57 protein-coding genes (1 of these 57 running past the window's edge) are annotated in these 54,791 nt (G+C 72.9%); 25 read left to right on the top strand and 32 right to left on the bottom strand.

Translation table 11 applies throughout. The annotated features are described in order from the left end of the window. From AC067A_RS05205 to AC067A_RS05195, 3 genes are all read left to right on the top strand, one after another. Positions 1–551 carry the 3' portion of an ABC transporter permease gene (locus AC067A_RS05205; protein WP_478614763.1) on the top strand. It extends 712 nt beyond the left edge of the window, so the window shows 551 of its 1,263 coding nt (coding positions 713–1,263); its start codon lies beyond the left edge, outside the window; the stop codon is at positions 549–551. Further along, positions 548–943, top strand: a complete 396-nt coding sequence (locus AC067A_RS05200; protein ID WP_478614760.1) for a cytidine deaminase — start codon at positions 548–550, stop codon at positions 941–943. Before AC067A_RS05205 ends, AC067A_RS05200 begins: the two co-directional genes overlap by 4 nt. Positions 944–1,024: 81 nt before the next feature. After that, positions 1,025–2,302 (top strand): thymidine phosphorylase, encoded by a 1,278-nt coding sequence (locus tag AC067A_RS05195; RefSeq protein WP_478614758.1) that lies wholly within the window; start codon positions 1,025–1,027, stop codon positions 2,300–2,302. 60 nt (positions 2,303–2,362) lie between these two features. On the opposite strand, the gene AC067A_RS05190 is transcribed toward AC067A_RS05195, so the two are convergent. Then, positions 2,363–3,025: an HAD family hydrolase gene (locus tag AC067A_RS05190; RefSeq protein ID WP_478614755.1), complete on the bottom strand. Its 663-nt coding sequence runs from the start codon at positions 3,023–3,025 to the stop codon at positions 2,363–2,365. 70 nt (positions 3,026–3,095) lie between these two features. Between AC067A_RS05190 and AC067A_RS05185 the strand changes: the two genes are divergently transcribed. Then, the gene (locus AC067A_RS05185; protein WP_478614752.1) at positions 3,096–3,371 is read left to right on the top strand and encodes an STAS domain-containing protein; all 276 of its coding nucleotides are present in this window, start codon (positions 3,096–3,098) and stop codon (positions 3,369–3,371) included. A gap of 12 nt (positions 3,372–3,383) precedes the next feature. On the opposite strand, the gene AC067A_RS05180 is transcribed toward AC067A_RS05185, so the two are convergent. The 3 genes from AC067A_RS05180 to AC067A_RS05170 all read right to left on the bottom strand — a co-directional run bounded on the left by AC067A_RS05180 (position 3,384) and on the right by AC067A_RS05170 (position 6,485). After that, positions 3,384–4,355 carry a sigma-70 family RNA polymerase sigma factor gene (locus tag AC067A_RS05180; protein WP_478614749.1) on the bottom strand — a complete coding sequence of 324 codons (972 nt, stop codon included), beginning with the start codon at positions 4,353–4,355 and terminating at the stop codon, positions 3,384–3,386. 83 nt (positions 4,356–4,438) lie between these two features. After that, on the bottom strand, positions 4,439–5,074 hold the full coding sequence (locus AC067A_RS05175) for a L,D-transpeptidase family protein (protein WP_478615632.1): 636 nt from the start codon (positions 5,072–5,074) through the stop codon (positions 4,439–4,441). 151 nt (positions 5,075–5,225) lie between these two features. Beyond that, positions 5,226–6,485 (bottom strand): MFS transporter, encoded by a 1,260-nt coding sequence (locus tag AC067A_RS05170; protein WP_478614746.1) that lies wholly within the window; start codon positions 6,483–6,485, stop codon positions 5,226–5,228. Positions 6,486–6,547: 62 nt separating this feature from the next. On the opposite strand from AC067A_RS05170, the gene AC067A_RS05165 reads away from it, so the two are divergent. Continuing rightward, the gene (locus AC067A_RS05165) at positions 6,548–7,519 is read left to right on the top strand and encodes a LysR family transcriptional regulator (protein WP_478614744.1); all 972 of its coding nucleotides are present in this window, start codon (positions 6,548–6,550) and stop codon (positions 7,517–7,519) included. A gap of 116 nt (positions 7,520–7,635) precedes the next feature. On the opposite strand, the gene AC067A_RS05160 is transcribed toward AC067A_RS05165, so the two are convergent. Continuing rightward, positions 7,636–8,412 carry an alpha/beta fold hydrolase gene (locus tag AC067A_RS05160; protein WP_478614742.1) on the bottom strand — a complete coding sequence of 259 codons (777 nt, stop codon included), beginning with the start codon at positions 8,410–8,412 and terminating at the stop codon, positions 7,636–7,638. 108 nt (positions 8,413–8,520) lie between these two features. Next, positions 8,521–8,775 (bottom strand): hypothetical protein, encoded by a 255-nt coding sequence (locus AC067A_RS05155; RefSeq protein WP_478614740.1) that lies wholly within the window; start codon positions 8,773–8,775, stop codon positions 8,521–8,523. Positions 8,776–9,273: 498 nt separating this feature from the next. Between AC067A_RS05155 and AC067A_RS05150 the strand changes: the two genes are divergently transcribed. Further along, on the top strand, positions 9,274–10,428 hold the full coding sequence (locus AC067A_RS05150; protein WP_478614739.1) for an adenosine deaminase: 1,155 nt from the start codon (positions 9,274–9,276) through the stop codon (positions 10,426–10,428). 172 nt (positions 10,429–10,600) lie between these two features. Continuing rightward, positions 10,601–10,972, top strand: coding sequence for a hypothetical protein (locus AC067A_RS05145; RefSeq protein WP_478614738.1), 372 nt, complete (start codon positions 10,601–10,603; stop codon positions 10,970–10,972). A gap of 86 nt (positions 10,973–11,058) precedes the next feature. Here the strand turns inward: AC067A_RS05145 and AC067A_RS05140 are convergent, their stop codons facing one another. The 5 genes from AC067A_RS05140 to afsQ1 form a co-directional block, all read right to left on the bottom strand. Then, on the bottom strand, positions 11,059–11,259 hold the full coding sequence (locus tag AC067A_RS05140) for a PspC domain-containing protein (protein ID WP_469754309.1): 201 nt from the start codon (positions 11,257–11,259) through the stop codon (positions 11,059–11,061). 90 nt (positions 11,260–11,349) lie between these two features. Beyond that, complete coding sequence (locus tag AC067A_RS05135; protein WP_478614734.1) at positions 11,350–11,940, bottom strand: VanZ family protein; 591 nt, start codon at positions 11,938–11,940, stop codon at positions 11,350–11,352. 76 nt (positions 11,941–12,016) lie between these two features. Beyond that, positions 12,017–12,646, bottom strand: a complete 630-nt coding sequence (locus tag AC067A_RS05130) for a hypothetical protein (protein ID WP_478614732.1) — start codon at positions 12,644–12,646, stop codon at positions 12,017–12,019. Further along, positions 12,643–14,175, bottom strand: a complete 1,533-nt coding sequence (locus AC067A_RS05125; RefSeq protein WP_478614729.1) for an ATP-binding protein — start codon at positions 14,173–14,175, stop codon at positions 12,643–12,645. The genes AC067A_RS05130 and AC067A_RS05125 overlap by 4 nt, the downstream gene beginning before the upstream one ends. Next, positions 14,172–14,849: a two-component system response regulator AfsQ1 gene (afsQ1, locus tag AC067A_RS05120; RefSeq protein WP_017239746.1), complete on the bottom strand. Its 678-nt coding sequence runs from the start codon at positions 14,847–14,849 to the stop codon at positions 14,172–14,174. Before afsQ1 ends, AC067A_RS05125 begins: the two co-directional genes overlap by 4 nt. Before the next feature lie 169 nt (positions 14,850–15,018). Here afsQ1 and AC067A_RS05115 point away from each other — a divergent pair, with 169 nt between their 5' ends. Next, positions 15,019–15,744, top strand: coding sequence for a SigE family RNA polymerase sigma factor (locus tag AC067A_RS05115; protein ID WP_478614727.1), 726 nt, complete (start codon positions 15,019–15,021; stop codon positions 15,742–15,744). Between the two features lie 172 nt (positions 15,745–15,916). Here AC067A_RS05115 and AC067A_RS05110 read toward each other — a convergent pair whose 3' ends face one another. After that, entirely contained in the window at positions 15,917–16,612 is a 696-nt protein-coding gene (locus AC067A_RS05110; protein ID WP_478614725.1) for a uridine kinase family protein, read from the bottom strand. A gap of 52 nt (positions 16,613–16,664) precedes the next feature. On the opposite strand from AC067A_RS05110, the gene AC067A_RS05105 reads away from it, so the two are divergent. After that, positions 16,665–17,063: a hypothetical protein gene (locus tag AC067A_RS05105; protein WP_478615630.1), complete on the top strand. Its 399-nt coding sequence runs from the start codon at positions 16,665–16,667 to the stop codon at positions 17,061–17,063. On the opposite strand, the gene AC067A_RS05100 is transcribed toward AC067A_RS05105, so the two are convergent. Both AC067A_RS05100 and AC067A_RS05095 read right to left on the bottom strand, forming a co-directional pair. After that, a complete protein-coding gene (locus AC067A_RS05100; RefSeq protein WP_478614723.1) occupies positions 16,996–18,522 on the bottom strand; it encodes an MDR family MFS transporter in 1,527 nt (508 codons plus the stop codon). The two genes, AC067A_RS05105 and AC067A_RS05100, sit on opposite strands and share 68 nt — an antisense overlap. Before the next feature lie 2 nt (positions 18,523–18,524). Then, positions 18,525–19,115: an NADPH-dependent FMN reductase gene (locus AC067A_RS05095; protein ID WP_478614721.1), complete on the bottom strand. Its 591-nt coding sequence runs from the start codon at positions 19,113–19,115 to the stop codon at positions 18,525–18,527. 114 nt (positions 19,116–19,229) lie between these two features. On the opposite strand from AC067A_RS05095, the gene AC067A_RS05090 reads away from it, so the two are divergent. Beyond that, the gene (locus tag AC067A_RS05090) at positions 19,230–19,964 is read left to right on the top strand and encodes a TetR/AcrR family transcriptional regulator (protein ID WP_478614718.1); all 735 of its coding nucleotides are present in this window, start codon (positions 19,230–19,232) and stop codon (positions 19,962–19,964) included. Between the two features lie 131 nt (positions 19,965–20,095). On the opposite strand, the gene AC067A_RS05085 is transcribed toward AC067A_RS05090, so the two are convergent. Genes AC067A_RS05085 through deoC form a run of 3 tightly spaced genes read right to left on the bottom strand, consistent with a single transcriptional unit; the run spans position 20,096 to position 23,383 of the window. Continuing rightward, positions 20,096–20,989 carry an aldehyde dehydrogenase family protein gene (locus tag AC067A_RS05085; RefSeq protein ID WP_478614715.1) on the bottom strand — a complete coding sequence of 298 codons (894 nt, stop codon included), beginning with the start codon at positions 20,987–20,989 and terminating at the stop codon, positions 20,096–20,098. Then, positions 20,982–22,418 (bottom strand): aldehyde dehydrogenase family protein, encoded by a 1,437-nt coding sequence (locus AC067A_RS05080; protein WP_478614712.1) that lies wholly within the window; start codon positions 22,416–22,418, stop codon positions 20,982–20,984. Before AC067A_RS05080 ends, AC067A_RS05085 begins: the two co-directional genes overlap by 8 nt. 5 nt (positions 22,419–22,423) lie before the next feature. Further along, positions 22,424–23,383: a deoxyribose-phosphate aldolase gene (gene deoC, locus AC067A_RS05075; RefSeq protein ID WP_478614710.1), complete on the bottom strand. Its 960-nt coding sequence runs from the start codon at positions 23,381–23,383 to the stop codon at positions 22,424–22,426. Between the two features lie 249 nt (positions 23,384–23,632). Between deoC and AC067A_RS05070 the strand changes: the two genes are divergently transcribed. From AC067A_RS05070 to AC067A_RS05060, 3 genes are all read left to right on the top strand, one after another. Next, entirely contained in the window at positions 23,633–24,910 is a 1,278-nt protein-coding gene (locus tag AC067A_RS05070; protein WP_478614707.1) for a hypothetical protein, read from the top strand. A 115-nt stretch (positions 24,911–25,025) separates the two neighbouring features. Further along, positions 25,026–25,670, top strand: coding sequence for a class F sortase (locus tag AC067A_RS05065; protein ID WP_478614704.1), 645 nt, complete (start codon positions 25,026–25,028; stop codon positions 25,668–25,670). 35 nt (positions 25,671–25,705) lie between these two features. Next, positions 25,706–26,395 (top strand): PH domain-containing protein, encoded by a 690-nt coding sequence (locus AC067A_RS05060; RefSeq protein ID WP_478614701.1) that lies wholly within the window; start codon positions 25,706–25,708, stop codon positions 26,393–26,395. Positions 26,396–26,618: 223 nt separating this feature from the next. On the opposite strand, the gene AC067A_RS05055 is transcribed toward AC067A_RS05060, so the two are convergent. From AC067A_RS05055 to AC067A_RS05045, 3 genes are all read right to left on the bottom strand, one after another. Next, positions 26,619–28,271 carry a phospho-sugar mutase gene (locus AC067A_RS05055; protein ID WP_478614698.1) on the bottom strand — a complete coding sequence of 551 codons (1,653 nt, stop codon included), beginning with the start codon at positions 28,269–28,271 and terminating at the stop codon, positions 26,619–26,621. Between the two features lie 341 nt (positions 28,272–28,612). Beyond that, positions 28,613–29,416 carry a purine-nucleoside phosphorylase gene (locus AC067A_RS05050; protein WP_478614696.1) on the bottom strand — a complete coding sequence of 268 codons (804 nt, stop codon included), beginning with the start codon at positions 29,414–29,416 and terminating at the stop codon, positions 28,613–28,615. Positions 29,417–29,584: 168 nt separating this feature from the next. Beyond that, positions 29,585–30,022: a gamma-glutamylcyclotransferase family protein gene (locus AC067A_RS05045; RefSeq protein WP_017239758.1), complete on the bottom strand. Its 438-nt coding sequence runs from the start codon at positions 30,020–30,022 to the stop codon at positions 29,585–29,587. A 218-nt stretch (positions 30,023–30,240) separates the two neighbouring features. Here AC067A_RS05045 and AC067A_RS05040 point away from each other — a divergent pair, with 218 nt between their 5' ends. Next, positions 30,241–31,680, top strand: a complete 1,440-nt coding sequence (locus tag AC067A_RS05040) for an NAD(P)H-quinone dehydrogenase (protein ID WP_478614692.1) — start codon at positions 30,241–30,243, stop codon at positions 31,678–31,680. A 225-nt stretch (positions 31,681–31,905) separates the two neighbouring features. Next, positions 31,906–32,826, top strand: coding sequence for a DeoR/GlpR family DNA-binding transcription regulator (locus AC067A_RS05035; protein WP_478615628.1), 921 nt, complete (start codon positions 31,906–31,908; stop codon positions 32,824–32,826). 235 nt (positions 32,827–33,061) lie between these two features. Here AC067A_RS05035 and AC067A_RS05030 read toward each other — a convergent pair whose 3' ends face one another. Then, positions 33,062–33,607, bottom strand: coding sequence for a TetR/AcrR family transcriptional regulator (locus AC067A_RS05030; RefSeq protein WP_478614689.1), 546 nt, complete (start codon positions 33,605–33,607; stop codon positions 33,062–33,064). Positions 33,608–33,710: 103 nt separating this feature from the next. Then, positions 33,711–35,465, bottom strand: coding sequence for an acetyl/propionyl/methylcrotonyl-CoA carboxylase subunit alpha (locus tag AC067A_RS05025; protein WP_478614686.1), 1,755 nt, complete (start codon positions 35,463–35,465; stop codon positions 33,711–33,713). Positions 35,466–35,829: 364 nt separating this feature from the next. On the opposite strand from AC067A_RS05025, the gene AC067A_RS05020 reads away from it, so the two are divergent. Further along, positions 35,830–36,261, top strand: a complete 432-nt coding sequence (locus tag AC067A_RS05020) for a hypothetical protein (RefSeq protein WP_478614683.1) — start codon at positions 35,830–35,832, stop codon at positions 36,259–36,261. Between the two features lie 60 nt (positions 36,262–36,321). Here AC067A_RS05020 and AC067A_RS05015 read toward each other — a convergent pair whose 3' ends face one another. The 3 genes from AC067A_RS05015 to AC067A_RS05005 form a co-directional block, all read right to left on the bottom strand. Next, positions 36,322–36,927 (bottom strand): nucleoside triphosphate pyrophosphatase, encoded by a 606-nt coding sequence (locus AC067A_RS05015; RefSeq protein WP_453892418.1) that lies wholly within the window; start codon positions 36,925–36,927, stop codon positions 36,322–36,324. A 155-nt stretch (positions 36,928–37,082) separates the two neighbouring features. Further along, positions 37,083–37,211, bottom strand: coding sequence for a morphogenic membrane protein MmpB (gene mmpB, locus AC067A_RS05010; protein ID WP_390489875.1), 129 nt, complete (start codon positions 37,209–37,211; stop codon positions 37,083–37,085). Positions 37,212–37,281: 70 nt separating this feature from the next. Further along, entirely contained in the window at positions 37,282–37,950 is a 669-nt protein-coding gene (locus AC067A_RS05005) for a TetR/AcrR family transcriptional regulator (RefSeq protein ID WP_478614679.1), read from the bottom strand. 36 nt (positions 37,951–37,986) lie between these two features. Here AC067A_RS05005 and AC067A_RS05000 point away from each other — a divergent pair, with 36 nt between their 5' ends. Next, entirely contained in the window at positions 37,987–39,381 is a 1,395-nt protein-coding gene (locus AC067A_RS05000) for an MFS transporter (protein WP_478614676.1), read from the top strand. A gap of 87 nt (positions 39,382–39,468) precedes the next feature. On the opposite strand, the gene AC067A_RS04995 is transcribed toward AC067A_RS05000, so the two are convergent. Next, on the bottom strand, positions 39,469–39,681 hold the full coding sequence (locus tag AC067A_RS04995; protein WP_367821525.1) for an acyl-CoA carboxylase epsilon subunit: 213 nt from the start codon (positions 39,679–39,681) through the stop codon (positions 39,469–39,471). A gap of 28 nt (positions 39,682–39,709) precedes the next feature. After that, entirely contained in the window at positions 39,710–41,302 is a 1,593-nt protein-coding gene (locus AC067A_RS04990; protein WP_478614673.1) for an acyl-CoA carboxylase subunit beta, read from the bottom strand. A 134-nt stretch (positions 41,303–41,436) separates the two neighbouring features. Between AC067A_RS04990 and AC067A_RS04985 the strand changes: the two genes are divergently transcribed. From AC067A_RS04985 to hutH, 5 genes are all read left to right on the top strand, one after another. Continuing rightward, positions 41,437–42,282, top strand: coding sequence for a biotin--[acetyl-CoA-carboxylase] ligase (locus AC067A_RS04985; RefSeq protein WP_478614670.1), 846 nt, complete (start codon positions 41,437–41,439; stop codon positions 42,280–42,282). 211 nt (positions 42,283–42,493) lie between these two features. Beyond that, positions 42,494–43,633 carry an adenylate/guanylate cyclase domain-containing protein gene (locus AC067A_RS04980; RefSeq protein WP_478614667.1) on the top strand — a complete coding sequence of 380 codons (1,140 nt, stop codon included), beginning with the start codon at positions 42,494–42,496 and terminating at the stop codon, positions 43,631–43,633. Positions 43,634–43,700: 67 nt separating this feature from the next. Then, positions 43,701–44,495, top strand: a complete 795-nt coding sequence (locus tag AC067A_RS04975; protein WP_478614665.1) for an enoyl-CoA hydratase/isomerase family protein — start codon at positions 43,701–43,703, stop codon at positions 44,493–44,495. 101 nt (positions 44,496–44,596) lie between these two features. After that, positions 44,597–45,748: a GGDEF domain-containing protein gene (locus tag AC067A_RS04970; protein WP_478614662.1), complete on the top strand. Its 1,152-nt coding sequence runs from the start codon at positions 44,597–44,599 to the stop codon at positions 45,746–45,748. A gap of 197 nt (positions 45,749–45,945) precedes the next feature. Next, a complete protein-coding gene (hutH, locus tag AC067A_RS04965) occupies positions 45,946–47,487 on the top strand; it encodes a histidine ammonia-lyase (protein ID WP_478615626.1) in 1,542 nt (513 codons plus the stop codon). 143 nt (positions 47,488–47,630) lie between these two features. On the opposite strand, the gene AC067A_RS04960 is transcribed toward hutH, so the two are convergent. Beyond that, entirely contained in the window at positions 47,631–47,897 is a 267-nt protein-coding gene (locus AC067A_RS04960) for a hypothetical protein (RefSeq protein ID WP_478614659.1), read from the bottom strand. Positions 47,898–48,008: 111 nt separating this feature from the next. Between AC067A_RS04960 and AC067A_RS04955 the strand changes: the two genes are divergently transcribed. Together AC067A_RS04955 and AC067A_RS04950 are read left to right on the top strand one after the other, a co-directional pair. Then, the gene (locus AC067A_RS04955; RefSeq protein ID WP_478614656.1) at positions 48,009–48,350 is read left to right on the top strand and encodes a hypothetical protein; all 342 of its coding nucleotides are present in this window, start codon (positions 48,009–48,011) and stop codon (positions 48,348–48,350) included. A 235-nt stretch (positions 48,351–48,585) separates the two neighbouring features. Then, entirely contained in the window at positions 48,586–49,854 is a 1,269-nt protein-coding gene (locus tag AC067A_RS04950; protein WP_478614653.1) for a L,D-transpeptidase, read from the top strand. 64 nt (positions 49,855–49,918) lie between these two features. On the opposite strand, the gene msrA is transcribed toward AC067A_RS04950, so the two are convergent. The 4 genes from msrA to AC067A_RS04930 form a co-directional block, all read right to left on the bottom strand. Further along, positions 49,919–50,581 carry a peptide-methionine (S)-S-oxide reductase MsrA gene (gene msrA, locus AC067A_RS04945; protein ID WP_478614651.1) on the bottom strand — a complete coding sequence of 221 codons (663 nt, stop codon included), beginning with the start codon at positions 50,579–50,581 and terminating at the stop codon, positions 49,919–49,921. A 228-nt stretch (positions 50,582–50,809) separates the two neighbouring features. Beyond that, complete coding sequence (locus tag AC067A_RS04940; protein WP_478614648.1) at positions 50,810–51,883, bottom strand: hypothetical protein; 1,074 nt, start codon at positions 51,881–51,883, stop codon at positions 50,810–50,812. Continuing rightward, a complete protein-coding gene (locus AC067A_RS04935; protein WP_478614645.1) occupies positions 51,880–52,236 on the bottom strand; it encodes a hypothetical protein in 357 nt (118 codons plus the stop codon). The genes AC067A_RS04940 and AC067A_RS04935 overlap by 4 nt, the downstream gene beginning before the upstream one ends. 117 nt (positions 52,237–52,353) lie before the next feature. Then, positions 52,354–53,460 (bottom strand): hypothetical protein, encoded by a 1,107-nt coding sequence (locus AC067A_RS04930; protein ID WP_478614642.1) that lies wholly within the window; start codon positions 53,458–53,460, stop codon positions 52,354–52,356. 73 nt (positions 53,461–53,533) lie between these two features. Here AC067A_RS04930 and AC067A_RS04925 point away from each other — a divergent pair, with 73 nt between their 5' ends. After that, positions 53,534–54,688, top strand: a complete 1,155-nt coding sequence (locus AC067A_RS04925) for a cystathionine gamma-synthase (RefSeq protein WP_478614639.1) — start codon at positions 53,534–53,536, stop codon at positions 54,686–54,688. Positions 54,689–54,791 lie beyond the last annotated feature (103 nt).

Raw genomic sequence — 54,791 nt, 5'->3', positions numbered from 1 at the left:
TGCGCTCCTGCGGCGAGAACCCGGTCGCGGCCGAGTCCCTGGGCGTCAACGTCTACAAGTACAAGTACATCGCCGTCGTCGTGTCCGGCGGCCTCGCCGGCCTCGGCGGCGCCTTCCTGGCGATCGTCTCCACCGGCATCTACCAGGAGGGCCAGACCGGCGGCCGCGGCTACATCGGTCTCGCCGCGATGATCTTCGGCAACTGGATGCCCGGCGGCATGGCGATGGGTGCCGGTCTCTTCGGCTTCACCGACAGCCTCAAGCTGCGCGGCGGCGCCGAGAACGTCCACGCGCTGCTGCTGCTCGTCGCGCTGCTCCTGGTGATCGCCGCGCTGTGGCAGATGTACCGCAAGAAGTGGGTGGTGGCCGCGATCGGCGCCGTCTTCGCCGTCGGCTTCTTCTTCTGGTACGTCCTCACCGACGAGGTCCCGAGCCAGTTCGTCGACGCGGCCCCGTACGTCACCACCCTGCTCGTGCTCGCCCTCTCGGCGCAGCGCCTGCGGATGCCCAAGGCGGACGGCCTGCCGTACCGGAAGGGCGAGGGCAAGTGACGACCGCGCCCGACTGGGAGGCCCTGCGGGTCACGGCTCGCGAGGCGATGTCCCGCGCCTACGCCCCGTACTCCGGCTACCCGGTGGGTGCGGCGGCCCTCGTGGACGACGGCCGGGTGGTCTCCGGCTGCAACGTGGAGAACGCCTCGTTCGGGCTCGGCCTCTGCGCCGAGTGCGGGCTGGTCTCCCAGCTGCAGGCGACCGGCGGCGGCCGGCTGACCCACTTCGTCTGCGTGGACGGCCGGGGCGAGTCCCTGGTCCCGTGCGGCCGCTGCCGACAGCTCCTGTACGAGTTCGGCGGCCCCGAGCTCGTCCTGGAGACCCCGCAGGGGTTCCTGACCCTGGCCGAGATGCTTCCGCAGGCCTTCGGCCCGGACCACCTCGTCAAGTAGCACCTCGGAGCGACCCTTCCGGCACGATGGGAAGGGTCGCTCCCCCCTTTCCCCTCTATGCGCGTAGAAAGAGGCACCACCATGGACGTCATCTCCGTCATCCGCACGAAGCGGGACAAGGGCGAGCTGAGCCCGGAGCAGATCGACTGGGTCATCGACGCCTACACCCGCGGCGCGGTCGCCGACGAGCAGATGTCGGCCCTGGCCATGGCCATCCTGCTGAACGGCATGAACCGCGCGGAGATCGCCCGCTGGACCGCCGCGATGATCGCGAGCGGCGAGCGCATGAACTTCGACGCGCTGTCCCGCCCGACCGCCGACAAGCACTCCACCGGCGGCGTCGGCGACAAGATCACCCTCCCGCTCGCCCCGCTCGTCGCCGCCTGCGGCGCGGCCGTGCCGCAGCTCTCCGGCCGGGGCCTCGGCCACACCGGCGGCACCCTCGACAAGCTGGAGTCCATCCCCGGCTGGCGCGCCCTGCTCTCCAACGAGGAGATGCTGCACGTCCTCGACACCACCGGCGCGGTCATCTGCGCGGCCGGCGACGGCCTCGCCCCCGCGGACAAGAAGCTCTACGCGCTCCGCGACGTCACCGGCACGGTCGAGGCCATCCCGCTGATCGCCTCCTCGATCATGTCGAAGAAGATCGCCGAGGGCACCGGCTCCCTGGTCCTGGACGTCAAGGTCGGCACCGGCGCGTTCATGAAGAACATCGAGGACGCGCGTGAGCTGGCGCGGACGATGGTCGGCCTCGGCACCGACAGCGGCGTGAAGACCGTCGCGCTGCTCACCGACATGTCCACCCCGCTCGGCCTCACCGCGGGCAACGCCCTCGAGGTCCGCGAGTCCGTCGAGGTCCTCGCCGGCGGCGGCCCCGCCGACGTCGTCGAGCTGACGGTCGCCCTCGCCCGCGAGATGCTCGACGCGGCCGGCATCAAGGACGCCGACCCCGCCAAGGCCCTCGCCGACGGCTCGGCGATGGACGTGTGGCGCCGCATGATCTCCGCCCAGGGCGGCGACCCGGACGCGACCCTCCCGGTCGCCCGCGAGCAGCACGTGATCACGGCCCCGTCGAGCGGCGTCCTCACCCGCCTCGACGCGTACGACATCGGCATCGCCGCCTGGCGCCTCGGCGCCGGCCGGGCCCGCAAGGAGGACCCGGTGCAGGCGGGCGCGGGCGTCGAGCTGCACGCGAAGCCCGGCGACACGGTGACGGCGGGCCAGCCGCTGCTGACCCTGCACACGGACACCCCGGAGAAGTTCGACTACGCGCTCGGCTCCCTGGAGGGCGCCTGGGACATCGCGGCCCCGGGCACGTCCTTCACGGCGGCCCCGATCGTCCTCGACCGCATCGCCTGAGCCCCGCGCGGCCGGCGCCTTCGGACGGACGGGACCGGTGACCCCACCGGTCCCGTCCGGCTATCCCCGCAGCGCCGCGCCGAGCAGGCCCGGCAGTTCGCGCATGGAGCCGAAGACCACCGTGCGGGGGCCCGTCAGGCGGTCCGCGCCGATCAGGCCGCCGCAGTAGCCGAAGGCCCGCATCCCGGCCGCGCGGGCGGCCTGCACGCCGTACGGGCTGTCCTCGACGACCGCGCAGCGCCCGGGCGGGACGCCCATCGTGGCCGCCGCGTGCAGGAAGAGGTCGGGGGCGGGCTTGCCGCGGGCGACGTCGCGGGCGCTGAACACACGGCCCTCGAAGCGGTCGAGCAGCCCGGTGCGGCCCAGGTTCCTGCGGATGCCGGCGTGGCTGCCGTTGGAGGCCAGGCAGTACGGGACGGCCAGGGCGTCCAGGACGTCCGCGACCCCCTCCACGGCCGTCAGCTCGGCGTCCAGCGCGTCCTCGTACCGCTGCTTGAACGGGGTGTGCCAGCCGGGTTCGAGCGGGTGGCCCCGGCGCTCCTCCACGATCGCGGTGAGCATCTCGTGCGAGGAGCCGACGAAGTAGTCGGCGATCTCCGCCTCGGTGAACTCCGCCCCCAGGGACGCGAACACCTCCCGGTCCACGCGGCAGTAGATCCGCTCGCTGTCCACCAGGACGCCGTCACAGTCGAAGATCACCAGTTCGACAGGCTCGTGAGTCATGATCGAGAGCCTAGGGGGTGCCTCCCGGCCCCCGCGATGAGTTCCGGGCGCCCCGACGGTCGTACGGGACGTGGACACCAGTCGACCGCTCGTCCTGACCCTGCCCGCCCGACTCGGCCACGGCGAGGTGGCGCTGCTCTGCGCCGAACTCGGCGCGGCCCCGCCCGGCGACGTCGTCTGCGAGGTCGGCGCGCTCGCCCACGCCGACCTCGCGGCCGTCGACGCCCTGGCCCGCCTCAAGCTGGCCGCCGCCCGCCGGGGCCACCGCATCCGCTTCCACGGGGCAGGGCCCGAGCTGCGGGCCCTGCTCCTGCTCACCGGTCTGGACGGGACCCTGGACGTCTGACCGCCCCGCCGTCTAGCCGTCCAGCCGGGCCGGCAGGTCGAAGAGCGGGAACCAGCGCTCGGTGTCCAGGAAGAAGTCCATGCCGCCGACCTTGCCGTCGCGCAGTTCCAGGACGATCAGGGCCCACGGGCTGAAGCCGCCCGCCGGGTCCGGGTGGTACTGGGCGAAGGCGGGGGAGCCGTTCGCCACGGTCGGCACCAGCTTCGAGCCGGAACAGACCTCGCCGACGCCCAGCATCCAGCCGACGATGTCGTCGTGGCCCCGGAGCCACAGGTCGTACGGCGGCATGGACATGGTCGCGTCCTCGTGGAGGAGCGCGGTGAGCGCCTTCATGTCGTAGCCCTCGAAGGCGGCGACGTACCGCTCCAGGAGCGCCTTCTGCTCCTCGTCCAGCGGGTTCGCCGGGTCGGAGGCGGCGGGCGCCTGCTCGGCGAGGGTCGCACGGGCCCGCTGGAGGGCGCTGTTGACCGAGGCGACGGAGGTGTCGAGGAGTTCGGCGACCTCGCTCGCCTTCCAGGCGAGCACCTCGCGGAGGATGAGGACCGCGCGCTGCTTCGGCGGCAGGTGCTGGAGCGCGGCCACGAACGCGAGCCGCACCGTCTCCCGGTGCACGGCCGTCTCGGCGGGGTCGGCGACCGAGGGCAGCACCCGTCCGTCCGGGACCGGCTCCAGCCAGGTGATCTCCGGCTGCTTGACGAGCTGCGCCTGCGCCACCGGCGTCGGGGAGGTGAGGTCCATCGGCCGCGCCCTCCTGTTGCCCGCGTTCAGCGCGTCCAGGCAGACGTTGGTCGCGATCCGGTAGAGCCAGGACCGCAGCGAGGAGCGGCCCTCGAAGGAGCCGATGGCCTTCCAGGCCCGGACCATCGTGTCCTGCACCGCGTCCTCCGCCTCGAAGGAGGATCCGAGCATCCGGTAGCAGTAACCGGTCAGCTCCCTGCGGTACTTGTCGAGTTCGTCGGTCGTCGCGGTCGCGGTATCGCTCATCGGGTCCACACCCCACTCACCCCTCACCGGCCCCGTTCGGGGCCGGTGAGAGGGAAGCTACCGCAGGCGACTGACAGCCGGGGTCAGGTTCCCGGCTTGCGGCCGTAGACGAAGACGTCGTCGCCGTTCCTGAGGAGGTTCCAGTACGCCTTCGCGTCGGTCGGGCGCATGTTGACGCAGCCGCCCGAACCCGGCGGGTTCCACATGGACTTGGTGGTCGAGTGGAAGGCCTGGCCGCCGTCGAAGAACTGCGAGTACGGCATGGAGACGTGGTACAGCGTCGACCAGTGGTTGATGTTCCGCCAGTAGATCTTCTTGGAGCCGGTACGGGTCTCGGCGCCGTCCCGCCCGGTGCGCACCGGCACCGGGCCGTACTTCAGCCGCGCCCCGTCCTGGATCCAGCTGAGCTGGCGCGTCAGGTCGACGCAGGCGATCCGGCCCCGGTTGGTCGGGCAGGCGCCCGAGCGGTTCGGGTTGGTGCCGGCGGCCTTCTGCTGGAGCATCGTGTTCATGGTGCGCCAGGTGAGCGGGCCCGCGTACCCCATGGTCGGGGTGATGCCGTGCTTGCGCTGGAAGGCCTGGATGGCCTGACAGTCGCCGAGCGACTGGCGGCCGTCGACCGTCCGGCCGAGGAACTTCTCCACCTGCTTCTGGTACGGCCCCGTCGTCACGTTGCAGGACGCCGCCTGCGCCGGGGCCGCACCGAGCGCGATCGTCATCGGCACGACGAGCGCCGTGAGGCCGACGGTGATTCCCGCTCTCTTCCCCATCCGATCCATGATCCGGTTCATGATCGTCAACTCCCCCTTGAGTCCTGTGGATTAGGACGCGCGGCAGAGTCTGTCAGTTGCAGGTCCGCGGGGGGAGAGGTCAGGACGCGGCGAGCTGGAGCCGGCGCGCCCGGCTGCGGGCGCTGAGGCTGCCGTACAGCGTCACCGAGACGACGCCGAGGACCGCGACCAGACCGATGAGGACCGTGCCCGCCCAGCCGCCCGCGTGGTAGGCGACCGCGCCGAGCGTGCCGCCCGCGCTGCTGCCGAGGTAGTACGCGGACTGGTAGAGCGCCGAGGCCTGCGCGCGGCCCGTCTTCGCCGTACGGCTCACCGAGGAGGAGGCGACCGCGTGGCCGGCGAAGAACCCGGCCGTGATCAGGACCAGGCCGGCCAGGACCGCGGCGAGGGAGTCGGCGAGCGAGAGCAGCAGGCCCGTGGCGGTGGTGGAGACCGCCAGGTAGAGCGCCCCGCGCCGGCCGAGCCGCCCGACGAGCTTCCCGGCGGCGGCCGAGGAGGCCGTACCGACCAGGTAGACCAGGAAGATCGAGCCGATCACGCCCTGCGGGAGGGAGAACGGGGCCTCCACGAGCCGGTAGCCGATCACCGTGTACACCGCGCCGAAGACCGTCATGAACAGCGCGCCGATCGCGTACAGGCGCACGAGCAGCGGGTCGGACAGGTGGCCGCGGACGGCGTTCGCCAGCGCCTTCGGGTTCAGCGTGCCCGGCGTGAAGTGCCGGGCCTTCGGGAGCAGCGCCCGGAAGGCGACCGCGCAGAGCAGCGAGGTCAGGCCGACGGCGGCCAGCCCCGCCCGCCACCCCCACAGCTGGGCGACCCAGCCGGTCACCAGTCGGCCGCTCATGCCGCCGATCGAGTTGCCCGCCACGAAGAGGCCGATGGCGGCGACCAGCGCCTTGGGCCGCACCTCCTCGGCGAGGTACGCCATCGCGGAGGCCGGGAGTCCGGCGAGCGCGGCGCCCTGGAGGGCGCGCAGCGCGATCAGGGACTCCAGGTTCGGCGCGAGCGGCACCAGGAGCGCGACGGCGACCGCGACCGTCAGGGAGGCGGTCATCATCGCCCGCCGGCCGAAGCGCTCCGAGAGGGCGCTGAGCGGGAGCACGCACAGGGCGAGGGCTCCGGTGGCGGCGGAGACCGTCCAGGAGGCGGCCGAGGCGGTGGCGCCGAACTCGGCGGAGATGGCCGGGAGGAGGGCCTGCGTGGAGTAGAGGAGGGCGAAGGTGGCCAGTCCCGCGGCGAAGAGCGCGAGGCTCAGCCGGCGGTAGCCGGGGGCGCCGGGGGAGAGGCGGGTGTCGGCGGACGCGCTGGTGGCGGCCGCCTTGGTACTGGCGGGAGGCATGTCACGAACGTAGGACGGTCCGTTTCATGCGTCCAATGCACGGAACTGCTGTAATCGTTCCCATGCTGCATGAGTACAGGTCACAGCCTCGCCTGTCACCGAACAGTAACGAAGAAGACATGGGACTGCTCCTCGCGCCGCGGCTCGCGTACTTCGCCGCCGTCGCCCGTCACGAGCACGTGACGCGCGCCGCGGCCGAGATGGGCGTGCCGCAGTCGACGCTCTCGCGGGCCATGGTCCGCCTCGAACAGGACCTCGGCGTCTCGCTCTTCGCCCGCCGCGGCCGCACGGTCTCGCTCACCCCGGCCGGCCGCCGCTTCCTCACCTCCGCCGAGCGGGCCCTCGCCGAGGTGGAACGCGCCGCCGACACCGTACGGGCCGACGCCGACCCCGCCGCCGGACGGGTCGCCTTCGGCTTCCTGCACACCATGGGATCCGAGACTGTCCCCGGGCTCATCCGCGCCTTCCGCGTCGACCACCCGGGGATCCGCTTCACCCTCGTCCAGAACTACGGCGAGGCGATGATCGAGCGGCTCCGGGCCGGCGACCTGGACCTCTGCCTGACGTCCCCCGTGCCGGACGCCCCCGATCTGGTGGCCCGGCGCCTCGACGAACAGCGGCTGCGGCTCGTCGTCCCCGACGACCACCGGCTCGCGGGCCGCCGCCGGGTCCGCCTCGCCGAAGCCGCCGACGAGACCTTCGTGACCCTGGAGCCGGGGTACGGGCTCCGCCGCATCACCGACGACCTGTGCGCGGAGGCCGGCTTCAGGCCCCGGATCGCGTTCGAGGGCGAGGAGGCCGAGACCCTCCGCGGCCTGGTCGCCGCGGGCCTCGGCGTCGCCCTGCTGCCCCCGCCCGCCGTCCCCCGTCCCGGCGTCGTCGAACTCGCCGTCACCGCGCCCCGCGCGGTCCGCGAGATCGGCGTCGCCTGGCTCGACGGCCACCCGGACACGGCCCCGGTGGCCGCCTTCAAGAAGTTCCTCCTCGGCCGCCGGGGCCACCTGCTCCCGAAGGAACCCTCACCCCCGGCGTGAGCGCCCTCCGGCCAGGGGCCCCGGCCGCCCACCGCCGGCATGCGCGGCCCCGGCTCAGGGCTTCCGGCCGTTCACCGTCGGCGTGGAACCGTCCTTCGGCCACGGCTCCCGGCCGTTCACCGTCGGCGTGAACCGCCGAAGCCCGCCGCCAGTGGCATCCGCAGGCCGAGCGGAGGGGGTGCGGCCATGGCGTCCGTGACGGGGCGGGCGAGGGGCCGGGAGAAGAGGGTGCCGAGCACGAAGTCGGCGGCCAGGTTGCGGACCTCGGCCGCGTACTGGCGGAGCGCGTGGCCGTCGGAGTGGACCTCGAAGCGGCAGGTGTCGCGGTTGGCCTTCTTCGCCCGCTCGGCGAAGCGGAACGACAGCTCCGGATCCGTCGCCGCGTCGTTCGTGCCGTGCGCGAGCAGCACCCTGCGCCCCACCAGCTGCCGCACCGGCTCCGGCTCCGCGGCCACGTCGTCCTCCGGCAGCCACGGGGCCAGCGCCAGGACCGCGGCGACCGCCTCGTGCCCGCCCGCGCGCAGCGCCGCGCGCCCCCCGAGGCCGTGCCCGACGAGCGCGACCGGCACGTCGCCGTAGCGCCGTACGGCCTCCGCCACCGCCCAGGACGCGTCCGCCGCGAGGTCCGCGTCGGCGCCGTTCCAGCCGCGCCCCCGGTAGCGCACCACGTGCGCCACCAGCCCCTCCGCCCGGCCCGCCCGGACCAGCCCCCGCCCGAGCGGCAGCATCGCCGCGTGCGCCCGCGCGGAGGCGCGCCGTCTCGACACCGGCTCACCGTCCGGCAGGAGCAGCACCACACCGCCCACCGCCGCCGACGTCCCGGAACCTCCAACAGGCCGTCCGAGCCGGGGTCTCCGGGTCTCGGGCGGTCCCACGAGTGCGTAGTGCGCCATGGCGGAACAGTCTCAGAAGCCGAGGTGTACGCAACGGGTACACGCGGTCTCTGTTACGTATCGCCCGTCGGCCGAACGGCCTTATCTCCTATACCCGTTCGAAACGGGTCAGGGCTCTGGAGGCCTCGAACGGCTCCCCTGGATCTTGTACCAGCCGGCGCTCGCGTAGATGAGGCAGACCTGGGCCGCGATCACGAGCATCGCGCGGTTGTGGAGCATCGAGGCGGCCGCGTCGAGCAGGGCCCGGGCCTCGTGCCGGGGGAACCGGAGCTCCGTCGCGAACCCGAGGCCCTGGACGGCCCACAGGATCCAGAAGGACAGGGTCCAGCCAGGGGCGGCGTACGAGCTCAGCGGGACGAGCACCGCCGGCGCCGCCGCCCACAGGAGCAGGCCGGCCGGGTCGTGGGCCGGTGCGTCCGGTCGGCGCGCGCGGCGGGCGTCTGCCTGCGGGCCCGTCGCTTCCTCGATCAGGTCAGGGGGCAGTTGTCGACGCGCTCGCCCTGGTAGTCGATGTCGGGGTGGGCGTCGCTCAGCAGGTCGGCGACGGCGTCGGTGTCGGTGTCGTCACCGCCGTACCACTGGGGGTTGGCGACGACCTCGTAGAGGGTCGGGTCTCACTTCGCGGGTTTCTGCTCCCGCCGTGAGGACCTCACGTAACCGCGCGCCGGCGCGGCCCGGAGAGCCCCGAGAACGCGGTGTCGTCTCAACAGCGGAACAAGTCGTATACGCGGAGGTCTGAACGCGTTTCCCCTCCGTCGGCCTGATGCCGACGGGGCGTCAGCGCATCGGTGGGGCGGGAGTGCCGGGCACGGAACCGCGTCGACCCACGCGCTCTACGCGCGTAGGGGCTACAGTGCGGAAATGACGAGCCAGACTCCCAACGTCCCCACCGCGGACCAGATCCGCCGTGCCCCGAAGGTGTTGCTCCACGACCACCTCGACGGCGGACTGCGCCCCGGCACGATCATCGAACTCGCCCGTGAGCAGGGTTACGAGCGGCTCCCCGAGACGGAGCCCGACAAGCTCGGCATCTGGTTCCGCGAGGCGGCCGACTCCGGCTCCCTGGAGCGGTACCTGGAGACCTTCGCGCACACCTGCGCCGTCATGCAGACCAGGGAGGCCCTCGTCCGCGTGGCCCGCGAGTGCGCCGTCGACCTCGCCGAGGACGGCGTCGTGTACGCGGAGGTGCGCTACGCCCCCGAGCAGCACCTGGAGCGCGGCCTGACCCTCGAAGAGGTCGTGGAGGCCGTCAACGAGGGCTTCAGGGAAGGCGAGCGGCAGGCCAGGGCCGACGGGCACCGCATCCGGATCGGCGCCCTGCTCACCGCCATGCGGCACGCGGCCCGCGCCCTGGAGATCGCCGAACTCGCCAACCGCTACCGCGACTCCGGCGTCGTCGGCTTCGACATCGCGGGCGCCGAGGCCGGCTACCCGCCCACCCGCCACCTCGACGCCTTCGAGTACCTCAAGCGGGAGAACAACCACTTCACGATTCACGCGGGCGAGGCCTTCGGGCTGCCCTCCATCTGGCAGGCCCTCCAGTGGTGCGGCGCCGACCGGCTCGGGCACGGCGTCCGGATCATCGACGACATCGAGGTCGCCGACGACGGCTCCGTCCGCCTGGGCCGCCTCGCCTCCTACGTCCGGGACAAGCGCATCCCGCTGGAGATGTGCCCCTCCTCCAACCTCCAGACCGGCGCGGCCGCCTCGTTCGCCGAGCACCCCATCGGACTGCTCCGCACCCTGCATTTCCGTGCCACGGTCAACACGGACAACCGGTTGATGAGCGGTACGACCATGAGTCGTGAATTCGAGCTGCTGATCGAGGCATTCGATTACACGCTCGACGACATGCAGTGGTTCACGGTCAATGCGATGAAATCAGCGTTCATTCCTTTCGATGAACGCCTGGCCATGATCAATGAGGTCATCAAGCCCGGATATGCCGAGCTGAAGTCCGAATGGCTGTTCCAGCAGACCGCTGCGACCAGCGGATCTTCCTCCTCGGCGGGCTGAGGACCACCCCGGCCGGGGACGGTGGGCGGCCGGGTCGGCGTGACACCCGGCCGCTTTCCGGTGTTTGCGGAGGGCTCGATCGCTGGTTAGGTTGCAGAGCCGCTCTGCATTCCCAGGATTTCCCCGCCCGGCTTTCCTCGAAGCCCCCGGATTCCCCAAGGAAGATTTTCAGATGAAGCAGTCTGCCGCCAAGAAGCTCGGTGTCGCCGCTCTCGGTGCCGCTTTCGCCGCTGCCGCCGCCGGCACGGCCTCCGCCGCGCCGTCCCTGCCGCTCGACGCCGACGCCCTGGGCACGGTGACCAAGACCCTGCCGGTGGGCGAGGGCCTCACCGAGCTCCCCGACGGCGCCGCCGAGTCCCTCGGTGCCGGGCAGGGCGCCCTCGGCCAGGGCCTGGACCAGGGTGTGAAGACCCTCCCGGCCGCCGCCGGCCAGGCCACCCAGAACGCTCCGCTCGGTGCCGCGACCGGCGCCCTCGGCTCCACCCCGCTCGGCGGCCTCCTCGGCGGCCTGCCGCTGGGCGCCACGGGCCTCCCGCTCGGCTGACATCCGCCGCACACGCCGAAGGGGCGCGCACCCGGGAATCCGGGCACGCGCCCCTTCGGCGTGCGGGACGGCCAAGGGCCGAGCGGCTACCAGGCCGCGGTCGCCCTCTTCTCGGAGGGCAGGAAGATCCAGAGCGCCAGGTACAGCAGGAACTGCGGGCCGGGCAGCAGGCACGAGACCAGGAAGATCAGACGCATCGTCCACGCGGAGGTGCCGAAGCGCCGTGCCAGCGCCGCGCACACTCCGCCGATCACGCGTCCGTCACGGGGGCGGATGACTGCGGCCATGGTGGGCTCCTTCGGAGTCGGTCCGGGAGCCGCTCCGTCGGGCTCCCGATGACTCCATGCTGCCTCCGTGAGGTGCCCCGGAGCGTCGGTCTACCGGGCGATCGGAACCCTGGGAATCGTCGGGGTCGAACCCTGAGCCGACTCGTTCCGCAGGAGGGGGGAACCCCTACCCGGCCCGCCGGACCCGCCGTCCCCGGGCGAGAGCCGCGGCCCCGTCTCCGACCTGCGGCGCAGCCAGCCGCGGCCGACCGGGACGAACAGGAGGTGGGCGAGCGCGACGCCCGCCGTGTTCAGCAGCACCGAGTCCACGTCGACGACCTGACCCGGCACGGCGGTCTGCAGCAGCTCCACGGCCAGCGACACCAGCGCGCCCGCGGCGGTCGTCCGGGCGAGGGAGGCCCACCGGGAGACGTCGAGCCGCCCGTCGGCCATCGGGAGCAGCACCCCGAGCGGGGCCAGGAGCAGCAGCCCCTCGCCGATCAGCCGGGCGGCCTCGGTGGCGCCGAGCGCCAGATCGGCCCGCAGGCCGTGCAGCGGGATCGTGTTCGGCGCGGTCACCCAGGCCACGTCCCGTGGGCGCAGACTGACCCACGCGACGAGCAGCAGATGTGCGAGGAGGAGTACGAACCCCACCACGCGGACGACCACGGCGGCACCACCGCCCGAACCTTGACGCTGCACGCCCCTCAAGACGCCCCTTGCGGCGGAATCGGTTCCGCCCTTTGTCGGCGGGACCTCGTCGTGGGCCCGGGCGGGGTCAGCCGGCGGAAGCGGTCGGGACCGGGGCCGTCGGCGGGGCGGACTCGGGGCGTTCGCGCAGCTCGGTCGAGCAGCGGTACCGCTTGGGCGGGTAGGAGCCCGGCCCGCCGAGCAGGACGGTGTGGTCGCCCGCGCCCGCGGAGCTCGCCGCGAAGGTGCAGACGATCTGCGACAGGGCGGTCGGCGCCAGGTCCTCCGGCTGCCGGCTCAGCCGCAGCGTGCCCGCCGCGTCGCCCGGGTGCCCGCCGGTGACCACCAGCGGACTGCGCACGGCGGTCGTGAAGCCGGCCTCGCGCTCGGCGTCCGACGGCTCGGCGAGCAGCTGCGCGAGCAGCCCCGCGGCCGTACGCACCGGGTCGCCGCCCGCCTTCTCCTCCGGCAGCGGCGACCGGCGGTCCACCGGGTCGAGCTGCGAACCGCAGACCAGGTACACCCGGACCGGCAGGCCCTGCGCCGTCGTCGCCGAAGCGGACTCGTCGGTCACGCTGCACGGGACCCGGGAGGGGGCCGCGCCCGCGTCGACCGGCACGGACGTGGTCCTGATGCCGCAGCCGGTGACGAACACCGTCAGTGTGGCCGCGAGCAGGGCGCCCGCTCCCGTCGTACGCCCGAAAGTGCGGCGCCTCACGCTTCCTCCACCTCGCCCTGGCTGCTGCGGGTCTGCACCTCGCGGGTGATCCCCGAGGCGTCGAGGGGCAGGCGCAGCACGAACACCGCGCCGTCCACCGCCCCGTCCTCGCCGACCGAGTTGGAGGCCGTGATCGATCCGCCGTGGATCAGCGCGTTCTCCCTGGCGATCGACAGGCCGAGACCGCTGCCCTCGGACCGCGGCCGGGAGGCGCTCGCCTTGTAGAAGCGGTCGAAGACGTGCGGCAGCACCTCCTCGGGGATGCCCGGGCCGTGGTCGCGCACCGCGATGACCAGCTCCTCGTCCTCCGTGCGCACGGAGACCCGGACCGGCGAACCGCCGTGCTTCAGCGCGTTGCCGATCAGGTTCGCGAGGATCACGTCGAGGCGACGCGGGTCGAGCGGCGCCACGATCCCGCGCTCGGCGTCGAGGTCCACCGCGTCCAGCCAGGCCCGCGCGTCGATGCAGGCGGTGATCTGGTCGGCGATGTCCACGTCGTCGAGGACGAGCCGGGCGGTGCCCGCGTCGAAGCGGGTCACCTCCATCAGGTTCTCCACCAGGTCGTTCAGGCGCCGCGTCTCGCTCACCACCAGCGCCACCGCCGGCGCGATCATCGGGTCCAGGGTGTCCTGCTCGTCCTCCAGGACCTCGGTGACGGCCGTCAGCGCGGTCAGCGGGGTGCGCAGCTCGTGCGACATGTCGGCGACGAACCGCCGGCTGGACTCCTCCCGCGCGCTCATGTCCGCGACCTTCTTCTGCAGGGACTCGGCCGCGCTGTTGAACGTACGGGAGAGATCGGCCAGTTCGTCCGCCCCGCTGACCCGCAGCCGGGTGTCGAGCTTGCCCTCGCCGAGCTGCCGGGCCGCCTCGCCGAGGCGGTGCACCGGGCGCAGCACGGTCGTCGCCGCGACCTGCGCGAGCAGCACCGAGCCGACGACCGCGAGCGCGGTCGCGATCCCCAGCGACCAGGCGAGCGAGTTCAGGTCGGCCTTCTCCGCGGCCAGCGACTTGAACATGTAGCCGGCCGGTCCGCCGCCGTCGATGCGCGTCCCGCCCACCAGGTACGGCGTCCCGCCCCGCTCCGTACGCTGCCAGAACAGGTGGTACTTGTACGGGTTGGCGTCCGTCACCGGCCGTTCGGTGTCCACCGCGTCCCGCAGCGAGCGCGGCACGTCGGCGAGGGTGAAGTCGTCGGGGTCGGACGCGCCGACGATCGGCTTGCCCGCGTCCCGCTCGCCGAGCAGCAGCACCTGGTAGTCGGCGGCCCCGCCGCTCGCCATCTGCTCGGCGGTCCGCCGCAGGTCTTCCTGGGTGGGCCGGAGCGGCAGCGTGGCGGCCCGGTTCTGCATCTCCTGCCGGAAGTCGTTGAGCGCCCCGTCCTGGGTGCGCGTCAGCACGGCCTCGCGGTTGAGCCAGTACGCGATGCCGGAGGCGGCGACGGCCGCGGTGAGCGCGACCAGGGCGAAGACGACGACGAGCCGCAGCCGCAGGCTGGAGAGCCGCAGCCGCGCGAGGATCCCCTTGCTCACGCAGGAACGTCCAGCCGGTAGCCGACACCCCGCACGGTACGGATGAGCGTCGGCGACGACGGCACGTCCTCCACCTTGGCGCGCAGCCGCTGCACACAGGCGTCGACGAGCCGCGAGTCGCCCAGGTAGTCGTGCTCCCACACGAGACGCAGCAACTGCTGCCGGGACAGCGCCTGTCCGGGCCGCCGGCTCAGCTCCAGGAGCAGCCGCAGCTCGGTCGGGGTGAGCTGGAGGTCCTCGCCGTTCTTCGTGACGGTCATCGCGGACCGGTCGATGACGAGGGACCCGTAGGTCGCGGAGTCCGTCGACTCCCGCTCGCCGCGACGCAGTACGGCCCGGATGCGGGCGTCCAGGACCCGGCCCTGCACCGGCTTCACGACGTAGTCGTCGGCACCGGACTCCAGGCCCACGACCACGTCGATGTCGTCGCTCCGCGCGGTCAGCAGGATGATCGGCAGCTGGTCGGTGCGGCGGATCCGCCGACAGACCTCGAAGCCGTCGATGCCGGGCAGCATGACGTCGAGCACGACCAGGTCCGGCCGCTGCTCGCGCAGCAGCTGGAGACCGTCCTCGCCCGTCGCGGCGGTGGCCACCCGGTGGCCCTGCCGGGACAGGGAGAGTTCGAGGGCCGTGCGGATGGCGTCGTCGTCCTCGATCAGCAACAGAAAAGGCACGCCGTCATTCTGTCGCATTCGGCCGTCCGAGTTCGACCGCTCGCCGACTCGCTTCTGTTCCGCCCCCTGTGACACGGCTGTGACAGTCGGCGGACAACGCCATGAAGTCCCGAGGGCAAGCTTCTCGGCACACGGACCGAAACACACTCCAACCGACGGGGGGCGCAAGATGAACGCACTGCACAGCACCACCTCAAGCGCAGTTGTCACGCGTCTCCACGACGTCGTGCGGAGCACCGAGAAGTCCGGCGCTGTCACGAACGGGCGGGGGTGCGTTCGTAGCGTCGGGCGTCAGCGCAAGGCGCCCTACATGGTCGCCGTCGCTGACGGGGGAGCGGCGTACGGGGAGGTCACGGGGGAACGCACGAGCTGCTCGGAAGCCGAGTTCACGGCTTACGTGCAGGAGCGTCGTGCCTCCCTGTACGCCACCGCCTACCACCTCACCGGTGACCGTTTCGAGGCCGAGGACCTGCTCCAGAGCGCGCTGTTCTCCACGTACCGCGCCTGGGACCGGATCAGCGACAAGGCCGCCGTCGGCGGATACCTCCGTCGCACCATGACGAACCTGCACATCAGCGCCTGGCGGCGGCGCAAGCTCAACGAGTACCCGACCGAGGAGCTGCCCGAGACGGTCGGCGAGACGGACGCGATGCGCGGCACCGAGCTGCGCGCCGTCCTGTGGCAGGCGCTCGCCCGCCTGCCCGAACTCCAGCGCACCATGCTCGTGCTGCGCTACTACGAGGGCCGCACCGATCCCGAGATCGCGGAGATCCTCGACATCAGCGTCGGCACGGTCAAGTCGAGCATCTGGCGCTCCCTGCGCCGGCTGCGCGAGGACGAGGTCCTCAGCTTCGGCCGTGACGAGGAGGAGTCCTTCGGCGAGCTGGTGGCCTGAAGGCAGGGGGGACGACCCCCGGGGGCCCACGGGGGAACGGGGCTTTCGGGGTACGGGGGGAACACGGGGGGACCGTACGGGGGTACGGGGAAAGCGAAGCGGGTCGTACGAGTCCGGGGGGTCTCGTACGACCCGCTTCGTCGTGCGCCCGGCAAGATCCGAAAGAGACGGCCTAGCGCGGGGTGGGGGTGCGGTGGCGGCCGGCCGCGGCGGCGGCGAGGCGGCCGAGGGCCTCGGGCTTGGCGCAGGGGTGGGCGCCGAGTGAGGCCTGGCGGGCGACGATGGCGCGCTCGGCGCGCATCAGGCGCCAGCCGCGGCGGAGGAGGAACGGCACCGACTTGCGGCCCTCGCGGAGGTCGCGGGCGAGGCGACGGCGGAAGGTCGTCGAGGGCCGGCCCCGCAGGCAGAGCGCGTCGGCGAGGACGTCGAGCTCGCGGCAGCGGGAGACGATCTCGGCCGCGAAGATGCCCTCCGCCACGAAGAGCGGGGTCCGCTCGATGTCGAGCGGCTCGCGGCCGACGCGGGAGCTGGTCGAGATGTCGTACACGGGGACGTCGGTCCGTCCGGTGCGGCACAGCTCGACGATGGCGGCGACGGCCGCGTCCGCGTCCCAGGACCGGGGGGAGTCCCAGTCGATGTCCGCGCTGCCGTCGACGAGCGGGAGCGTCGGGTCGTCCGCCTCCTTGTAGAAGTCGTCGAGGCGCAGGACCGGAAGGCCGGTGACGGCGGCGAGGGACGACTTGCCGGAGCCGGAGGGGCCCGCGAGCAGGACGACACGGGTCGGGATCGGTTGGGAACTCACGGGACACCAGTGTGAAGCATTCCCCCGTGCAGGGGACCCCCGAGGAAGGCCGTTGGTATCGAGCATCACACCTCGACTACTGTCGGTGGCCGCCCGGTCACCCCACGGAAGGATCATGATGGCGCGTCACGCAGCACCCCGGACCCCCCGTCGCAGCGCCCTGCTCAAGGTCGGTCTCACGGTCACGGCGGCGGGCGCGGCCCTGGCCGGCGCGGGCTCGGCGGCCCAGGCCGCCGCACCGGTGCCGCTGCCCGTCGACTCGCTGGCCAGGACGGACGCCGCCGCGGCCGGGGCGGGCGCGCTGGGCGGCGTCACCCACGGTCTGGGACCGCTCACCCGCCTCCAGCTCGACCCGCTGGCCAACACCGGCGTCGACCCGCTCGACAACGGGCTCGGCACCCAGGTCGCCGACTTCAAGCCGGTCGGCACCCACCTCGTCACCGACCACCTCACGAAGGGCGGAGCGGTGGCCGACCTGCCGGTGGCCGGTCCTCTGACGCAGGGGCTCCTTCCGTAACGGGCGCCGCTTCCGTCGCGGCCCCCAGCGGCACCTCCCGTACGAGCCAGGACGCGGCGAAGGCCAGGGCGGCGAGCACGGCGGTGCCCAGGAGCACGCCGTGCAGCCCGCTCGTCACCGCGGTCCGCAGACCGTCCCGTACCGCCTGCGGGAGGTGTTCCGCCTGCTCGGGGGTCAGGCGCGTGTCGGTGCCGGCGAGGCGGGCGGAGAAGACCGCGCCGAGGACGGCGACGCCGAGGGAGCCGCCGAGCGTCCGGACCAGGGTCACGGTGCCGCTCGCCGCGCCCATGTCGCGCGGCCCCGCCCCGTACAGCGTGATCAGCATCGTGGACTGCATGAGCAGGCCCATGCCGGCGCCGAGCACCACGGGCAGCGCGGAGGCCACGGCGACGGGGGTGTCGGTGCCGAGCAGGAGCAGCAGCAGCGCTCCCGTGGTCATCAGCGCGCCCCCGAGGATCGGGTGGAGCCGGTAACGGCCGGTGCGGGCGATGATCCGGCCCGAGGCGAGCTGGGCGCCGACCATGCCGAGCATCAGCGGCAGCAGGAGCAGGCCGCCGGCCGTGGAGGACCGGCCGCGGACGAACTGCAGGTACTGCGGCAGGTAGTTCATCGCGGCGAGCATGCCCGCGCCGACCAGGAAGCTCAGGAGCTGGGCGAGCGCGAAGTTCCGGCTGCGGAACAGGCGGGGAGGGACGACGGGTTCGTCGGCGCGCCGCTCGACCCGGACGAACCAGCCGAGGGAGACCGCCGCGAGCGCGCCGAGGCCGAGGATCCGCGGCGAGGTCCAGGCGTGGCCGGTGCCGGCCCAGGTCGCGAGCAGGGTGAGGGCGAGGACCCCGGTGGTGAGGAGCAGCGCGCCGCGCCAGTCGACGCGCGCCCGGACGCGCGGGGTCTCGACGCGCAGGGCGAACGAGACGATCAGCAGGGCGGCGACGCCGACGGGGACGTTGACGTAGAAGGCCCAGCGCCAGCTCAGGTGGTCGGTGAGGGCGCCGCCGACGAGGGGCCCGCCGGCGAAGGCGACCGGCAGCATGGCGCCGGTGACCGCCTGCACCCGGGGGCTGTCCTCGGGGGAGACCAGGGTGCCGATGAGGGCGAAGGCGCCGACCATCAGGCCGCCGGCGCCGACGCCCTGGAGGGCGCGGAAGGCGATCAGCTGGTCCATGGTCTGGGCGAGGCCGGAGAGGACGGAGCCGGCGAGGAAGACGGCGACGGCCGCGAGGTAACTCCCCTTGCGTCCGCGGAGGTCGCCGATCTTGCCCCAGAGGGGGGTGGTGACGGCGGCGGTGAGGAGGTAGCCGGTGACGACCCACGACAGGCGGTCGAGGCCGCCGAGTTCGCCGGCCACGGTGGGGAGGGCGGTGCCGACGACGGTGCCGTCGAGGGCGCCGAGGACGATGCCGAGCATCAGTCCGGAGATTCCCAGGTAGGGGAGGCGGGTCCGGTGGACGCCCGTCATGGTCAGGCTCCGTAGGGCGTCTTGGTGCGGCCCTCGCGCAGGACCTGGGCCCACCAGGCGAGTCGGTCGAGCATCGCCTTGGCCGCGGTGTCGGCGGCCGGGTCGACGGCGCGGCCCTCGGCGTCGAACTGTCCCCAGACGCCCTGGAGTCCGACCGCCTCGCGGATGGTGACGGCGTGCAGTTCGGCGAAGACCCCCCGCAGGTGCTCGACGGCGCGCAGGCCGGCGGAGAAGCCGCCGTAGGCCACGAAGGCGACGGGCTTGGCGTGCCACTCGCGGTTGTGCCAGTCGATCGCGTTCTTGAGGGACGCCGGGTAGCTGTGGTTGTACTCGGGCGTCACGACGACGAAGGCGTCGGCGGCGGCGATGCGCGGGGACACGGCGGCGAGCAGGTCCACGTCCTCGGCGCGGGCCGGGGCCTGGCCGAGCTGCGGGAAGACGGTGGGCAGCGGGGTCTCGGCGAGGTCGATGAGGTCGGTGGTCATGTCGGGGTGGTCGGTGGCGTGGGCGTCGATCCAGCGGGCGACGGTGGGGCCGAGGCGGCCGTCGCGGGTGGAGCCCTGGATGACGGCGATGCGGAGCGGAGCGCTCATGGTTCCCCCTGGAAACAGTGACGTGTACGGCGTACGCCGAGATGTGTACAACGTACACGTCGATGTGTACGGCGTCCACAAGGCATACGCTGTACGCGACACGAGGAGGCCGGAGTGGCGAAGAAGGACGAGACGGACCCCGTCTCGCTGTGGGAGCGGCTGGAACGGCCCGCGACGGCACCCAGGGCGTCCCTCACCCCCGGCAGGATCGCCGACGCCGCGATCGCCGTCGCGGACCGCGACGGCTTCGCCGCCGTGACCATGCGCAAGGTCGCCACCGAACTGGGCGTCGCGCCCATGGCCGCGTACCGGCACGTCGACGGCAAGGACGAGCTGTGGGCGCTCATGATCGACCGGGTGTCCGGCGAGCTGGAGCCCCCGGGCGAGCCCTCCGGCTGGCGCGAGACGCTCCGCGCCTACGCCCTGCGCACCCGGGAGACCATGCTGCGCCACCCGTGGCTCGCCCACATGCCGGCGCCGCTCTTCGCGCTCACCCCGAACCGCATGGCGGCGGCCGAGCGCCAGCTGGCCTCGCTCGACGGGCTCGGGCTCGACGTCGACACGATGATGGCCGTGTTCCGCGCGGTCAGCTCCTACGTCCACGGCGCCACGCAGTCGGAGGCCGCCCTCCGCCAGTACATGGCCGACCAGGGCTGGGAGAGCGCCGACGAGACCCGGCGCGGCCTCGCCCCGCAGATGTCCTACCTCATGGACACCGGCCGCTACCCGACCTACCGGCGCTACACCCGGGGGGCCGCGCGCAAGGACGACGCGGCCTGGCAGTTCGAGACGGGTCTCGACTGCGTCCTCGACGGCGTGGCCGGCCTCGTGGAGCGCGGCGGGGCATGAGAACGGCCCCCGGGTGCGCACACCCGGGGGCCGTCCGTCGGCACTTCGCCGGTCCTCCGTCGGCACTTCGCCGGTCCTCCGCCGGTACTTCGGCGGTCCTCCGGCGGTGCTTCGCCGGTACTTCGGCGGTCCTAGTACGCGGAGCCGCTCGCGCCCAGCGAACCCGTGGGGTGCCAGACCGTCTTGGTCTCCAGGAAGGCGGTCATGCGGTCCGTGCCGGGGGCCTCGGAGAAGTCCTCGGCACGGGGGCGCAGCACGCGCTTCAGGTTGTCCGCCGCGGCGATCTCCAGGTCCCGGGCCAGATCGGCGCCGGCGCCCGTCAGGTCGATCGCGTTGACGTCCTGGTGGGCCGCGAGGTGCGGGCCCATCTCGGAGGCCTTGCCGGAGAGGATGTTGACCACGCCGCCCGGCAGGTCGGAGGTGGCCAGGACCTCGCCCAGGGAGAGGGCGGGCAGCGGGGACTTCTCGCTGGCGACGACCACCGCCGTGTTGCCCGTCGCGATCACCGGGGCGATCACCGAGACCAGGCCCAGGAAGGACGAGTCCTGCGGGGCCACGACCGTGACGACACCGGTCGGCTCGGGCGAGGAGAGGTTGAAGTACGGGCCGGCGACCGGGTTGGCGCCGCCGACGACCTGGGCGATCTTGTCGGTCCAGCCCGCGTACCAGACCCAGCGGTCGATGGCCGCCTCGACGACCACGGCCGCCTTCGACTTCGACAGGCCCTCCGCGTCCGCGACCTCGTGCACGAACTGGCCCTTGCGGCCCTCCAGCATCTCCGCGACGCGGTAGAGGATCTGGCCGCGGTTGTACGCGGTCGCGCCCGCCCAGCCGCCGAAGGCCTTGCGGGCGGCGACGACCGCGTCACGGGCGTCCTTGCGGGAGGAGAGCGGCGCGTTCGCCAGCCACTTGCCCTTCGAGTCCGTCACCTCGTACACCCGGCCGCTCTCGGAGCGGGGGAACTTGCCCCCGACGTACAGCTTGTAGGTCTTGAAGACGCTCAGCCGCGTCGCCGACTCAGACATCGAGGTAGGCCTCCAGACCGTGACGGCCGCCCTCGCGGCCGAAGCCCGACTCCTTGTAGCCGCCGAACGGCGAGGTCGGGTCGAACTTGTTGAACGTGTTGGCCCAGACGACACCGGCCCGGAGCTTGGACGCGACCGCCAGGATGCGCGAGCCCTTCTCCGTCCAGATGCCGGCGGACAGGCCGTACTGGCTGTTGTTCGCCTTCGCGACCGCCTCGTCGGGGGTGCGGAAGGACAGCACCGACAGGACGGGGCCGAAGATCTCGTCGCGGGCGATCCGGTGCGCCTGCGTGACGTTCGTGAAGAGCGTCGGGGCGAACCAGTAGCCGGCCGACGGGATCTCGCAGGAGGCGGTCCAGCGCTCGGCGCCCTCCGCCTCGCCCTGGTCCACCAGCGCGGTGATGCGGGCCAGCTGCTCCGAGGAGTTGATGGCGCCGATGTCGGTGTTCTTGTCGAGCGGGTCGCCGAGGCGCAGCGTGTTCAGGCGGCGCTTGAGCGAGTCGAGCAGCTCGTCCTGGACCGACTCCTGCACCAGCAGGCGCGAGCCCGCGCAGCAGACCTGGCCCTGGTTGAAGAAGATGCCGTTGACGATGCCCTCGACGGCCTGGTCGATGGGGGCGTCGTCGAAGACGATGTTGGCGCCCTTGCCGCCCAGCTCCAGGGTCACCTTCTTGTCGGTGCCGGCGACGGAGCGCGCGATGGCCTTGCCGACGGCGGTCGAACCGGTGAAGGCGACCTTGTTCACGTCCGGGTGCCCGACGAGCGCGGCGCCCGTCTCCCCGTAACCGGGAAGGATGTTGACGACGCCCTTCGGCAGACCGGCCTGACGGCAGATGTCGGCGAAGAACAGGGCGGAGAGCGGGGTCGTCTCGGCCGGCTTCAGGACGACCGTGTTGCCGGTCGCCAGCGCCGGGGCGATCTTCCACGCCAGCATGAGCAGCGGGAAGTTCCACGGGATGACCTGGCCGGCCACGCCGAGCGGGCGGGGGTTCGCGCCGTAGCCCGCGTGGTCGAGCTTGTCGGCCCAGCCCGCGTAGTAGAAGAAGTGCGCGGCGACCAGGGGGAGGTCCGCGTCGCGGGTCTCCTTGATCGGCTTGCCGTTGTCCAGGGTCTCCAGGACGGCCAGCTCGCGGCTGCGCTCCTGGATGATCCGGGCGATCCGGAAGAGGTACTTGGCGCGCTCGGAGCCGGGCAGCGCCGACCACTTCTCGAACGCCTTGCGGGCCGCCCTCACCGCGCGGTCCACGTCCTCGGCGCCCGCCTGGGCGACCTCGGAGAGGACCTCCTCGGTGGACGGGGAGACGGTCTTGAAGACCTTGCCGTCGGCCGCCTCGACGAACTCGCCGTCGATGAAGAGGCCGTACGAGGGGGCGATGTCGACGACGGACCGGGACTCGGGCGCCGGTGCGTACTCGAATGCAGATGCCATGTTGATCAGTCCACCGTCACGTAATCGGGGCCGGAGTAACGGCCGGTCGCCAGCTTCTGGCGCTGCATCAGCAGGTCGTTGAGCAGGCTGGAGGCGCCGAAGCGGAACCAGTGGTTGTCCAGCCAGTCCTCACCCACGGTCTCGTTGACGAGAACCAGGAACTTGATGGCTTCCTTGGTGTTGCGGATGCCGCCGGCCGGCTTCACGCCGATCTGCACGCCGGTCTGGGCGCGGAAGTCGCGCACGGCCTCCAGCATGAGGAGGGTGTTGGCGGGGGTGGCGTTGACCGCGACCTTGCCGGTCGAGGTCTTGATGAAGTCCGCGCCGGCCATCATGCCGAGCCAGGAGGCGCGGCGGATGTTGTCGTACGTGGAGAGCTCGCCGGTCTCGAAGATCACCTTGAGGCGCGCGCGGTCGCCGCACTCCGCCTTGATCGCGGCGATCTCCTCGTACACCTTCAGGTAGTGGCCGGCGAGGAAGGCGCCACGGTCGATGACCATGTCGATCTCGTCGGCGCCCGCGGCGATCGCGTCGGCGGTGTCGGCGAGCTTCACGGGGAGCGCGGCGCGGCCGGCCGGGAACGCGGTGGCGACCGAGGCGACCTTGACACCGGTGCCGGCGACGGCGGCCTTGGCGGTGGCCACCATGTCCGGGTAGACGCAGACGGCGGCGGTCGTCGGGGTCGTGCGGTCGGTCGGATCGGGGTTGACGGCCTTGGCGGCGAGCGCCCGGACCTTGCCCGGGGTGTCCGCGCCTTCGAGCGTCGTCAGGTCGATCATGGAGATGGCCAGGTCGATGGCGTACGCCTTGGCCGTGGTCTTGATCGAGCGGGTGCCGAGGGACGCGGCGCGCGCCTCCAGGCCGACGGCGTCGACGCCGGGCAGCCCGTGGAGGAAGCGGCGCAGCGCACCGTCGGACGCGGTCACGTCGGCGAATGCGGATGCTGCGGATGCAGTGGTGGGCATGGTCACCAGTCGAGCATATCTACGCGCGTAGCGACCTGTACAGGGGAGCCCCTTCGGGGAGCGCGAGGTCACAGGGGGTCCGGCGGCGTGGTGACTCCTGTCACGCGGCCGTGACACGGAGCGGACGCCTCCCCCATACAAGATCAATAGATTCTTGTCAGCAGCCAGCCGGACCTCACCGGAAACAGTCGGAAGAGAAAAAGCGGCATGCGACTCTCCTTCCCGCCTACCTGAATCCCAGGAGTCGTTATGCGCACCGCCCTTCGCACCGCCGTCGCCACCGCCCTCGTCGCGGGCATCGTGGTCGGCACCCCCGCTCTCACCGCGGGCGCCGCCTTCGCCGCCGACGGCCCGGTGGCCGTCAAGGCCGGCGAAGCCGCGACGGCCCCGGCCCCGACTGCTTCCGCCGAGACCCCGGCCGCGTCCACGCCGGCCAAGCCGGCCGCCCCGGCCGCCGCCGCGAGCACGGCGCCCGCCCGCACCGGCGAGGGCTGGATCGAGAACTGGAAGGCCAAGCCGGGCGAGACCTTCGTCCGGGACCAGGTCCTGGTGACCGGCTCCGTCGCGAAGATCGTCAAGGCCGGCGCGGGCCACTACCGCGCGTACCTGTACAAGGAGGAGCAGATCGTCGGCACCCTCGACGCCGACGGCCGCGCCGCCGTCGGCAACGACAACGGCGAGTTCCTCGTCCTCAACCCGGACGGCACCACCTACAACTGGGTCGGCAACTACATCCACGGCGCCCGGCCCGGCGTCTACGTCCTCGCCGGCGGCACCCGGGTGGAGCTCACCCGGAAGGACGGCCGGTACGGCATCCGGTACCTGCGCCAGGGTCACGAGGACGTGGCGTTCACCTACCTGAGCGGGGCCCGCCAGGTCTTCAACGACAACGGCGCCGTCGTCGTCCTGGAGCACGACGGCGGGTTCGCCGCCTACGTCTCCGGCGTGGCGAAGCAGGCCGCTCCGCGTCTGGTCAGCCGCGACGAGCAGTGCACCGCCGTGCTCGAGATCGGCATCGGCGCGGGCACCGGGGCGAAGCTGACCATGACCCCGAAGGGGCCGACGGCCACGTTCCACGACGCGGGCACCGGCAAGAAGGTCTTCACCACGCTCGACCGCAACCACCCCTCGCTGCCCCAGAGCGCCGGCATCGTCGCCCGGATCGAGAACCCGTTCAGCGCCACGCCGTCGCTGTACACCAAGGTCGAGGGCGGTGCCAGCGCCAAGGGCGGCACCCACGCCTTCCCGCACATGCCCAAGGGCTGCAAGCTCGACCCGGTCGAGGGCGGCACCTCGACGGGCAACGCCGGAAACACCGGCAGCACCGGCAACACGGGCAACACCGGTACCGCTCCCCAGACGGGCCAGACCGCCGTCGTCCCCAAGGGCGGTGTCGCCGCCGGCGCCGACCTCGGCGCCGAGGGTGACAGCACCGCGCTGATCGCCGCCGGTGCGGGGGCCGCCTCGCTCGCCGCCGCCGGCCTGGGCTTCGTGGTCCTGCGCCGCCGCGCCGGCTCCCGCGTCTGAGCGGTTCCGCTCTCCGCCTGCCCGCCCTCGGGGCCGGGCAGGAGCAGTCCACCCCTGGCCGGTCGCCGCCCCCGCGCGGCGGCCGGCCGCACCCCGTCCCGTCCGGAGACCTCCCGTGAACAGCCGCCCCGCCCGTGTCCGTACCGCTTCCGTCCTGCTCGTGGCCGCGCTGGCCGTACTCACCGGATGCTCCGCGGGAGAGACGTCCGGGCCCGCGACTCCGCCCGCCCATGTCGCCGAGGCCACCGCGCCCGCGCCGACGAAGAGCGTCGCGCCCGTCCGCCCGCTGGGCCGCTCGCTGCCCGTCCGGGTCCGGGTGCCCGCCGCCGGGGTCGACACCGGGGCCACTGGCTCCGTCCTCTCCCTGGGGCTGAACGCGGACGGGTCCGTGGAGGTGCCGTCGGTGGAGGAGGCGGGGCGCATCGGCTGGTACGAGAAGGGCGTGACGCCCGGGGAGACCGGGCCCGCCGTGCTCATCGGGCACTTCGACACGGCCCGCGGCCCCGCCGTCCTGAAGGACGTCTCGCGCGTCCGGGTCGGCGACGAGATCACCGTGGACCGCGCGGACGGAAAGGTCGCGGTGTTCCGGGTCGGGGAACTGGAGCAGGTCGACAAGGACGCCTTCCCGACGGCCAAGGTCTACGGGAACACCACGCGCCCCGAACTGCGGATCATCACCTGTGGCGGCGAACTCGTCGACGGCCACCGGCCCGACAACATCATCCTGTACGCGGACCTGGTGGCCACGCGGGCCGCCTGAGCCACCGGCCGGCCCGCTGAGGCACAATCGGCGGCATGACGACCCCCGAGCCGACCCCCGAGCCGAGTCACGAGCCCAGCCGCGAGTCGACCCCCGCACAGCCGTCCGCCGGGAAGCCGGCCGCCGACCGTGTCTTCCGTTCGCCCCTCGGGATCGCGAGCGGGGTGTTCCTGCTGCTCCTCGCCGGCATGTTCGCGGTCGACGCGATCATCCGCGGCGAGGGCGGGACGCCGTGGGTCGCCCTGGCCTGCCTCCTCCTCGCCGTCCCGCTGATCGTCGCCTTCACGATCCGCCCCGCGGTGTACGCGAACGAGGACCGGCTCCGGATCCGCAATCCCTTCCGGTCGATCACGCTGCCCTGGGCCTCGGTCGCCGACGTCCGCGCCGGCTACTCCAGCGAGGTCTTCACCCAGGACGGCGCGAAGTACCAGCTGTGGGCCGTCCCCGTCTCGCTGCGCCAGCGGAAGCGGGCGGCCCGCCGCGCCGCCCGCGCCTCCCAGGACGATCCGCACGGCCGCACCTCCGTCACCGCCGACGTACGCGACTCCGCCTCGCGGATCGCGGTCGGCGACCAGACCGTCGCCGACCTCCGCGAGCTCGCCGAGGCCCGCGCCGCGAGCCCGGGCGCCCAGGGCGAGCCGCAGGTGCGCTGGGCGTACGAGATCGTCGGCCCCGCCGTGGCCGGACTCCTCCTGCTCGTGATCCTGCTGGCGGTCGGCTGGTGATCTGGTTCGGAGATCCTCGACCGGATCTGCCGCTACTGCTCACGCGTCTCCGAACCGGATCACCAGGAACCGACCGGCCGGCGCCGCCGGACGCCGAGGGGCCGACACGCCCCGGACGCCGAGGAGCGGACGCGCTCCGGGCGCCGAGGGGCGGACGCGCCGACACGTCGATACGCCGGAGGGCCGGTACGGAAGCGGTTCCGTACCGGCCCTCCGGCGTGTCCTACAGCCCGGCGGCGGCGGAGAGGTCCCGCTTCACGGCGGCGAGGACGCCGGCTCCGGTGGCGCGGGCCGCGGCCAGTCCGCTCGCGTCGGCGACCGGGACGACGACCTCCAGGTAGCACTTGAGCTTGGGCTCGGTGCCGCTCGGGCGGACGATGACCCGGGCCTTGTAGTCGCCCTCCAGGTGGTAGCGGAGGCCGTCCGTCGGGGGCAGCGACTCGGTGCCCTTCGTCAGGTCCTCGGCCGAGACGACCGTGAGCCCCGCGAGCGAGACCGGCGGCCGCTCGCGCAGCGCGGCCATCGCGTTCGCGATGATCCCCAGGTCCTCGACCCGCACCGAAAGCTGGTCCGTGGCGTGCAGCCCGTGCTCCACCGCCAGGTCGTCGAGGAGGTCGGTGAGCGTACGGCCCTGCTCCTTGAGCACCGAGGCCAGCTCGGTGATCAGCAGCGCCGCCGTGATGCCGTCCTTGTCGCGGACGCCCTCGGGGTCGACGCAGTAGCCGAGCGCCTCCTCGTAGCCGTACCGCAGTCCCTCGACGCGCGCGATCCACTTGAAGCCGGTCAGCGTCTCCTCGTGGCCCACGCCCGCGGCCTCCGCGATCCGGCCGAGCAGCGAGGACGACACGATCGACTCGGCGAAGACGCCCGTCGCGCCCTTGCGGACGAGGTGCGCGGCGAGCAGCGCGCCGACCTCGTCGCCGCGCAGCATCCGCCAGCCGCCGTCGACGGACACGTCCGGCACGGCCACCGCGCAGCGGTCGGCGTCCGGGTCGTTGGCGATGACGAGGTCGGGGCCCACGGCCCGGGCCGCCTCGAAGGCGAGGTCCATGGCACCCGGCTCCTCCGGGTTCGGGAAGGCGACCGTGGGGAACGCCGGGTCCGGGTCGGCCTGCTCGGCGACCAGCGCCGGCGGCAGGAAGCCCGCCCGGGCGAACGCGGCCGTCAGGACCTCCTTGCCGACGCCGTGCATGGCCGTGTAGACCGTCCGCGCGGTCCTGGGGGAGCCGGGCGTCAGGACCGCGTCCGTACGCTCCAGGTACGCCTCCAGGACCTCGTCACCGAGGGTCTCCCAGCCGCTCTCCGGACGCGGCACGTCGTGCAGCGAGCGCACCGCGGCGATCTCGGCGGCGATCTCCGCGTCGGCGGGGGGCACGATCTGCGAGCCGTCGCCCAGGTAGACCTTGTAGCCGTTGTCCCGCGGCGGGTTGTGGCTCGCGGTCACCTCGACGCCGGCCACGGCGCCCAGATGCCTTATGGCGTATGCCAGGACGGGCGTCGGCAGGGGCCGCGGGAGGACCGCCGCGCGCAGCCCCGCGCCGGTCATCACGGCGGCGGTGTCCCGGGCGAAGTCGGCCGACTTGTAGCGGGCGTCGTAGCCGATGACGACGAGGCCGCCCTCCTGGCCCTTCGCCCGGAGGTACGCGGCCAGCCCCGCGGCCGCGCGGATGACCACCGAGCGGTTCATCCGCATGGGCCCGGCGCCGATCTCCCCGCGCAGGCCGGCGGTGCCGAACTGGAGGGTGCCGCTGAACCGGGCGGCGAGCTCGTCGCTCGCACCGGCGTCGATGAGGGCGGCGAGCTCCTCGCGCGTCTCACTGTCGGGGTCCTCGGCGAGCCAGGCCTTGGCCCGGGTGAGGAGGTCGTCCTGCGTCACGGTGTGCCTTTCGGGAGGTGCGGGCGGGGTGCCGGGTCGGTGCGGGCCGGCGGGGTGCGGGCGTGGGCCGCTGCGCGGAGCCTTTCCCCACCCCGGCCCTTCCCGTAACCGGGGGCGGGCCCGGACCCCCGTACGGCCCGCGGCCGTGGCCTCGGACACGGGGCGGGGCCGGACGGCGCCCGAGGGGCGGGACCGCGGCCCGTCGGCGGCCGAGGCGCGGGAGCCCTGGCCGCTGCCCGGGGAGGGGCGGGGGACGGTCCCCCGGCGGCCGGCGGCCGCCGCGGCGCCCCGAAGCCCGCCCGGCCCGCGGGGGCCGGGCGGTGCGGGGGCGCACGAGGGAATCAGATCCGGTCGAGGACCCGGGTGAGGAGCTCGCCCATCCGGGCGGCCGAGTCGCGACCCGCCTGGAGGACCTCCTCGTGGTTCAGCGGCTCGCCCGAGAGCCCCGCCGCCAGGTTGGTGACGAGGGAGATGCCGAGGACCTCGGCGCCGGCCTCGCGGGCCGCGATGGCCTCGAGGACCGTGGACATGCCGACGAGGTCGCCGCCCATGACGCGGACCATGTTGATCTCGGCCGGGGTCTCGTAGTGCGGGCCGGGGAACTGGACGTACACGCCCTCTTCGAGGGTCTCGTCGACCTCCTTGCACAGCGCGCGCAGGCGCGGCGAGTAGAGGTCGGTGAGGTCGACGAAGTTCGCGCCCACGATGGGGGAGGCGGCCGTCAGGTTGAGGTGGTCGCTGATCAGGACCGGCTGGCCGGGGCGCATGCCCTCGCGGAGGCCGCCGCAGCCGTTGGTCAGGATGATCGTCTTGCAGCCGGCGGCGACGGCGGTGCGGACGCCGTGGGCGACGGAGGCGACGCCCCGGCCCTCGTAGAAGTGGGTGCGGCCCAGGAAGACCAGCGCGCGCTTGGCGCCGATCTTGTACGAGCGGACCTTGCCGCCGTGTCCTTCGACGGCCGGCGGCGGGAAGCCGGGGAGTTCGGTGACCGGGAACTCGGTCTCGGGGGCTCCGAGGGCGTCGACGGCGGGTGCCCAGCCCGAGCCCATGACGAGGGCGACGTCGTGGTCCTCGACTCCGGTCAGCTCGCGAAGTCGTGCGGCAGCGGCCTCGGCGGCCTCGTACGGGGTGGCAGTTGCGTTCACTGACTCTCTCGCCTCGGGGAGGGGAGTCCGAGGGGGGCCCCGGACGGATTTGGTACGCGAAGAAGCGTAGCCGGAGAATTCCTACGCGCGTAGATGACGATGCTGACGGACATGCGATCGTTGTCTTGTCGTTTCCGACGAACGGAAGGTTCCGCTCTTCCGGGCGGATCAACAGGGACGCTTGCGCAACTCCATCACGTAGTCGTGCGGCGCGCCCGCCGACTCGGCCGCGTCCGCGACCTCGCCCAGGTACCGCGCGGACGGCAGCCCGCCCTCGTACGCGTTGAGCACGTACACCCAGGCCGGCTCCTCGCCGTCGAGCGTGTGCACCCGCACCCGCATCCGCCGGTAGATGTCGAGGCCCACGCCCTCCCAGCGGTCCATGGAGTCCTCGTCCATCGGCGCGATGTCGTACAGCGCCACGAAGACCTGGGAGCGGGGGGCCTCCACGATGGTGGCCAGCGCGCCCTCCCAGCCCATCTGCTCACCGCCGAAGGTGAGCCGCCAGCCGTTCAGCCAGCCGGTGCCGCGCAGCGGGGAGTGCGGTGCGCGGCGGCTCATCAGCCGGGCGTCGAGGTTGCCGGCGAACGCGGCGTAGAGCGACATGGCACCGAGGGTACGGGAGCGGGCGGGGTCTCCGGCGAACTCCGAGGTGGCGGGCGCACGGAGGCCCCGCGACACCCCTACGGTGCCCCGACGTGAGCCGGCGCGGGGCGTGCGGGAGAATGGGGTACGCACTTGAAGCGTGCGGGACAATGGTGTACGCACTGCACCCCAGCGGGGGGATCCCCCCGGCAGAACGAGAGCGCGAGGCGTAGATCCCAGTGACCCGGATCGTGATCATCGGCGGCGGACCCGGCGGATACGAGGCGGCCCTGGTGGGCGCCCAACTCGGCGCGGAGGTGACCGTCGTCGACTGCGACGGCCTCGGCGGCGCGTCCGTCCTGACCGACTGCGTCCCCTCCAAGACCCTGATCGCCACCGCCGAGGTGATGACCACCTTCGACTCCTCGTACGAGGAGCTGGGCATCATCGTCGCGGACGACACCCCGCACGTGGAGCAGGCCGCCCGCGTCGTCGGCGTGGACCTCGGCAAGGTCAACCGACGGGTGAAGCGCCTCGCGCTCGCCCAGTCGCACGACATCACCGCCTCCGTCACCCGGGCCGGCGCCCGGGTGCTGCGCGGCCGCGGCCGGCTCTCCGGGCGGCAGGCCGTGGACGGTTCCCGCCAGGTGATCGTCACCGCGGCCGACGGCACGGAGGAGACGCTCACCGCGGACGCCGTGCTGATCGCGACCGGCGCCCACCCGCGCGAGGTGCCCGACGCCAAGCCGGACGGCGAGCGCATCCTGAACTGGACGCAGGTCTACGACCTGAAGGAGCTCCCCGAGGAGCTCATCGTGGTCGGCTCCGGCGTCACCGGCGCCGAGTTCGCCGGCGCCTACCAGGCGCTCGGCTCCCGGGTCACCCTCGTCTCCTCCCGCGACCGGGTGCTGCCGGGCGAGGACCCGGACGCGGCGGCCGTCCTGGAGGACGTGTTCCGGCGCCGCGGCATGAACGTCATGGCCCGCTCCCGCGCCGAGTCCGCCAAGCGGGTCGGCGACCGGGTCGAGGTCACCCTCTCGGACGGCCGGGTCATCTCCGGCACCCACTGCCTGATGGCGGTCGGCGCGATCCCGAACTCGGCCGGAATGGGCCTGGAGGAGGCCGGGGTGAGGGTGAAGGACTCCGGTCACATCTGGACCGACCGGGTCTCCCGCACCAGCGCCCCCGGCGTGTACGCGGCCGGCGACGTCACCGGCGTCTTCGCGCTGGCCTCGGTCGCCGCCATGCAGGGTCGCATCGCGATGTACCACTTCCTCGGCGACGCGGTGGCCCCGCTGAACCTGAAGACGGTCTCGTCGAACGTCTTCACCGACCCCGAGATCGCCACCGTCGGCTACACCCAGGCCGACGTGGACGCGGGCAAGATCGACGCCAAGGTCGTCAAGCTGCCGCTGCTGCGCAACCCCCGCGCGAAGATGCAGGGCATCCGGGACGGCTTCGTCAAGATCTTCTGCCGCCCGGGCACCGGCATCGTGGTCGGCGGCTGTGTCGTCGCCCCGAAGGCGAGCGAGCTGATTCACCCGATCTCGATCGCGGTCGACAACAATCTGACGGTCGAACAGATCGCAAATGCTTTCACCGTGTACCCCTCCCTGTCGGGCTCGATCGCTGAAGTGGCACGGCAGTTGCACACCCGAAAGGCGGCGGGCGAGGCGTAACACCCCCGCCCGGCCCCGCTCCCGCCTGCGGGAACGGTTCGCCGACTCGGACAACCCCCGGCAAGGCGGGGCATAGATCAAGCAACGACGGGGCCTCCCATACCACTTGGAGGTCCCGTCTGTGCGCATCTTCTGCAATTCGGCGCATAGTGCTGAAAACTATCCGCCGGTCACGTTACTGTCAGTTTCGTGTTCGCTGCAGAACGTCGCCAGTTGATCCTCGAAATGGTGCGAGCCAATGGGGCCGTGTCGCTCCGCGAGCTCGCCCGCGTCGTCCAGACCTCGGAAGTGACCGTACGGAGAGACGTACGGGCACTCGAGGCAGAAGGACTCCTCGACCGCCGCCACGGCGGTGCGGTGTTGCCGGGCGGATTCACGCGAGAATCCGGCTTCCCGCAGAAATCCCATCTCGCGACCGCGGAGAAGACGGCCATCGCCGACGTCGCCGCGAGCCTCGTCGAAGAAGGCGAGGCCATCGTCGTCGGCGCCGGGACGACCACGCAGGAGCTGGCCCGCCGGCTCGCCCGCGTGCCCGGTCTGACCGTGGTCACCAACTCCCTGCTCGTCGCCCAGGCCCTCGCCCACGCCAACCGGGTCGAGGTCGTCATGACCGGCGGCACCCTGCGAGGCTCCAACTACGCGCTGGTGGGCAGCGGGGCCGAGCAGTCCCTCCAGGGGCTGCGGGTCTCCCGGGCCTTCCTCTCCGGGAGCGGGCTCACCGCCGAGCGCGGCCTGTCCACGTCCAACATGCTCTCCGCGAGCGTGGACCGGGCGCTGGTGCAGGCGGCGGCGGAGGTCGTGGTCCTCGCCGACCACACCAAGCTCGGCTCCGACACCATGTTCCAGACGGTGCCGACGGACGTGATCACCCGCCTGGTGACCGACGAGCCCCCGGCCCACGACGACCGGGCCGCCACCGAGCTCCAGGCCCTCGCCGACCAGGGCGTGCAGATCGCCGTCGCCGGCACGGGTCAGAGCCAGGGCGGCGGCGACCAGCACCCCCCGGGCGCCCGGCCCCGCCGTGACATGCCCCTCCCGGTCCAGCGGGGCCGGATGGCAGCCGGACAGTACCGGGGGCCGGGCGGCGCGATGGCCGCGGAGACGATGGAGCGCACCGCGCGCGTCGCGGACATGCGCCGCCGCTGAGGCCCCGAGGGACCCTCCCCCAGGGGTCCCACGCCCTCGACCCTTCCTTCGGTCCCGGTCCCGGTGGCGTCGGCGCGCGCCGCTCGGTCCTGAGTCCCCGCGGCAACGGGTGCCGGCCGTCCGGCCGTGAGCCACACCCGCGGCAACCGGTGTCGGCCGTCCCGCCACGAGCCACACCCGCGGCGCAGGGTACGAGCCGTCCGGCCGTGAGCCACACCGCGTCGGCGCGAGCCGCTCAGTCCTTGAGTCCCCGCAGGGTCAGGGCGAGGAGACGGTCCGCGAGCAGGGCGTCCTCCGGGCACTGCTCCGCCGCCAGGGCGATCGCGTTGGTCAGCTGCATCAGGTCGCCGATGGACACGTCGGCGCGGACCTGCCCCGCCCCCTGGGCGCGTCCGAGCAGCCGCTCGCCCGCCGCGCGCAGCGGGTCACTGCACCGGGCGAGGGCCGAACTCCGGTCGTACGAGGCGGACATCAGCGCGTGCGCGAGCCCCCGGTACTCGACCGCGTGGGTGATCAGGGCCCGCAGCCACTCCACCAGCGCCCGGCACGGCGCGTCCGCCTCCGCCAGCTCCCGCGAGCGGTCGAGCAGTTCGGCCAGGGCCTCCTGGAAGACCGAGTTGAGGAGTTCGGCCCGGGTGGGGAAGTGGCGGTAGAGCGTGCCGATCCCGACGCCCGCGCGCCGCGCGATCTCCTCCAGGGGCGCGTCGGTGCCCTGGCGGGCGAAGGCGGCCCGGGCCTCGGTCAGCAGCCGCTCGTGGTTGCGGCGCGCGTCGGCTCGCATGGTGATGACCTCCCCTGGTCCGGCCCGATCCACGGGACACGGCATGCCCGAAGGGCCCGCAGGCGGCTGCCTGCGGGCCCTTCGTACCGTACTGCGTGCGACGTCAGTCCTTGATGTCGCAGATGGAGGCACCGGAGGTGACCGACGCGCCGACCTCGGCGTTCAGGCCCTTGACGGTGCCGGAGCGGTGCGCGTTGAGCGGCTGCTCCATCTTCATGGCCTCCAGGACGACGATCAGGTCGCCCTCCTTGACCTCCTGGCCCTCCTCGACCGCGACCTTGACGATCGTGCCCTGCATCGGGGAGGCGAGGGTGTCGCCGGAGGCGGTCGGGCCGGACTTCTTGGCCGCGCGCCGCTTCGGCTTCGCACCCGCCGCGAGGCCCGTGCGGGCCAGCGTCATGCCGAGGGAGGACGGCAGGGAGACCTCCAGGCGCTTGCCGCCGACCTCGACGACGATCGTCTCGCGGTTGCCCTCGTCCTCGTCCGCCTCGCCGCCGGCGGGCGCGAACGGCTTGATCTCGTTGACGAACTCCGTCTCGATCCACCGGGTGTGGACGCGGAACGGGTCGGCGGTGAAGTCGGGGTCGACGACGACGGCCTGGTGGAACGGGATCGCCGTCGCCATGCCGTCGACCTTGAACTCCGCCAGGGCCCGGGCGGCGCGCTGGAGCGCCTGCTCGCGGGTCGCGCCGGTGACGATCAGCTTGGCGAGGAGCGAGTCCCACGCCGGGCCGATGACCGAGCCCGCCTCGACACCGGCGTCCAGGCGGACACCGGGACCGGTGGGGGCGTCGAAGACGGTGACCGTGCCGGGGGCGGGCAGGAAGCCGCGGCCCGGGTCCTCGCCGTTGATGCGGAACTCGAAGGAGTGACCGCGCACGGCGGGGTCGCCGTAACCGAGCTCCTCGCCGTCGGCGATCCGGAACATCTCGCGGACCAGGTCGATGCCGGTGACCTCTTCGGTGACCGGGTGCTCGACCTGGAGACGGGTGTTGACCTCCAGGAAGGAGATCGTGCCGTCGGTGCCGACGAGGAACTCGACCGTGCCGGCGCCGACGTAGCCGGCCTCCTTCAGGATGGCCTTCGACGCCGCGTACAGCTGCGCGTTCTGCTCGGCCGTCAGGAACGGCGCGGGCGCCTCCTCGACCAGCTTCTGGTGGCGGCGCTGGAGCGAGCAGTCACGGGTGGAGACCACGACCACGTTGCCGTGCGAGTCGGCCAGGCACTGCGTCTCGACGTGCCGCGGCTTGTCGAGGTAGCGCTCGACGAAGCACTCGCCGCGGCCGAAGGCGGCGACGGCCTCGCGGACGGCGGAGTCGTACAGCTCGGGGACCTCTTCGAGGGTCCGGGCGACCTTCAGGCCGCGACCGCCGCCACCGAAGGCGGCCTTGATCGCGATCGGCAGGCCGTGCTCCTTCGCGAAGGCGACGACCTCGTCGGCGCCCGACACCGGGTCGGGCGTGCCGGCCACGAGCGGGGCGCCGGCGCGCTGCGCGATGTGACGCGCCGCCACCTTGTCACCCAGGTCGCGGATGGCCTGCGGCGGCGGGCCGATCCAGATCAGACCGGCGTCCAGGACGGCCTGGGCGAACTCGGCGTTCTCGGAGAGGAAGCCGTAGCCCGGGTGGACGGCGTCCGCCCCGGAGTCCGCGGCGGCCTGCAACACCTTCGCCATGTCCAGGTAACTGGTCGCCGGAGTGTCACCGCCCAGAGCGAACGCCTCGTCGGCCGCCCGGACGTGCAGAGCGTCCCGGTCCGGATCGGCGTACACGGCCACGCTGCCGATACCCGCGTCCCGGCACGCCCGGGCCACACGGACAGCGATTTCGCCACGGTTGGCGATGAGCACCTTGCGCACGATGGCTCCCTCCTTGAAACAAGCTGAGTTTAGGGACTGCCGACACGGCCTTTCGACCCGTCCCCAGTGGTGAGCTTGCCCACACGGAGCGTGACCCCGGGCCTGCTCGGGCCGTGAATTCCCTTGTCGCACCACGGTACGCAGGGTTCCTTTACGGCACAGTAGATCCGAGGTGTGGCGCAGGTCTCTGTTCGTGCGGCCAGTCGCCATTCGGGTTTCTTTGTCGAGTCCCTACGAACGGGGCGACGATTCTTTGCGGACGGGTCCGCCGTCGACGACCGTGTGCGAACTCTTGTCCGGGGGTTTACCGGCCAGTAGCCTTCGCGCTGTCGATCGTACTGTCGGTAACAGTCGAATCCAGGGGGTGGCCGAGGTGGCCCGCAGACCGATAGCTCTCGTGACGGCGGCGGTGCTCCTCCTCGAAGCGCCCGGCATCGTCGCGATCAACGCCGTGATGGCGCGGTTCGTCGAGGTGCAGGCGATGTCGCTCGACGGCATGGACCCCGACGCGATGGTCACCGGCACCTGGGCGCTCGGCATCGGATCCGGCGCCGCCCTCGTGCTCTGCGCCCTCGTCGCCCTCGTCGCGGGCATCCGCGACCGCGGGCCCGGCCGCTTCGGCCGGGCGCTCCTCGTCGGCTGCGCCGTCGTCCACGGCATCCTCGGCGCGGTCGCCGTCGGCCTCATCGGCTGGGCGGCCTTCGGCTTCCTGATGCTCGTCCTCGGCCTGCTCGTCCTCACCCTGGTGGCGTACGGCAAGGAGGCCCCGGCGGCGGAGGCCGCCCCCGCCACCTGACCGGCGCCCCGCCCGGGGGCGTCGCACGGCACCGCGCCTCGCCCGGCCGCCGTCGGCCCGTCAGGCCCAGAGGTCGGTGATCTCGACGTCCAGCTTCCGCAGCAGCTTGCGCAGCAGCGGCAGCGACAGGCCGATCACGTTGCCCGGGTCGCCGTCGATGCCGTCGATGAACGGCGCCGAGCGCCCGTCGAGGGTGAACGCGCCCGCCACGTGCAGCGGTTCGCCGCTCGCCACGTACGCCGCGATCTCCTGGTCCGTGGGCTCGCCGAAGCGCACGACGGTGGAGGCGGTCGCCGACTCGTACCGCTTGGCGGCCGTGTCGTACACGCAGTGACCGGTCTGCAGGATGCCGACCCGGCCGCGCATCGCCTTCCAGCGGGCGGTGGCCTCCTCGGCGTCCGCCGGCTTGCCGAGGGCCTGCTTGTCGAGTTCCAGGACGGAGTCGCAGCCGATGACGAGCGCGCCGAACACCTCGGGCCTGGCGGCCACATGGGCGGCCTTGGCCTCGGCGAGCGCGAGCGCCAGCTCGGCCGGGGTCGGGGCGTGGACCTTGTCCTCGTCGACACCGCTCACGATCACCTCGGGGGCGAGCCCGGCCTGGCGGAGCAGGCCGAGGCGGGCGGGGGAGGCGGAGGCGAGCACCACACGGCGCGGGTCAGCAGTCATGGGGGCAGCGTAGTCAGTACCACCCGCCCGTTCCCGCCGAACCGGCCCCCGTCACCGGCCCGTCGCGCGCCGGCGGCGGGAACCGCCGCATCGCCGGCGGGTCCGGGAGCGCGCGATGAGCCGGCCGCGGCCGTGGCGCGGCCCCCGTCACCGGCTCATCGCGCGCTGACGACGAACATCGCCACCACCATGGCCAGCGCCAGGAGCACACCGGTGCGGCGGAGCATCGCCTGCATGTCCCGCAGGAACTTCGGGGGCTGGTTCTTCGGGTCGGACCACAGCATGCCCCGATCCTCCGGGCGGAGCCCGCGGGGCGCCTGAGTACGGATACTCAGGCGGCCCCGTACCGAAGGACTATTCGCGGACGAACACGCCGTCGCGCGCGGCCGTGAGCGCCGCCGCCGCGGCCCGTTCGGCCACGTCCGCGGTGAGCTCCTCGTGGGTGACGGCGAAGCGGTAGTAGAGCGGTGCGGAGACGGCCCGGAGCAGCTCCACGGGGTCCGTCCCGGCCGGGACCTCGCCGCGGGCCGCGCCCTTGGCGACGGCCGGGGTCCATTCGGCGAGCCGGGTCCGGTAGAAGCCGGCGAGGGCGCGGGCGCACTCCTCGTCGCAGGCCGCCGCGGCGATGACCGCGCGGAAGACCGCGCCCATCCGGGGGTCGGTGAGGGTGGCCCGGACGAGTTCGGCGTTGGCCCGGAGGTCGCCGGCGAGGGTGCCGGTGTCGGCGGCGGGCAGGGACTGCTCCGCCATGTCGTGCAGGAGGTCGCCGACCAGGCCGGTCGGGGAGGTCCAGCGGCGGTAGACGGTGGTCTTGCCGACGCCGGCGCTCGCGGCGATCCGGTCCATGTTCAGGGCGTGGAAGCCGGCGTCCGCCAGGGCGTCCAGGGTGGCGTCGAGGACGGCCCTCCGGACCTTGGCGGTGCGGCCGCCGGGGCGCAGGGTGCCGGGCGAGGCCGGCGGGCTCTCGTTCAAACGGGTCTCCAGTTCCATTAGCGCCATCGACTCTGCTACGGTACGGGACATATTAACGGAACCATTTTCCCATTAAGGGGTTCTCGCATGGTCACCCTCGATCTCCCCGCCGCCGCGGACCGCGCCGAGGCCCGCATGACCGGGCGCATGCGACTCGTCCTCGTCGTCCTCCTCCTCGCCCAGTTCATGCTGGCCGTCGACTTCTCGATCCTGAACGTGGCCCTGCCCGTCATCGGCCAGGGACTCGGCTTCACCCTCGGCGGCCTCCAGTGGATCGCCACCGCCTTCGCCCTCGCCGCCGCCGGCTTCACCCTGCTCTTCGGGCGCGTCGCCGACATCATCGGCCGCCGCCGCCTCTTCCTCGGCGGCATGGCCCTCCTCGGCCTCTCCTCGCTCGCCGGCGGCCTCGCCACCGGCCCCGAGGTGCTGATGGCCGCCCGGGTCGCCCAGGGCCTCGCCACCGCCGCCGTCACCCCCGCGGGGCTGTCCCTGCTCACCTCCTCCTTCCCCGAGGGCCCGCTGCGCGCCAAGGCGCTCGGCCTCAACGGCGCCCTGATGTCCGCGGGCTTCACCACCGGCGCGATCCTCGGTGGCGTCCTCACCGACCTGCTCTCCTGGCGCTGGGCCTTCCTCGTGAACGTGCCGGTCGCCCTCGCCGTGCTCCTCGTCGCCCCCGCCGTCATCCGGGAGAGCCGCCCCGCGGTCCGCCCCCGCCTCGACGTGCCCGGCGCGATCACCGTCACCGGCGGCCTCCTCGCCCTCGTCTACGGCCTGACCGTCGCCGGCGAGCACGGCTGGACCGACCCCGTCGCGCTCCTCGCCCTCGCCGCCGGAGCCGTCCTCCTCGCCGCCTTCGGCCTCGTCGAGCGCCGCGCCGCCTCGCCCCTCGTCCCCCTCCGGGTCCTGAAGCGCCGCACCGTCGTCTGGGGCAACCTCGCCGGGCTCGTCGCCTTCGTCACCGAGACCTCGCTGGTCTTCCTCATGACGCTCTACCTCCAGGACGTCCTGGGCTTCTCGCCGCTCGCCGCCGGGCTCTCCTTCGGCGTCCTCGGCGCCGGCACGATCCTCGGCGGGGTGACCGCCTCCCGGTTCATCGGCCGCTTCGGAGCCCGTACCGCCCTCGTCTCCGGCGGACTCCTCCAGGCCGTCGCGACCCTCTCCCTGTACGGCCTCGGCGACGACCGGAGCGGTCTGTGGCTGCTGCTCGCCGCGACCTTCGCCGGCGGCGTCGGCAACATGCTCGCGATCGTCGGCTTCATGGTCACCGCCACCTCGGGCATCCCCGACGGCGAACAGGGCATGGCGACCGGCCTCGCGACCATGACCCAGCAGATCGGCATCACCATGGGCACGCCCGTCATGAGCGCCGTCGTCGTCACCGCCCCCGTACTCCTCGACGGCATCGGCCTCGCGGTCCTCGTCAACGCCGCCGTCGTCGCCGCCGGAGCGGTCCTGGCCGGGCTGTTCCTCCGCCGCGCGTGACGGTGCCCCCGCCGTGCCCCGCGGGCCCGGCGTACGCGAGAGGCCGGACCCCCCGCACACGGGGTCCGGCCTCTCGTCACGTGTCGGCTAGACGGGCCAGTACGACCTCGCCCAGGCCCGCGGGCCCGGCCGGTGCCGTACCGTCCGCGCGATACGGGAGGGATCCGACCACCCCTCCGGCACCGCCGGGCCGGCGCCCTCGGCGGACGCCGCCGCCGTGGCCGCGGCCCGGGCTTGAACGACCGCCAGTGCGGCGGCCAGCTCCTCGGGCGTCGGATTTCCTCGTACGACCTTGATCACAACGGCTCCTTCAGCGCTCGTACGGGGCCTACAGCGGGATGTTGCCGTGCTTCTTCGGAGGAAGGGATTCCCGCTTCGTCCGCAGCTGACGCAGCCCCTTCACGATCTGCGGGCGGGTGTCGGAGGGCAGGATCACCCCGTCGATGTAACCGCGCTCGGCCGCGATGTACGGGTTCAGCAGGGCGTCCTCGTACTCCTGGATCAGCCGCGCCCGCTCCGCCTCCTGGTCCTCCGCCTCGGCGATGGTGCGGCGGTGCAGGATGTTGACCGCGCCCTGCGCGCCCATGACCGCGATCTGCGCCGTCGGCCACGCCAGGTTCAGGTCCGCGCCCAGGTGCTTGGAGCCCATGACGTCGTACGCGCCGCCGAAGGCCTTGCGGGTGATGACCGTGATCAGCGGGACGGTCGCCTCGGCGTACGCGTAGATCAGCTTCGCGCCGCGCCGGATGATGCCGCCGTACTCCTGGTCCACGCCCGGCAGGAAGCCCGGCACGTCCACGAACGTCAGGACCGGGATGTTGAACGCGTCGCAGGTGCGGACGAACCGCGCGGCCTTCTCGGACGCGTTGATGTCCAGGCAGCCCGCGAACTGCATCGGCTGGTTGGCGACCACGCCGACCGGGAAGCCCTCGACCCGGCCGAAACCGGTCACGATGTTCGGCGCGAACAGCGCCTGGGTCTCCAGGAACTCGCCGTCGTCCAGGACGTGCTCGATGACCCTGTGCATGTCGTACGGCTGGTTCGCCGAGTCCGGGATCAGCGCGTCGAGCTCGCGGTCCTCGTCGGTCACCTCCGTGTCCGCGACCTCCGGGAACGCCGGCGGCTCGGAGAGGTTGTTCGACGGCAGGTACGACAGGAGCGACTTCACGTACTCGATCGCGTCCTTCTCGTCCCCCGACATGTGGTGCGCCACGCCCGAGGTCGCGTTGTGCGTCCGGGCGCCGCCCAGCTCCTCGAAGCCCACGTCCTCGCCGGTCACCGTCTTGATGACGTCCGGACCGGTGATGAACATGTGCGAGGTCTGGTCCACCATCACCGTGAAGTCGGTGATCGCGGGGGAGTACACCGCGCCGCCCGCGCACGGGCCCACGACCAGGGAGATCTGCGGGATCACCCCGGACGCGTGCGTGTTGCGGCGGAAGATCTCGCCGTACATGCCGAGCGCGCTCACACCCTCCTGGATGCGCGCGCCGCCCGAGTCGTTGATGCCGACGACCGGGCAGCCGGTCTTCAGCGCGAAGTCCATCACCTTGATGATCTTCTGGCCGTACGTCTCGCCGAGCGCGCCGCCGAAGACGGTGAAGTCCTGCGAGAAGACGGCGACCGGGCGCCCGTCGACCGTGCCGTAGCCGGTGACGACACCGTCTCCGTACGGGCGGTTCCTCTCCAGGCCGAAGTTGGTCGACCGGTGGCGCGCCAGCTCGTCCAGCTCGACGAACGAGCCCTCGTCGAGGAGCAGGGCGATCCGCTCGCGCGCGGTCAGCTTGCCCTTCGCGTGCTGCTTCTCCACCGCACGCTCCGAGCCGGCGTGAGTGGCCTCGTCGATACGGCGCTTGAGGTCCGCGATCTTGCCTGCGGTCGTGTGAATGTCGATCTCGTACTGCTCTGCCGGCTCGGACATCGGGATGCGGCTCCCTGCCTGGTCACGGGGGGTTCGTTGACTACGAATGGGCTACTGCTGGCCTACTGACCCGTAGCGTATCGACGCCGATACGGTTCGGCACTGCGGTCTTTGCCACACCTACTCTGGCTTGCATGACGTCCTCCCAAGGCTCCGGCGGACCCTGGTCCGACCTCGACCGGCCCCCGCTGAACGCACCCGCACTGCGCCGCGCGCTCGTGACGCCCGACGGTCCCTGGACCTCGTTCGACGTGGTCACCACCACCGGCTCCACCAACAGCGACCTCGCCGCCCGCGCCGACGAGCTGCCCGAAGGCGCCGTCCTCGTCGCCGAGGAGCAGACCTCGGGCCGCGGACGCCTGGACCGCAGCTGGACGGCACCCGCCCGGTCCGGAATCTTCGTCTCCGTCCTCCTCAAGCCCGAGGTGCCGGTCCACCGCTGGGGCTGGCTCCCGCTGCTCACCGGCGTGGCCGCCGCGACCGGCCTCGCGAAGGCCGCCGGCGTCGACATGTCCCTCAAGTGGCCCAACGACCTGCTGGTTTCCGTCGACGGCGAGGAACGCAAGACCGGCGGCATCCTCGCCGAGCGGGCCGGCGCGGACGGCATCGTCGTCGGCCTCGGCATCAACGTCACCCTCCGCGCCGACGAACTCCCCGTCCCCGCCGCCGGCTCCCTCCTCCTCGCCGGGGCCGTCTCCACCGACCGCGACACCCTCCTCAGGGCCGTCCTGCGGTCCCTCGGCCAGTGGTACGGCGACTGGGTACGCGCCGACGGCGACCCCGCCGTCTCCGGCCTCCAGGCCGCCTACGCCGCGGGCTGCGCCACCCTGGGCCGCCGCGTCCGCGCCGACCTCCCCGGCGAGCGCGTACTGGAGGGCGAGGCGGTCGCCCTCGACGGCGACGGCCGCCTCGTCGTCGACACCGAGGGCGGCGGCACCGAGGCCGTCGGCGCGGGCGACATCGTCCACCTCAGGACGTAGGCGTACCGGCCCTCTCCGGGGGACGGAACGGGCGGCGCACCGCCCGTGTGCGCGCCGCACCCTCCGGGCCGTTCACCCGGAGGGCCCCGGCCCGGGCACGGAAGCGACAGCCGTTCCGGCGTGAGCCAGCGCACACCTGCCGTATCGTGGAGCGCGATCCAGGCGACAGATCGGCAGGGCAAGTGGGCAGGGAACGGGCAGGAGGCGGCCGGTGACCGTCGACGACGAGAACGAGGGCGGCACGCCCGAGCCCCCCACGTACCCCACGCCTCACCACGAGGTCGACCACACGGCCGAGCCGAGCGACGACCCCCTCGCCATCCGCCTCGAACAGCTCATCCTCGGCGCGGACCGCCGCTACACCCCGTTCCAGGCCGCCCGCACCGCCGGCGTCTCCATGGAGCTCGCCTCCCGCTTCTGGCGCGCCATGGGCTTCGCCGACATCGGCCAGGCCAAGGCGCTCACCGAGGCCGACGTGCTGGCCCTGCGACGCCTCGCCGGTCTCGTCGAGGCGGGCCTGCTCAGCGAGCCGATGGCGGTGCAGGTCGCCCGCTCCACGGGCCAGACCACCGCCCGGCTGGCCGAATGGCAGATCGACTCCTTCCTGGAGGGCCTGACCGAGCCGCCCGAGCCCGGCATGACCCGCACGGAGGTCACGTACCCCCTGGTCGAGCTGCTCCTGCCCGAGCTGGAGGAGTTCCTGATCTACGTGTGGCGCAGGCAGCTCGCCGCCGCCACCGGCCGGGTCGTGCAGGCCGCCGACGACGAGGAGATGGTCGACCGGCGGCTCGCGGTCGGCTTCGCCGACCTCGTCGGCTTCACCCGGCTCACCCGCCGCCTGGAGGAGGAGGAGCTCGGCGAACTCGTCGAGGCCTTCGAGACGACCTGCGCCGACCTCGTCGCCGCCCACGGCGGCCGGCTCATCAAGACCCTCGGCGACGAGGTGCTGTACGCCGCCGACGACGCCGGTACGGCCGCCGAGATCGCGCTGCGCCTGATCGAGACGCTCAGCCACGACGAGACGATGCCCGCCCTGCGGGTCGGCATCGCCTTCGGCACCGTCACGACCCGGATGGGCGACGTCTTCGGCACCACCGTGAACCTCGCCAGCCGGCTCACCTCGATAGCGCCGAAGGACGCCGTCCTGGTCGACGGCGCGCTCGCGGAGGAGCTGTCCAGGACCGGCGAGGCACCCGTCTCCGAGACGGAGGCCGCCGAGGACGCGGCCCGCGCCGAGAAGGAGGGCCGCGAGCCCGCCCGCTACCGCTTCGCCCTCCAGCCCATGTGGCAGCGCCCCGTCCGCGGCCTCGGCGTCATCGAACCCTGGCTCTTGACCCGCCGTCCGTCTTAGGATTCCCCGGTGAACGCCTGTTAACAGCCGTTAACGGGCGGGTGGCGGGTCGGGAGGGTGTGCGGTCATGTCCGAGCAGCGCTTCGGTGAGTTCGTGGTGGTCCGGAAGGACGGGGACGGTCATGTGGCCGAGCTCGTCCTCGACCGGCCCAAGGCGATGAACGCCGTCTCGTCCGAGATGGCCCGGTCCCTGGGCGCCGCCTGCGAGGCGCTCGCCGCCGACCCGTCGGTCCGCGTCACCGTGCTCACCTCGTCGAACGACCGGGCCTTCTGCGTCGGCGCCGACCTCAAGGAGCGCAACTCCTTCACCGACGCCGAACTGGTCCGCCAGCGGCCCACCGCCCGTGCCGCCTACACCGGCGTCCTGGAGCTGCCGATGCCGACCGTCGCGGCCGTGCACGGCTTCGCCCTCGGCGGCGGCTTCGAGCTGGCGCTCGCCTGTGACGTCATCGTGGCCGACGCGACCGCCGTGGTCGGCCTTCCCGAGGTCTCCGTGGGCGTCATCCCGGGTGGCGGCGGTACGCAGCTGCTCCCGCGCCGGGTGGGCGCGGCGCGCGCCGCCGAGCTGGTCTTCACGGCCCGCCGGGTGGAGGCGGCGGAGGCCCGCGAGCTCGGCCTCGTCGACGTCCTGGAGGAGGACGCGCGGACGGCCGCCCTCGAGCTGGCCGGCCGGATCGCGGCCAACTCGCCCGTCGGGCTCCGCGCCGCCAAGAAGGCCATGCGGCTCGGCCAGGGCCTCGACCTGCGGGCGGGGCTGGAGGTCGAGGACGCGGCCTGGCGCTCGGTGGCCTTCTCGGGCGACCGCGCGGAGGGCGTCGCGGCCTTCAACGAGAAGCGCAGGCCGAACTGGCCGGGCGAGTAGAGGAGCTGCCCGGAGAGCCCCCGCCTCCCGAATTTCACCGGATGTCACGTACGGTGACGTCTCGAAGGTGAAAACGGGTCAAACCTCCCTAAGCTGGAGGAATGGGAGAGGACGTGCGGCTGCGGGCCGTAGTGGCGCTGGCGCAGGGGATGGCGGCGGCGCACACTCCGCGAGAGTTCTGGCGGGCGGCGGCGCTCGGGGCCTGCGAGGGGCTGGACGGCACGTTCGCGGCCCTGTCCGTCTGGCAGCGGGACCACGGCCGGCTGAAGGTCCTCGTGAACGCGGGGGTGCGGGCCCCGGGCGAGGAGGAGTTCCCGGACTCGGAGACGTACCCGGTGCACCAGTTCCCCGAGATCACCGAGTTCCTGCACGAGCAGTGGGCGGGCGGCGGCGAGCCGGACTCCTGGGTGGAGACCGCCGCCGACCGGGTCCCCACCGGCCGCGTCCTGGGGCTGCGCAAGCGGGGCCGGGGCTGCTGCGTGGTCGCCCCGATCGTGCTGCACGGGCGGGCCTGGGGAGAGCTGTACGTGGCCCGCCCGCCGGAGGCGAAACCTTTCACCCGGGCGGACGCCGACTTCGCGACCGTCCTCGCGGCGGTCGTCGCGGCCGGCATCGCGCAGGCCGAGCGCCTGGAGGAGGTGCGCAAGCTCGCCTTCACCGACCCGCTCACCGGACTCGCCAACCGGCGTGCCGTCGACACCCGGCTCGACGAGGCCATCGAGCGCTACCGGGTGGACGGCTCCGTGGTCAGCCTCGTGGTCTGCGACCTCAACGGCCTCAAGCGCGTCAACGACACCCACGGCCACGCCGTCGGCGACCGGCTCCTCGAACGCTTCGGCTCCGTCCTCTCCCGCTGCGGCGCCCGGCTCCCCGGCGCCCTCGCGGCCCGCCTGGGCGGTGACGAGTTCTGTCTGCTCACGGTCGGCCCCACGGCGGACGAGGTCGTCGCCGTCGCCGAGGAGCTCTGCGTGCGGGCGGCCGAACTGGAACTCGGCGAGGGCGTCGCCTGCGGGGTGGCCTCCACCGGCGACCCCATCGGCCCGCTCAAGTCCGCCCGCCGCCTCTTCCGGCTCGCCGACGCCGCCCAGTACCAGGCCAAGGCCGACCGCTCCGCCAAACCCGTCGTCGCCGGCCGCGACGGCACCGTCATCCGCCTGGCCGACGCCCCGCCCGGCGCCCGCGACCGCCGCCGCTTCCGCGACGCCCCCACGGCGGAACCCCCGCCGGATTCCAGGCCGCCCCCGCGGCCGTGACGCGGCGGGCCCGCCCTCCCGCCGGGCCGGGTCCGCGGAGTGATCGGCGGTACGCCCCCTGGGGGCCGGACCGGAAACCCGCCGGTCGGCGCCGGTCCGGCGAGCGGAGTGCGGTAAGGGTCCGCTGTGTGTCGGGACCGTGACACATTCCCCTAGTGACATGTCGGTCTTCAATCCGTAGGGTGCTGAATATGGATATGCAGACAGTCGTCCTCGGCACGTCCGGCACGACCCCGCAGGACGTCATCGACGTCGCCCGCCACGGCGCCCGCGTCGAGCTGTCGACCGAGGCGGTGGCCGCGCTGGCCGCCGCGCGGGAGATCGTGGACGCCCTCGCCGCCAAGCCCGAGCCCGTCTACGGGGTCTCGACCGGATTCGGCGCCCTCGCCACCCGGCACATCAGCCACGAGCTCCGCGCCCAGCTCCAGCGCAACATCGTCCGGTCGCACGCCGCCGGCATGGGCCCGCGCGTCGAGCGCGAGGTCGTCCGCGCCCTGATGTTCCTGCGGCTGAAGACCGTGGCCTCCGGCCACACCGGCGTCCGCCCCGAGGTCGCGCAGACCATGGCCGACGTCCTCAACGCCGGCATCACCCCGGTCGTGCACGAGTACGGCTCCCTCGGCTGCTCCGGCGACCTCGCCCCGCTCTCCCACTGCGCCCTGGCCCTCATGGGCGAGGGTGACGCCGAGGGCCCCGACGGCGTCGTCAAGCCCGCCGGCGAGCTGCTCGCCGCCGCCGGGATCCAGCCCGTCGAGCTCAAGGAGAAGGAGGGCCTCGCCCTCCTCAACGGCACCGACGGCATGCTCGGCATGCTGGTCATGGCCCTCGCCGACCTCGACACCCTCTACAAGTCGGCCGACATCACCGCCGCGCTCTCCCTCGAAGCCCTCCTCGGCACCGAGAAGGTCCTCGAACCCGAGCTGCACGCGATCCGCCCGCACCCCGGCCAGGCCGCCTCCGCCGCCAACATGCTGGCCGTCCTCAAGGGCTCCGGCCTCACCGGCCACGCCCAGGCCGGCGAGGCGCCCCGCGTCCAGGACGCCTACTCGGTGCGCTGCGCCCCGCAGGTCGCCGGCGCCGGCCGCGACACCATGGCCCACGCCCTCCTCGTCGCCGAGCGCGAGCTCGCCGCCGCCGTCGACAACCCGGTCGTGCTGCCCACCGGCGAGGTCCGCTCCAACGGCAACTTCCACGGCGCTCCGGTCGCGTACGTCCTCGACTTCCTCGCGATCGCCGCCGCCGACCTCGGCTCCATCGCCGAGCGCCGCACCGACCGGCTCCTCGACAAGAACCGCTCGCACGGCCTGCCGCCGTTCCTCGCGGAGGACGCCGGCGTCGACTCGGGCCTGATGATCGCCCAGTACACGCAGGCCGCCCTGGTCAGCGAGATGAAGCGGCTCGCCGTCCCGGCCTCCGCCGACTCCATCCCGTCCTCCGCCATGCAGGAGGACCACGTCTCCATGGGCTGGTCCGCCGCCCGCAAGCTGCGCACCGCGATCGGCAACCTCAACCGGATCATCGCGGTCGAGATGTACGCCGCCACCCGCGGCATCGAGCTCCGCCAGGGCCTCACCCCGGCGCCCGCCTCGCAGGCCGCCATCGACGCGCTGCGCGCGGCCGGCGTCGAGGGCCCCGGCCCGGACCGCTTCCTCGCCCCCGACCTCGCCGCCGCCGACGCCTTCGTCCGCGAGGGCAAGCTCGTCGCCGCCGTGGAGCCGGTCACCGGCCCGCTGGCGTAGGCCGCGCGAAGAGCCGACCGCGGAACGGATCGTCCGCGGAGGCGATCCGCCGCGTGAGCGGTCGCCGGCGCGGCGTCGGCCGTCGCACGCGCAGGGCCCGCCCCCGGTCTCCGGGAGCGGGCCCTCCGCCGTGGGAAGAGGGCTCAGGACGCCCGGCCGCGCCGTCGCATCGCGAGGGCCACGAAGCCCGCGCCGACACCGAGGAAGCCCGTGCCGCCCAGCACGTACGGGGTGGTGTCGAGCCGGCCGGTGTCCGCCAGGCGCCCGTCGGCGACGGGACCGTCCTGACTCACCCCGACCCGTACCCCGCCCTGCTCGTCGGTGGCGTTCGCGGACGGCACGAACCACAGGGCACACAGCAGCGTCCCCGCGGCGGTGGCGGTCAGCAGTGGGCGTCGGGCGGCGGACACGGAAATTTCGATCCCCCTTGCGGAAACCGCGAATTGGTCGGTCCGCAGATGCTAATGAACACAGCGGGTCGCGGGAAAGCCGAGGCCCTCCCGACCCCTACGCTCCGACCCATGAGTACTTCTGAGTCAGCACGCTATGTACGCCTTCGCGTCGATGTGGTCCTGGAGATCGACGACCCGGACGCGCTGGTCGAGGCCGCGAAGGCCCGGATCGACGGCGACGAGTTCATGCCGGAGGAGGAGCGGGTGCAGGCCCGCGCCGCCGCGACCGAGGACAGCGCCGAGGCGCTCGCCCACCTCGTGGAGCCGCTCGACCTGATCCGCGACGTCCCCGGCATCGAGATGGTCCAGGCCTCCTGGAGCACCGAGGAGGTCGAGTACGACCCCGATGCGATGGAGTGGGACCTCGGCGAGGAAGATGGGGACGAGGAAGACGACGACGACCGGCCGTAGCGGCGGGCGCCGGCCGCGGTGCCGCCGGTGAACGACCTGATCGAAGGCCCCGGGACGGTGTCCCGGGGCCTTTCCCGTGCGGGCCGGCCGACGCGTCGGGGGCTGCCGGGAACCGGACGCTCCGCCCGTGCGTGTGGATCAGTGGTGTTCCCCACAAAGCGTCCGGATCAGGAACCGGACGCGGTGTCATGGGTATCAAGTAGACGTAGCAAGATCCGGCAGGAAATCGGCGACGATGGAGAAGCGTGTGATGACGGACGGCAAGCGCCGCAAGAGCCTGGCCGCCGCGGCCGCCGTGCTCGGTGGCGTGCTGGTGCTCTCGGCGTGCAACGACGGGGACAAGGACGGCAGCGCCTCCGGATCTCCCACCGCACAGTCACAGGCCCAGGTCGACGAGGCGGCCGCGCAGAAGACCTCCAAGGCGCAGATCACCATCTCGCCGAAGAACGGCGCGCAGAACGCCTCCATCAACAACGACGCCAAGGTCACCGTCACCGACGGCAAGCTCACGCAGGTCACCATGACCTCCGCCGAGGGCACCGCCGTCGAGGGCGAGATAGCGGCCGACGGCCTCAGCTGGAAGCCCTCCGGCCCGCTCAAGCGCGCCACGGTCTACAAGATCGCCGCCACCGCCGCCGACGCGGCCGGCCTGGAGGCGCACGAGAACTCCTCCTTCACCACGGTCTCGCAGGCCAACAGCTTCATCGGGAACTTCACCCCCGAGGACGGCTCGACCGTCGGCGTCGGCATGCCCGTCTCGATCAACTTCAACAAGTCGATCACCGACAAGAAGGCCGTCCAGGGCGGCATCTCCGTCTCCTCCAGCTCCGGCCAGGAGGTCGTCGGGCACTGGTTCAACTCCACGCGCCTCGACTTCCGCCCCGAGAACTACTGGGCCGAGGGCTCGACCGTCACGCTGAAGCTGAACCTCGACGGCATCGAGGGCGCCGACGGCGTCTTCGGCGTCCAGCAGAAGACCGTCACCTTCAAGATCGGCCGCAACCAGGTCTCGACCGTCGACGTCGCCACCAAGACCATGACGGTCAAGCAGGACGGTAAGACGGTCAAGACCATCCCGATCTCCGCCGGCTCTCCGGACAACACCACCTACAACGGCCAGATGGTGATCTCCGAGAAGTTCAAGGAGACCCGGATGAACGGCGCCACCGTCGGCTTCACCGACGACGACGGCAAGGGCGAGTACGACATCAAGGACGTGCCGCACGCCATGCGCCTGTCCACCTCCGGCACCTTCATCCACGGCAACTACTGGGGCGCGCGGTCGATCTTCGGCTCCGTGAACACCAGCCACGGCTGCGTCGGCCTCGCCGACGTCAAGGGCGCCGGCGACCCCAACCAGATGGCCGCCTGGCTGTTCGACCACTCGATCGTCGGCGACGTCGTGATCGTCAAGAACTCCGACGACAAGACGATCAAGCCCGACAACGGCCTCAACGGCTGGAACATGAGCTGGTCCGAGTGGAAGGCCGGCTCGGCCGTCTGATCCGCACGCACAGGCCGGTGGCCCCCTCCCGACTCCGGGAGGGGGCCACTCGCGCTCTCGGGTCCTACTCGGCCTTCGCCACGCCGATCGGGCAGGAGACGCCCGTGCCGCCGATGCCGCAGTAGCCGGCCGGGTTCTTGTCCAGGTACTGCTGGTGGTAGGCCTCGGCGGGGAAGAACGGGCGGGTCCCGTCGGCCGGGAGGACGGTGGTGGTGATCTCGCCGTAGCCGGAGCCGGTGAGTACCCGCTGGTAGGCGTCGCGGGAGGCGGCGGCCCGCTCGGCCTGGGCCGGGGTGTGGGTGTAGACCGCGGAGCGGTACTGGGTGCCCACGTCGTTGCCCTGGCGGAAGCCCTGGGTGGGGTCGTGGGACTCCCAGAAGAGCTTGAGCAGGGACTCGTACGAGACCTTCGCGGGGTCGAAGACGACGCGGACGACCTCGGTGTGGCCGGTCAGGCCCGAACACACCTCCTCGTACGACGGGTTCGGCGTGAGGCCGCCCTGGTAGCCCACGAGGGTCGTCCAGACGCCCTCGGTCTGCCAGAACTTGCGCTCGGCACCCCAGAAACAGCCCAGCGCGAAGTCCGCGACCTCCAGGCCCTCCGGGTAGGGGCCGAGGAGCGGGTTGCCGAGGACGGTGTGCCGCTCCGGGACGGAGAACTCCGGCTCGGGGCGGCCGCGCAGGGCCTGCTCGGGGGTGGGGAGGACGGGGGTGCGGGACAGGAACATGCTGCATCTCTCCTCGACGGTCGGCAGTGGACACAACACCGGAGCCCGGGGAGGGATTCCCTCCCCGGCCCGCCGCCGGACCCGCCCGGCCCGCGACCCGACCGGGCCCCCGCCGGAGTCGCTGCCGGGCCCCCGCCGGACTCGTTGCCGGACTCGTTGCCGGGCCCGCTGCCGGGCCCCCGCCGGGTCCGCTGCCGGAGTCGGTCCGGCCCGCCCCGTACGCCTTCGTCAGCGCCGTCGCCCGCCCCGCACCGCCCTGTCGCGCCACTGGCAGTACGCCGCCGCAGGGTCGTGGAAGTACGTCCAGGGCAGGGCGCCCGCGTGGCCGTCGAGCCGGCGGAACTCCACCGCGGCCTCCGGGTACCGGGCCTGCTGGGTGAGGAAGAAGGCCAGGAGGTGGCGGGCGTCCGCGAGCCGGGGGTGGTCGGGGCGGGCGGCGGCGAGGTCCGCGAGGGCGGCGTCGACGAGGGTGGTGACCTCGGGCGTACGGTACCCGGGCGGCTTGTCCATCTTCGGCACGTGCTCGAGGTGGACGACCAGCGGCAGCATCGTGAGCAGCGACCCCGCCGGAGCGGCGGCCGCGGCCTCCCGGGCGAAGGACGTGGCCAGTTCCTCGGAGCCGTGCCACTTGGCGCACCAGAACTGGAGGGCGCGCAGATGTGCCCCGCAGTGGTACGGGTCGAGCGCGGTGATCCGCGTCCACAGAGCCCGCGTCTCCTCGTGCGAACGCCCGCGCCCCATCCCCGCCGTCAGTTCGGCGAGGAGCGGCGTCGGGTCCTCCGGAGCCAGCTCCACGGCGTGTGCGATCACCCCGCGGGAGGCGGCGAGCACGCCGTGGAAGTCCCGGAACTGCTCCCGGCTGGTGTCCTCGGCCCAGGCCGAGCCGCGCAGCTGCCAGGCCAGCTCGACCACCGCGTCCGCGCGCACCGCGGCGAGGTCGGGGTCGTCCGGTCCGACGGCCTGCTCCCAGGCGGTGAGGAAGGCCGCCTCGCCGCCGTCGGGCCGCACGGCGGCCGTGCCGAAGGCTCCGACGTACGCGCTGCGGCGCTCCCAGTCCCGCGCCTCGCGGGTGGCGGCGAGCAGCCGCGCCGCCGGTTCCCACCTGCCCCGGGACGCGGTGGCGACGGCCACGTGCAGCGCGGGGTCGGGACCGGCGAACGCGGTGTTCTGCCGGGACGCGGGCAGGAACCCGGGCGGCGCCGTCTCGGGCGGTGCGGGGTCCGCCACGTGGTGCCGGTAGACGAGGAAGCCGATCACGCCGACGGCGACGAGGACGACCACGCGTGCGATGTCCGTGTTCACGACGCCTCCCCGGCGACGGGCGTGGCGTACCGCGCGGACTCGTCGCGCATCCGGCAGAACTCCGCCGCCGGGTCCGCCTTGTACCGCCAGGGCAGCGCCCCCACGTACCCGTCCAGGAGGCGGAACTGCTCCAGGGCCTCGTCCCACCGGTTCTGGAGGTACAGGTGGTACGCGAGCAGGTGCCGTACCTCCGCCAGGCGGGGATGGCCGAGCGCGGCGACGCGCACCGCCGCCCTGGCCGCGTGGGGGTCGGTGCGCGAGCCCTCGATGGAGCCGCGCACGACGGCCTTGAGGAAGAGGAGGCCGACGGCGAGCAGGACGAGGGCGCGCAGCGCGCGCAGGGTTGCGCCCATCGGGCAGATTCCCCCCACGGGAACGGCGTGATGATCACATGAACGGTGGGGGCCGGAGTATGACCCACCGCACCGACCACCGTCCACACCGTTCCCGCAGGTGGGCCCGCCCCCGGGTTACCGCGGCAGCGTGGCGGGGCTCCCGCCGTTCGCCTCGTACCCCGCGACGGCCAGGTTCCGGAAGAGCGTGTACATCTCCGCCGGGTCCCCGCTCAGCGTCCACGGCACCGCGCCCACGTGGCCGTCGACCCGGACCAGCTGGTGCATGGCCTCCGCCCAGCGCTCCGCCCGCACCAGGAACCAGACCAGCAGGTGACGGACGTGCGCGAGCATCGGGTCGTCGTGCCGGGCCGAATGGACCGCGTACAGCGCGCCGTCGAGCGCCTTGGACACCACCGCCGTACGGAAGAAGTCCTGCACCAGGACGACCTCGGGCACGTGCTCGTGCACCGCGAACAGCGGCAGCGCGGCGAGCAGCGAGCCGCGCGGGGCACGGGCCGCGGCCGTCGTCGCGAAGTGGTCGGCCTCCTCGCGGGAGCCGTGCCACTTCTCGCACCAGTAGTGCAGCGCCGCCAGGTGCGCGCCCATGTGCTCCGGCGCCCGGTCGATGACCTTCGCCCACAGCTGGTCGAACTGCTCGTGGGGGTAGCCGAGTCCGCGGGCCACGGCCAGCTCCACGATGTACGGCACGGGGTCGCCGGGCGCCAGCAGCGCGGCCTCGGCGCACACCTTCCGCGCCTCTTCGAGGATGATCCGGAAGTCGTCGGTCCCGGCCGACGAGGAGCGCCAGGCCTGCTGCACCAGGAACTCGGCGTGCACGGCGGCGGCACCCGGGTCCTTGGGTGCCTCGGCCCGCCACGCCCGCAGCCACGCGCCGCCGACGCCCGGCCGCTCCTGGAGTTCGAGGGAGGCCGCGCCCGCGAAGGCCTGGACGCGCTGCCAGCGCACCTCGCCGGCCTTGTCGGTGCCGGCGAGCAGCTGCGCCGCCGCCCGCCAGTCCTGGGTGGCCTGGACGACGTCCAGCACGTCGAGCAGGTCGTCGTCCGCGCCCGGCAGCCGCACGTCCTGGTCCTCCTGCCGCGCGAACCCGTACGCCTCCGGGTCCGCCGCGTCCGGCGCGCCCGGGGCGACCACCTTGATCCCGTCGCGCCGCCGGCGCAGCACGTAGGGGCCGAGGACGCCGAACAGCAGGCCCAGCGCGATCAGGAACCAGAGAATCTCCATGTGTCCATTGTCCAGGACACCCGGTGAGACGATCGCGGGCGCCGGGGTGTGCGCGGGACTACGCTCCTGACTCATGAGCGACCAGCACACGCATCAGAACTTCGAGACCCGCGCCATCCACGCGGGCAACACCGCCGACCCGCTGACCGGCGCGGTCGTCCCGCCCATCTACCAGGTGTCCACCTACAAGCAGGACGGCGTGGGCGGGCTGCGCGGCGGATACGAGTACAGCCGCAGCGCGAACCCGACCCGTACCGCCCTGGAGGAGAACCTGGCGGCCCTGGAGGGCGGCCGGCGAGGCCTGGCCTTCGCCTCCGGCCTGGCCGCCGAGGACTGCCTCCTGCGCGCGCTCCTCGCGCCCGGCGACCACGTGGTCATCCCGAACGACGCCTACGGCGGCACGTTCCGGCTCTTCGCCAAGGTCGTGGAGCGCTGGGGCGTCGACTTCTCGGTGGCGAACACCTCCGACATCGAGTCGGTGCGCGGCGCCGTCAACGACCGCACGAAGCTGATCTGGGTCGAGACCCCCTCGAACCCGCTCCTCGGCATCACCGACATCGAGGCCGTCGCCGGCGTCGCCCGCCAGGCCGGCGTGAAGCTCGTCGTCGACAACACCTTCGCCTCGCCGTACCTCCAGCAGCCGCTGGCGCTCGGCGCCGACGTGGTCGTGCACTCGCTCACCAAGTACATGGGCGGGCACTCGGACGTCGTCGGCGGCGCCCTCGTCACGGCCGACGAGGCGCTCGGCGAGGAGCTCGCGTACCACCAGAACGCGATGGGCGCGGTCGCCGGGCCCTTCGACTCCTGGATCGTGCTCCGCGGCATCAAGACCCTCGCCGTGCGCATGGACCGCCACAGCGAGAACGCGGCGAAGATCGTCGAGATGCTCACCCAGCACCCGAAGGTCACCCAGGTCCTCTACCCGGGCCTTCCCGAGCACCCGGGCCACGAGGTCGCCGCCAAGCAGATGCGTTCCTTCGGCGGCATGATCTCCTTCCGCGTCGAGGGCGGCGAGGAGGCGGCGGTCGAGGTCTGCAACCGCGCGCGGCTCTTCACCCTGGGCGAGTCCCTCGGCGGCGTCGAGTCCCTCATCGAGCACCCCGGCCGCATGACGCACGCCAGCGTCGCGGGCTCCGCCCTGGAGGTCCCGGCCGACCTCGTCCGCCTCTCCGTCGGCATCGAGAACGTCGACGACCTGCTGGCCGACCTGCGCCAGGCACTGGGCTAGGGCGTGTGGTGAAAGTGCTGGTCACAGCCATTCGTTGATGGCTGCGACCAGTACGGTCGCTTCGTAGCGGACGGCAAGTTTGTCGTACCGCGTGGCGACGGCC

The organism is Streptomyces sp. NPDC043176 (genome assembly GCF_056436715.1).
The sequence above is the reverse complement of the archived record's forward strand: the minus strand, read 5'-3'. Positions and strand labels throughout refer to the sequence as shown.

Excerpts from the sequence above, each read along its gene's own strand:
- AC067A_RS05195 (WP_478614758.1), top strand. The coding sequence starts at position 1,025 with ATGGACGTCATCTCCGTCATCCGCACGAAGCGGGACAAGGGCGAGCTG.
- AC067A_RS05190 (WP_478614755.1), bottom strand. The coding sequence starts at position 3,025 with ATGACTCACGAGCCTGTCGAACTGGTGATCTTCGACTGTGACGGCGTC.
- AC067A_RS05180 (WP_478614749.1), bottom strand. The coding sequence starts at position 4,355 with ATGAGCGATACCGCGACCGCGACGACCGACGAACTCGACAAGTACCGC.
- AC067A_RS05175 (WP_478615632.1), bottom strand. The coding sequence starts at position 5,074 with ATGACGATCGCGCTCGGTGCGGCCCCGGCGCAGGCGGCGTCCTGCAAC.
- AC067A_RS05170 (WP_478614746.1), bottom strand. The coding sequence starts at position 6,485 with ATGCCTCCCGCCAGTACCAAGGCGGCCGCCACCAGCGCGTCCGCCGAC.
- AC067A_RS05165 (WP_478614744.1), top strand. The coding sequence starts at position 6,548 with ATGCTGCATGAGTACAGGTCACAGCCTCGCCTGTCACCGAACAGTAAC.
- AC067A_RS05160 (WP_478614742.1), bottom strand. The coding sequence starts at position 8,412 with ATGGCGCACTACGCACTCGTGGGACCGCCCGAGACCCGGAGACCCCGG.
- AC067A_RS05150 (WP_478614739.1), top strand. The coding sequence starts at position 9,274 with ATGACGAGCCAGACTCCCAACGTCCCCACCGCGGACCAGATCCGCCGT.
- AC067A_RS05145 (WP_478614738.1), top strand. The coding sequence starts at position 10,601 with ATGAAGCAGTCTGCCGCCAAGAAGCTCGGTGTCGCCGCTCTCGGTGCC.
- AC067A_RS05140 (WP_469754309.1), bottom strand. The coding sequence starts at position 11,259 with ATGGCCGCAGTCATCCGCCCCCGTGACGGACGCGTGATCGGCGGAGTG.
- AC067A_RS05115 (WP_478614727.1), top strand. The coding sequence starts at position 15,019 with ATGAACGCACTGCACAGCACCACCTCAAGCGCAGTTGTCACGCGTCTC.
- AC067A_RS05110 (WP_478614725.1), bottom strand. The coding sequence starts at position 16,612 with ATGCTCGATACCAACGGCCTTCCTCGGGGGTCCCCTGCACGGGGGAAT.
- AC067A_RS05105 (WP_478615630.1), top strand. The coding sequence starts at position 16,665 with ATGGCGCGTCACGCAGCACCCCGGACCCCCCGTCGCAGCGCCCTGCTC.
- AC067A_RS05100 (WP_478614723.1), bottom strand. The coding sequence starts at position 18,522 with ATGACGGGCGTCCACCGGACCCGCCTCCCCTACCTGGGAATCTCCGGA.
- AC067A_RS05095 (WP_478614721.1), bottom strand. The coding sequence starts at position 19,115 with ATGAGCGCTCCGCTCCGCATCGCCGTCATCCAGGGCTCCACCCGCGAC.
- AC067A_RS05085 (WP_478614715.1), bottom strand. The coding sequence starts at position 20,989 with ATGTCTGAGTCGGCGACGCGGCTGAGCGTCTTCAAGACCTACAAGCTG.
- AC067A_RS05080 (WP_478614712.1), bottom strand. The coding sequence starts at position 22,418 with ATGGCATCTGCATTCGAGTACGCACCGGCGCCCGAGTCCCGGTCCGTC.
- deoC (WP_478614710.1), bottom strand. The coding sequence starts at position 23,383 with ATGCCCACCACTGCATCCGCAGCATCCGCATTCGCCGACGTGACCGCG.
- AC067A_RS05070 (WP_478614707.1), top strand. The coding sequence starts at position 23,633 with ATGCGCACCGCCCTTCGCACCGCCGTCGCCACCGCCCTCGTCGCGGGC.
- AC067A_RS05060 (WP_478614701.1), top strand. The coding sequence starts at position 25,706 with ATGACGACCCCCGAGCCGACCCCCGAGCCGAGTCACGAGCCCAGCCGC.
- AC067A_RS05045 (WP_017239758.1), bottom strand. The coding sequence starts at position 30,022 with ATGTCGCTCTACGCCGCGTTCGCCGGCAACCTCGACGCCCGGCTGATG.
- AC067A_RS05035 (WP_478615628.1), top strand. The coding sequence starts at position 31,906 with ATGGTGCGAGCCAATGGGGCCGTGTCGCTCCGCGAGCTCGCCCGCGTC.
- AC067A_RS05030 (WP_478614689.1), bottom strand. The coding sequence starts at position 33,607 with ATGCGAGCCGACGCGCGCCGCAACCACGAGCGGCTGCTGACCGAGGCC.
- AC067A_RS05015 (WP_453892418.1), bottom strand. The coding sequence starts at position 36,927 with ATGACTGCTGACCCGCGCCGTGTGGTGCTCGCCTCCGCCTCCCCCGCC.
- mmpB (WP_390489875.1), bottom strand. The coding sequence starts at position 37,211 with ATGCTGTGGTCCGACCCGAAGAACCAGCCCCCGAAGTTCCTGCGGGAC.
- AC067A_RS05005 (WP_478614679.1), bottom strand. The coding sequence starts at position 37,950 with ATGTCCCGTACCGTAGCAGAGTCGATGGCGCTAATGGAACTGGAGACC.
- AC067A_RS05000 (WP_478614676.1), top strand. The coding sequence starts at position 37,987 with ATGGTCACCCTCGATCTCCCCGCCGCCGCGGACCGCGCCGAGGCCCGC.
- AC067A_RS04990 (WP_478614673.1), bottom strand. The coding sequence starts at position 41,302 with ATGTCCGAGCCGGCAGAGCAGTACGAGATCGACATTCACACGACCGCA.
- AC067A_RS04985 (WP_478614670.1), top strand. The coding sequence starts at position 41,437 with ATGACGTCCTCCCAAGGCTCCGGCGGACCCTGGTCCGACCTCGACCGG.
- AC067A_RS04975 (WP_478614665.1), top strand. The coding sequence starts at position 43,701 with ATGTCCGAGCAGCGCTTCGGTGAGTTCGTGGTGGTCCGGAAGGACGGG.
- AC067A_RS04970 (WP_478614662.1), top strand. The coding sequence starts at position 44,597 with ATGGGAGAGGACGTGCGGCTGCGGGCCGTAGTGGCGCTGGCGCAGGGG.
- hutH (WP_478615626.1), top strand. The coding sequence starts at position 45,946 with ATGCAGACAGTCGTCCTCGGCACGTCCGGCACGACCCCGCAGGACGTC.
- AC067A_RS04955 (WP_478614656.1), top strand. The coding sequence starts at position 48,009 with ATGAGTACTTCTGAGTCAGCACGCTATGTACGCCTTCGCGTCGATGTG.
- AC067A_RS04950 (WP_478614653.1), top strand. The coding sequence starts at position 48,586 with ATGGAGAAGCGTGTGATGACGGACGGCAAGCGCCGCAAGAGCCTGGCC.
- msrA (WP_478614651.1), bottom strand. The coding sequence starts at position 50,581 with ATGTTCCTGTCCCGCACCCCCGTCCTCCCCACCCCCGAGCAGGCCCTG.
- AC067A_RS04935 (WP_478614645.1), bottom strand. The coding sequence starts at position 52,236 with ATGGGCGCAACCCTGCGCGCGCTGCGCGCCCTCGTCCTGCTCGCCGTC.
- AC067A_RS04930 (WP_478614642.1), bottom strand. The coding sequence starts at position 53,460 with ATGGAGATTCTCTGGTTCCTGATCGCGCTGGGCCTGCTGTTCGGCGTC.
- AC067A_RS04925 (WP_478614639.1), top strand. The coding sequence starts at position 53,534 with ATGAGCGACCAGCACACGCATCAGAACTTCGAGACCCGCGCCATCCAC.